Source organism: Antiquaquibacter metalliresistens (genome assembly GCF_029211225.1).
In the GTDB taxonomy this organism is placed as follows: domain Bacteria; phylum Actinomycetota; class Actinomycetes; order Actinomycetales; family Microbacteriaceae; genus Rhodoglobus; species Rhodoglobus metalliresistens.
Genome location: NZ_JARGEM010000010.1, coordinates 1 through 50,497, shown reverse-complemented (window position 1 = coordinate 50,497; position 50,497 = coordinate 1). Strand labels below are relative to the sequence as shown.

Sequence of the window (50,497 nt, the reverse complement as noted above, 5' to 3'; positions counted from 1 at the left end):
TTTTGTCGGTTCTCACCTGACCATCGCACGATGGCTCACCACGTCCACGACGTGACACTCGAGCCCGAGAACTACACCACCCCATGGGACGTCACCCGCATCGTCTCACCGTGGACCCGGAGTCGGCGATGCTGACGCGCTGCCCATCTGGCCCCCACCACCCCTCGGAAGCCCTGGCGTACCTGATCGACAAGAGCCTCACGGCTCACGACCAGGCGACAGGAGGTGTGCCGAGATGACGATTCGGGAAGCCTCGCGCCGCGAGCGCGAGGCACTGGATGCCGGTGCCCTGCTCGCTTCGGTCACCGGGCTCCCGCCGAGCGAGGCGGCACGCCGCTACGCGGAGGCGGGCATTCCGGTGTTCCCCTGCGTCGCTGGCGGCAAGCGGCCGCTGACCAAACGAGGATTCCACGAGGCAAGCGCCGAGCTGCGCCAGGTTGCCCGCTGGTGGGCGCGCTGGCCGCGCGCCAACATCGGCGTGCCGACCGGTCATGCTTCGGGGCTGGAAGTCGTCGATGTCGACGTGCACGGCGCGATCCGCGGCTTCGCGGCATTCGAGCTGGCCCGGCGCGGAGGGCTGACGGATCGCTGGGCCGCATTCGTCCGCACGCCGTCGGGCGGAGTCCACGCTTACTACCCGGCCGATCCCGAGCTGGTGCAGCCGTCCTGGCAGGTGGCGCGCGCTGGCATCGACTTCCGCGGCGCGGGCGGCTACGTCGTCGTGCCGCCCTCGATCATCCCCACTGACGCGGGGCCGTGCGCGTACGCACTCATCGGATTCGGCCGCGGCGGCGCGGTTCCCGTCGACGCCAGCGCGCTGCGGCAGTTCCTCGATCCGCGACCTGCGCGCCCGATGCCCGTCATCCCTGTCGAGCAGACGGACGGTATCGACGTGGAGCGGATCGCACGCTGGGTTGGGATGCGCGGCGAGGGCGAGCGCAACCGCGGCCTGTTCTGGGCCTCGTGTCGGCTCATCGAGGCAGGCATCCCGCCCGACCGCGTGCGCGCCGCGCTGGGGCCGGCCGCGGAGCGCGCGGGCTTGCCCTCACCAGAGATCGAGACAACGATCCGCTCGGCACACCGCATAGCGACGGGCGCACCTTCCGCGCCTGCCGCCAGTCCCGTGCCCGACCATGCAGCTGGGCCTTCATCTGGTCAGGTGCTCTCGTGATCCCCAGCATCGCGCAACGCCCGCGCGGGCGGCTTGCCGTGTGGACGGCGGTGGCCGGGACCGTGTTCATTGCCGCTGCCGCCTTCTGGCTGTCGTTCACGGCGCTCGCCGACCTCGCGCGCCGCTCCGGCGTAGATGAAAGCCAGGCGTGGGCGTGGCCGCTCATCGTGGACGGCATCATCGTCGTCGCCACGGTGTCCGTCGTAGCCCTGGGAGGGCAGCGCGCCGCCTGGTATCCGTGGCTGCTACTCATAGCCGGAGCCGCGGTCTCGGTTGCGGCCAACGCGATCCACGCGGTCGTCGCCGCCGACGCCGACGTTCCCTCGGCCCTCGCAGGATCGGTCGCCGCCGTCCCGCCGCTCGTGCTCCTGGCGATCACGCACTTGACCGTCGTGCTCACCCGACGGTTCAGTGCGGAGCCATCGGTGCAGCCCGCCGGGTCGGTGTCGAACGCGGTCGAGTACCTGTCGCCGGAACCGCCCGCGCACCTTGCTCCTAGAGAACTCGCCCTGCGACTGAAGGAGGACGGCATGACGAACAAGGCCATCGCTCGTGCGACCGGAGTGCATCCGTCCACGGTCGGCCGCTGGCTAGCGACGCCCGCTCTCGCCGCCACGCCGGAAGGAGGCACGCTGTGAGCGACGAGACACCGGACACCAAACGTGCGCACGAGGCTACGGAGGCTCGACGTGTCGCCGAGCAGCGCCGCGACGAGGTATCGGAGGTGTCGGAGTTGGCGCGCCACGGTGACCCGTCCCGCCCCCCGCGCGCATCGTCTGCGGCCACGTCGCTGGAAGGTCGGCTGCGGGCCGACAACGACCACAGTCAGGTGGTGTGGGTGCGGCCGACCGAGCTGCTCCCGTCTGCCTCGGCTCGCATGATCGGGCGCGGGATCGACCTGCGCTCAGAGCTGGCGCGCCGCGCCGAGGAGCGTCGGCAGATTTCGCCGCAGGCGACTCCGGTGACCCGGCCCGGTATCCGGGTGCGTGCGCAGGGCCTTGCGCCGCTCTCCGCATTCGGGCCGTCGCCCACGCATCAGTCCTCTGTCAGCCGCGACCCGCTCCGACACCTGTGAGCGCACCATGTCTGCCCCGGCCGTTCCAACGTCGTTCCGCACCCCGGAGGGACTGCGCGCGCTCCTGGAACGTCTGCACGGCGACGGGAAAGGCGCATGGCGGCGCGACGTGGATGTTGCGGCGCTCATGGAGTACACGGCGGGTCGGTACGCGAGCCTCGCGCGAAAGCACGGCCTCGACCCGTGGGAGGCGGCGAGCGCCGCGTTCGACGCGATGCGCACCCCGGCCGTGCGCAACGCGGAAGATCCGTGGGCAGTCATCACCCGCGCCGTGCAGGTCACGCTGATCGCCGAGGAACGGGGTAATGGCCTGCTGTGCTCAACGCATCAGGCGCGCAGGCCGCAGTACAGCGGCTTCCACGACCCGGAGCGGTTCAGTGACCGGGAGAACCCGCTCACCGACTACCACGAGGCGTTGCAGGTCGCGCCCGCGGGTGAGGCCGAGGACGAGCGGGATGAGAAGACAACTGGCGTCGTCCGCGCGGTCGAGGACGCGATCAAGCTGCTGACCCTGCTCGACTGGCCGGAGCAGACGGCACGCGCGGCTATCGAACACATCTGCACCCGGCTCGGTGAAGCGCCATCGCGGGCGAGTGCTGCGGAGTCGCTGCGGCGAGACCGACACGCTCGGGCCGTGCTCGATCTGTCGTCGGCGAGCTGGAACGCGCTGCTCCGCGCGATCCTCGGCAACCCCGATCCCGACCAGGCGCACACCGCCGTCGGCCGCGGCGTGTTCTTCCGCCTTCTCGTAGGCGAGCCACTGCGCGCACTGCTCACCGATGACGACCTCGTTCTGCTGTTGGCGCTGAACGCTCCGACTCTCGCGGGAGCGAGGTGAGCACATGGCGGCGGGCATGGGGCACATCGAACTGGAGCGCACCATCGACTCCATCGTCGTCGGCAGCCGTCATCGCACGGAGCTGGGCGACATCGACGCACTCGCGGCGTCCATCGAGCGTGACGGCCTGCTCCAACCCCCGACTGTGACACCGGACGGGGTGCTCGTCTGCGGCGCTCGCCGTCTCGCAGCGCTGCGCCAGCTTGGGCACAAGAAGGTCAACGTGTTCGTGCGCTCCGGAATCAGCGACCGCCTCCAGCGACTCATGGCTGAGCAAGCCGACAACGTGCTGCACAAGCCATTCACGCAGACCGAGGCCGCGGCGCTGTACCGCGAGCTGAAGGCACTCATGGCCGAGGATGCCTCCCGTCGCCAAGCAGCGACGCAGTTCGGCGCAGGCGGGAGAATCGCCGGAACGAGCGGTGGTGCCGTGACGGCACCACCGCTGATCGGCGCTCCAGGCAAGTCCCGCGCGCAGGCGGCGCTCATAGTTACCGGCCGCAAGTCGTACACGAGCCTGGAACAGATCAGTGACCTCCAGCGGATCGTCAACGATCCCCGGCAGCCGGAGGACGTGCGCGACTTCGCCCGCTCCGAGCTGGAGGCCATCGACCGCGGCGCGTCGATCACCACGGCGCACGCCCGCACGATCGCCATGCTCGCGATCCCGCAGGAGGAGCCTGAGCCGCCCGACGAGTTGGAGTTGCTCGCGCAAGAGGCGCTGGAACGCGCGAAGCAAGGGCGCAAGCGAGGCCCGGCACCCGCGCCAGCGTCGAGCGCCGTGCCGGTTCGCTACCCGGTGCGCGCGTTCACGCTCACCTGGAATGACCTCGATCAGTGGTGGTCGCACTACGACCCCGCCGAGGTCGGCACCGCACTGAGCGACGACCAGTGGGAGCACTTCGAGACGATCCTCGACGCCACCGTCCGCTTCTTCGACGCGGCCCGCGCCGCTCGCCAACGTCTCGCCAAGGAGAGTGCCTGATGCCGCAGACCCGCTTCCCCCGTCGCCTCATGATCGTCCTGATCGTCGGCGCCGCCTTGCTCGCCGTCCTCGTCGGAATCGGGCTCTATGGACTGCTGCTCGCGCCTCGCTCCGACCCCTCGCCCGAAAACACCGCGGGCGACCCTCCCAGCGCGTCGACCAGCACGCCGTCGCCGACATCGAGCACTCCGCCCGTCGTCCGTGAGTCTGACGACCCGGAGACGTTCGCGCGCGCCCTCGCCACCGCGCTGTTCGCCTGGGACACCGCGACCGAGTTCGTTCCGACCGACTACGCGCAGGTCATCGTGGATGTGGGCGATCCTTCCGGCAATGAGACGGCCGGGCTCGCCTCTGACGTGCGCACTTACCTCCCGACCGCGGACGCCTGGGCTCAACTCCGCACGATGCAGACGCGCCAATGGCTCGACATCAACGACGTGTTCGTGCCGGACGAGTGGGCGACCGCGCTGGAGCAGGCATCCGAGGGACAGATCCTTCCGGGCACCGTCGCCTACACGATCACCGGCATCCGACAACGCGAGGGCATCCACGGCACCGAGCCCGTGACCAGCTCCCACGATGTCGCGTTCACCGTCTTCATCACCTGCGAGCCGACCTTCGACACCTGCCGCGCGCTTCGCCTCTCTGAGCTTGACAACCCCCTGCGCTGATCGGCACCCGTATGAAGAAGCTCGTTGTGGCCATCGCCACCCTCATCGCACTGCTCCCCATGAGCCTGGTCGGCGTGGGTCTGCTCGTGTCGCCCGCGGTATTCGCCGCGTGTCTCTCGTCAAGCTCGCTCGTCGTCGGGCCGATTCCCGAGTCACTCACAGCGACGACGCGCGCGGGCGAGACCGTGACGCTCGACCACCAGCAACTCACGCACGCCGCGAGGATCGTCACCGTCGGCGCGCAGACCCAGGGCGTGGGGCGCGCGGGCGTCCTCGTCGCGCTGATGGCTGCGCTGACCGAATCGCGGCTTCGGATGCTCGCCAACCCGAGCGCAGTCCCCGAGTCGACCGACTACCCGAACGACGGCGCGGGCAACGACCGCGACTCGCTCGGACTGTTCCAGATGCGCCCGAGCGCGGGCTGGGGCACGGTCGCCGAGCTGATGGATGCCGACTACCAGGCGCGGGCGTTCTACGGCGGGGCGACCGGGCCGAACTACCCGTCGCCGCGCGGCCTGCTCGACATCCCCGGCTGGCAGAGCCTCGACCCCGGCGAGGCCGCGCAAGCGGTCGAGGTCTCCGCGTACCCCGACCGCTACCAGAACTACCAGCCGGTCGCCGAAGCGATCCTCACGGCGCTCACCCGGCGCGCCGAGACCGCTCCCGGCGGCACGCCACTCGGCGGCGTGCCCGAGACGTCCACCTTGGTGTTCCCGCTGCCGAACGGAACGTGGGTGAACACGAGCGACTTCGGCTGGCGCACCGACCCCTTCACGGGCGAGCGCGCCTTCCACTCCGGCACCGATTGGGCCGCAGCCGACGGCACGCCGATCCTCGCTCTCGCCGACGGCGTGGTCAGCCACGCGGGCCTCTCCTCCGGCTACGGCGGGCTCATCATCATCGAGCACACCATCGGCGGCGAGCGCATCGCCTCCGCCTACGCCCACATGTGGGAGAGCGGCATCCTCGTCAGCGTCGGGGATCGCGTCGTCGCAGGCCAGCACATCGGCAACGTCGGCTCGTCGGGCCGGTCCACAGGAGCGCACCTCCACTTCGAGATCCGGCCCGGCGGCACGAACTCGGCAGCCGTCGACGCCGAGCCCTGGCTCGAGGCTCGCGGCGTCCAGAACCTCGACGCCGCGGGCACCGCGGCCCTGTGCTCAGCGGAAGGAGCTGCCTGACATGGACGTGTTCCCCGACTTCGGAGCCGTCGGCGGGCAGGCCGAGCTGCGTGCCATCGTCGGCGCGCTGCTGACCGTCGTGCTCATCTTCGCCGTGCTCATGCTCGTCATCTGCGCCGCGGTGTGGTCGATCTCCTCGGCGAACGGCAACATCTCGTCGGCCGTCCGAGCGCGGACCGGATTCCTCGTCTCCATCGGAGCCGCAGCCCTCGCCGGCCTCGGCGTCACCTGGGTCAACTTCCTGCTCGGCGTCGGCGCGACCATCTGAGTGGCTGATACGCCCGACGTGGCGAAGGATCACTTGCATGAACCACGTCAGGCCCAAGCACTAGCCTGAGTTCATGGAGGAGTCAGCACCGAAGCAGCGGCGCATTCGGTTGACAGGCGAGCGCTTTGCCGGTGGCCGCCTCCCCATCGACTCGCTGGTCGAGTTGGAGCGGTACCAGCGATTGATGCAGACGATCGCTGAAGCCAACTGGCGCAGAGACCACCCTGGCGAGGATCTCCCCGCCGACTTCAAGGCAGACATCAGTCTCGCCATCGACCGTATCGAACCTGGTAGCGCGGATGTTTACGTTGTCGACGAGCAACCGTCGGCCTACGTCCAGTACCAGGAAGTAGCGAATGACACCGTTGAGGCGACGATCAGCGCCGCATACGCCGGAACGCCCTTGCCGGAGTTACCCCCAGCAGTCAGCGAACAGTTCCGGCTAGACGTCGCCGACTTCGGCTCCACGCTCGAAGAGAACCAAAGTATCGAGGTCTACGTCGAGGGTGCCGACAAGCCTCCCGTGGTGATCTCCGTTGTGACTCGCAAGGAAGCCATCGAGCGCCTGCAACTCGATGACTTCTTCATCGTCGATGACGGATCGGCACCAGAGAACCACCTAGTGAAGGTGGAAGAGAGTGTTGCCGGGCGGATCACCGAACTCGATCCCGAGAATCAGAGCTACCGCTTTGAGAGCCTCCTCTACGGCGCTCTCAAGGGACGATACAAGTCAAACCCTGAGCTGAAGGAAGACTTCAGGAAGGTACTCGATTCCGCAGAAGTCGGCCCGGTCGTCCGCCTGACCGGGCAGCTTCAGTATCGGCATGGCGTGCCGTGGCGATTCGTTGAGACGGCCCGTGTTGAAGAAACGAACCTGTCGGACGACGCCTTGATCGCTCTCGCTGCGCTCGCTCCTGGGTGGGGTGATGGCGGCGAGGGGCGGTCGATTGAGTTCACCGCTATCGAGGCAGCGAACGCGCTTCTTGTAGCCGTGCATGAGGCGGGGATACGACGGCCAGGTGTGTTCCCAACCGCCGAAGGCGGCGTGCTGCTGGAGTGGTCCTCGGCGGAGGAGGTTCGCAGTATCGAGATCTCCCCGGATGCCGAGTTCGAGTTGTTCCACCTTGCGCCCGGTTCTTTCGAGCCTGAGCAGCAGCAGGTCACCGATCTGAGCGTCGCCACGGCGTTTGCGACGGGTTGGGCGCGATGATTCCTGCTGACCTCGAGCTCGCCGAGGGCGAGGCATTGATCGCTGAACCGGCCGAATTGCTCTTCCGTCAGATCACTCAGCACATGATCTCTGCGGACGGGCAGATTGGTTCTCTCGCGTTTGCGCCCTCGACAGCAGATCAGGGCAAGCCATCATTTAGCCGCTCATCCCTGGTCAGCCCGCAAGATGCGCGCGACTGGCATTCACGGCACGCGCGTAGCTGGTCGCTTGGCGTGCGCGCCGTGTCGATCAGCGAAGTCACGCAGGCGGGACGCATCGCAATCGACGACTCCCAGAGCCCCCTACCCGAAGGACTCGATCGTGCGCCTGGGCACTGTTTTGTCGACTTCAGAGGTCTCGACAGGCCCGAGCGCAAGGCGGCAGCGGCGATCCTCCTCCGTTTTGCGATCGAGCGCGGTGAGATTCCGACTACCGAAACGCCCGATGACGGTCAGTTGTTCGTGCTCGACTCGTCGGGCTAAGGCTCAGGGTTCAGGCGGTCTTCGACCTCCCCATCGCTGAGCCACCGCGCAACGACGCGAAGGTCACGACGCACGCGCTGGCGCTCCCGGCGACGTTCACGCCGGTTCTCCTCCCCGCCGTGGCACATCTGGCAGGAGCAGACAGCATGGCCGTCCCAGCGATGCTCCCAGTGGCAGCGACCGGAGCCGCGCCAGAGCGCGTCGGGTGCAAAGGGTGACGGCAGATCGCATACGCCGTCAGCGTGGTCGTGGACTTCCGCATGGCCGATGTCACCACGGGCGACACGGATACGAAGCGGAACATGGGCGTCGGTACGAGACACGGCAGGCCTCCGAGGGTGCTCAGCGCCCCGGCCCGCTGCCCCTCGACGAAGGACGAACCGGGGCTATGGGTTGAGCCCCTCGCGCGGTCGTGTCCTCATGCCTTCATCGTGCCACGGTCCGCCGACATCAGGCATCCGGTGCAGCGTGCGCACCTACTAGGCGATTCGTCCCCTCGCCTGCTGAAGGAGCACATAGTGATCGACATCGACCCCAATACCGACGGGTTGCCCGGCATCGAACAGCTCCGCGTTATCGTCGGCGCGGCCATGACGGTGGGGCTCATCCTCGCTGTCCTCGCGCTCATCATCTCGGCCGTGGTCTGGGGCTACGGGGCGAACAGCTCGAATCCGCACCTTGCCAGCCGTGGCAAGGTCGGCGTGCTCGTCTCGTGCGGCGCGGCCATCATCTGCGGGGCATCCGTCACCCTGGTCAACTTCTTCTGGAACGTCGGCCAGTCGGTTTAACACCACGACCGAGTTGAGATGGCTGAGCCGATGAGTATCTGTGATGTGCCCGTCATTGCGTCAGTGTGCGATGCCGTGGGTGAGGGAACTGCGTCGCTCATCTCCGCGCCGTTCGACTGGCTCGCGCAGGCAATGGGGCAGGCCGCCGCCTGGCTGTTCGAGAGCGTGTGGGCGGTGTTCGACTCGACCACGTTCGTCGACGTGACCGGAAGCCAGTACGTCTCGGTCTACAACGTCCTGTTCGGGGTGGCGATCTTCGTCATGCTCGTCTTCTTCTGCCTCCAGCTCATCACCGGGCTCGTGCATCGAGATCCGATGGCACTGTCGCGAGCGGGCGTGGGACTCGCCAAGTCGGTGCTCGGATCGTTCGTCGCCATCACCCTCACCGCGACCCTGTTGGAGGTCACCGATCAGCTCACCATCGGCATCGTGCAGGCGACTGGCAACACGATGGAAGGCATCGGCGACCGCATGGCACTGCTCGCCGCTGGGCTGACGACGATCAACATCGCCTCGCCCGGCGTCGGTGCGATCATCACTATCTTCCTTGCCGGGCTCGGCATCGCGGGTGCAGGCATCGTGTGGTTCACGCTGCTCATCCGTAAGGCGCTGCTGCTGGTCGCCATTGTCTTCGCGCCCATCGCACTCGCCGGGTTCACCTGGGATGCCGCGAAGGGTTGGTTCGGACGCTGGGCGGCGTTCGTCGTGGCGCTCATCTTCTCGAAGCTCGTCATCGTCGTCGTGTTCCTCGTCGCCATTGGGCAAATCAGCGCGCCCATCGACCTCGACCTCGCCTCGATCAGTGACCCGATCTCGGGCGTCGTGCTGATGTTCATCGCCGCGTTCGCGCCGTACCTGACGTACAAGTTCATCTCGTTCGTGGGCTTCGACATGTACCACGCGATGTCGAGCGAGCAGGAAGCGAAGTCGGCGCTCAACCGACCCGTCCCACTGCCGGTCAAGGCTCAGCCGAACGCGGCAAAGTCCGTCCTCGGAGGGCAAAGCGGCGCGAGAGGCGGGACTCCTCCCGCGCCGAGCACAGCTCCCGCTGCAAGTGGCGCAGCAGGCGGCGCTGCGGGCGCAGGTGGCGGGGCGGCCGCTTCCGGTGGCGGCGCGGCGGCGGGAGGCGCGGCAGGTGCCGGGGCAGCAGCGGCCGGGCCTGCGGCCGCAGCCGTCGTCGGGGCGCAGGTTGTCAAAGCCGCAGCGACGACTGGGCCGAAAGTCGGTGCCGCGGTCGGCGGCGCAGCAGCCGGGCACGCAGAGACATCAACGCCGCCGATACCCGTGGCACCGAGGAAGGGGTAGAACATGGCCACCCGGCACCCTCCGGCTCCTGAGCAGCAGCTCTCCCCCGTGCAGTTCTCCCGACTCGCGCACCGTGGCATCCTGCTCGGACTGTCGATCTCGCAGTTGATCGTGTTGGGCATCGGCGTGGTCACGGTCGTCGCCACGATCTACACGGGCGGTGGCATGGGGCTGGTCTGGACATCCCCGATCTGGCTCAGCTGTCTGCTGCTCGCGGTCGTCCCCGTGGGCGGGCGCAAGCTCGTGGACTGGCTGCCCATCGTGTCGCGCTGGATGTGGCGGAGCACCGCTGGGCAGTTGATCTTCCGCCGCCGCGTCATCAAGCCGCGTCCCGTCGGCACGCTCGCGCTCCCCGGCGATGCGACCGCGCTGCGCGAATGGGTCGATCCCGAGACGGGCGCGGCGATGGTGCACGACCCCCACGCTCAGACCCTGACCGCGGTGCTGGGGGTGACGCACCCGGCGTTCGTGCTGCTCGATCCGGGCGAGCAGGAGCGGCGGATCAACGGCTGGGGTCGGGTGCTCGCTACCGCGTGCCGCTCAGGCCGGATCGCCCGGCTCCAGGTCTGCGAGCGGACGCTGCCGGACTCAGGCACGGGGCTCGCCGAATGGTGGGCCAGGCACGGCAGCGACGATGAATCCTGGCCCGCGACCACCTACCGGGAGCTGATCGAGCGTGCTGGGCCGACCGGCGAGCGCCATGCGACGACCATCTCGATTGCGCTCGATATGAACGCCTCGGGACGACAGATCCGCTCAGCGGGCGGCGGCATCCGTGGAGCTGCCGCCGTGCTGCGTCAGGAGATGACCACGCTCGTCACGGCGCTGCGAGCTGCGGACCTCGCCACGACCGGCTGGCTCGCGCCCGGCGAAGTCGCTGTCATCCTGCGCTCCGCCTACGACCCGGCTGCCGCGCCCGCGCTGGAGCGGCACGCCGACATCGGGCGTTCCCTCGCCACCGCGGGGCCGGTCGCGGTGACCGAGAGCTGGGATCGCGTGCGCACCGACTCCGCGCACCACACCGTGCTGTGGCTCTCCGAGTGGCCGCGCTCGCAGGTGTTCCCCGGATTCCTCGCGCCGCTGCTGCTGACCTCCGGCGTGCAGCGGTCGTTCTCGCTCATCTGCACACCAGTTCGCGCCGACATCGCGGCCCGCGACCTGCGGAAGAAGAAGGTCGGCCTGCTCTCCGACGCGACCCAACGTGCGAAGATCGGCCAGGTCGAGGACGCCTCGCGCACGGCTGAGTACCAGGACGTGCTTCAGCAGGAGTCCGACCTCACCGCGGGGCACGGCGTGCTCCGCTACACCGGCCTCATCTCCGTCTCCGCGCCCACGGTCGATGAGCTGGATGTCGCCGTCGCCGCCATCGAGCAAGCCGCGGTCCAGGCGTCCTGCGAAACGCGCAGACTCGTCGGCCAGCAGGCCACCGCATTCGCCGTCGCCGCGCTCCCGCTCTGTCGGGACGTGTGACGCACCCAGCCCTCGACCCCGGAAGGAGTAGCCATGCCAACCTTCAGCAACCCCGTGCAGGACGCCACGGAGACCCGCCAGGCGGTGCGGGCGCTCGCTCATGCGAGCCGGGCCTTCGCCGACCCCGAGGACACCTATCAGGTGGTCGGCGAGCTGCTGGGGACGCTGCGCTCCCTGGAGCAAGTGCTGGAGCAGGTCGCGGCGGCGCATGTTCTGCACCAGAACAAGGCGTTCGTCGACAACGGCGACCACGAGGCCGGGGTTGACGAGGCTTGGGCCGCCGCCAACGCACTGCGCAGGGCCGCAGAACTCGTCCAGTCAGCCGAGACCGCCGTCGATCAGGCGTCGCAGCATTCGAGCTACATCGCGTGGCACCCGGCACCTGTCGCCAGCCGACCTGAGCTGGACCCGTTCTCACGCGATCCGTTCGAGGCCCACTTCGTCAGTTCGCCAAAGGGGCTGTCGCTATGAGTCCCGACGACCGCGAGCGCCTGCACACCGCGGTCCTGCTCGACCCAGCGGGCGAGCGCCGTGCCGCTCGGAAGGCGCGACGGCGAGCGGCGAACAAGATCGAGACCGCCGACCGCAAGGCGCAGCAGGATCTGGCGCGCGCGGCGTGGGAGGCCGAACGCGAGGCGCGGCGGGCGACGACCTACCTGCCACCGTCCGGCGAGACGAGGCCCGCTGCACTCCGCACACCGGGCCGATTCCGGCTGCCGCGTCACCAGGACACGAGCGCGACGCTGGCCGGGGCGTATCCGTTCCTCGCCGAGGGCGGACTGGGCTCTGCCGGGGTGTTCGTCGGCCAGGATCTCTACAGCGGGGCATCGTTCGTCTATGACCCCTGGGTGCTCTACGCGCAGGGCCTCATCACCGCACCGAACATCGTCCTCGCGGGGATCGTCGGCTCCGGCAAGTCCTCGCTCGCCAAGAGCCTCTACACGCGCTCCATCCCATTCGGTCGGCGGGTATATGTCCCCGGCGATCCGAAAGGCGAGCACACGGCTGTCGCTGAAGCAGTCGGCGGACGGGCGATCGTGCTGGGGCACGGGATGTCTACGCGGCTGAATCCGCTCGATGAAGGGCATCGGCCTTCGGGCCTCAGCGATGCCGAGTGGCAAAGCCAGGTCACCTCCCGGCGACGCGACCTCATCGGCGCACTCGCCGAGACCGTCCTCGACCGCGGCCTCACCCCGCTGGAGCACACCGCCGTCGACTTCGCGCTCACCGATGCGGTGCGCTCGGCCGAGGTGCCGATCCTTCCGATGGTGGTCGACCGCATCCTCGCCCCGCAGCCCAAGGACGACGACGGCAGGCTCGCCGAGGACGGCCGACTCGTCGGACACGCGCTGCGGAGGCTCGTGGCCGGGGACCTGGCGGGGCTGTTCGACGGCCCGAGCACCGTGCGCTTCGACCCGTCACTGCCGATGGTGTCGCTCGACCTGTCGCGGGTGGCAGAGAACTCGACGCTCATCTCCGTGCTCATGACGTGTTCCTCGGCGTGGATGGAGTCGGCGCTTCTCGACCCGGCAGGCGGCCCGAGGTGGGTCGTGTATGACGAGGCGTGGCGGCTCATGTCACATCCGGCGCTGCTGCGCCGGATGGACGCACAGTGGCGGCTCGCGCGGCACTATGGCATCGCCAACCTGCTCATCTTCCACAAGCTCAGCGACCTCGACAACGTAGGCGACCAGGGCTCGGCGATGCGCGCGCTCGCCTCGTCCCTGCTCGCCAACGCCGAGACACGGGTGATCTACCGGCAGGAGAGCGATCAGCTCGGAGCTACTGCGCAGGCCCTCGGACTCACCGGAACGGAGCAGGGATTGCTACCCGGTCTCGGCACCGGACAGGGGCTCTGGAGGATCAAGAACCGCTCGTTCGTCGTCCAGCATCAGCTCCACCCTGCCGAACTTGCGATGTACGAGACAGGGCAGAAGGCAAGAGGAAAGACCTAGATGTTCCCGCGATTTGACGGCTTGGCGGGAACAATGAAGGTCCCCGACCTCAAGCGCCCATGCGGGGGTCGAAGTTCGCGGAACCTGCACGTTCTCGCTGGTGAGGTTGCAGGCAGTGTCCGAAATAGCTTGGACAGCATCGCATGATGGATGGCATTCGGTGAACATGCGAGCAAGCAGGCGCGTCAGTGCGTCATGGACTCAGCCCGGAGGTCTCCGATCGGTCGCCTGAGAGCCGCAATGCCACCCAGAGGCCGCATCGGCGGCAGATGAAGGCGTTGTCGTGCGCCAGGGCGTGGAGCTTGCGTCGCGGGAGTTCTCGCCCGCAGCATGAGCAACTGTGCTGCATGGTCGGTGTCGTCATACTTAGCCTGGTTGCCCTCGGATACGGTGCCTCAGATGTAGCTGCAGATGTCCTGTGCGGTGCACCTGGCCGGGTCGCCGGTTTCGGTGGTATCGCGGACTTCGGCGACCGTGGCACGGAGGGCCGTGAGTTCGGCGATCTTCTGGTCGATGTCGGTCAACTGCTTGTTCAGGATGTCGCGGACGTGGGTGCACGGTGCGGCGCCGGCGTCGCGCACCTTCAGGATGTCGCCAATCTGGGACAGCGTCAGGCCCGTGGCCCGACCGCGCCGGATGAAATCGAGCCGCGGCACGATGTCAGCGCTGTAGTCGCGGTACCCATTCCCCGCACGGCTGGGGACTGGGAGCAGCCCACGGTCTTCGTAGAACCGCAGGGTCTTGCTCGTCATCCCGGCCGCTGTGGCCGCCTCACCGATCAGCACGGTACACCTCCGTCGCCGGGGTAGCCTCCGGCATCCCTTGACCTTCCAGCGTAGTGGAAGGTGCAGGCTGAGGCCATGGAAGATCCGACCTCCTTCGACCTGGCCGTCATCGGTTCCGGTGCCGGCTCGTTCGCTGCGGCGATCCGGGCCAGCCAGTTGGGCAAGCGGGTGGTGATGGTCGAGCGAGGCGTCATCGGCGGCACCTGCGTGAACACCGGCTGTGTGCCGTCCAAAGCGCTGCTGGCGGCGGCCGACGCCCGGCACGTTGCCCTAAATTCTGGACGGTTCCCGGGCATCTCCGCATCGACCGGGCGGGTGGACATGCCCGCGCTGATCGAGGGCAAACGCGCCCTGGTCGAGGGCATGCGTGCGGAGAAGTACGAGGATCTGATCGCCTCCTACGGTTGGGACCTGCGAGCCGGAACGGCCGCATTCGCCGGTACCACGGCGGACCCGAGGTTGGAGATCACCGCAGCGGACGGGACGCGGAGCACGGTCGGTGCAGCGCACTACTTGATCGCCACCGGCTCCACCCCAACCATCCCGGCGGTCGACGGGTTGGCCGGTGTCGACTACCTGACCTCAACTTCAGCGATGGAGTTGGAGGCGGTTCCCGAGTCGTTGCTGGTGCTCGGCGGCGGCTACGTGGCGATGGAGCAAGCGCAGTTGTTCGCCCGGCTGGGTTCCCGGGTCACCATGCTGGTCCGATCCCGGCTGGCGTCCCGCGAGGAACCCGAGGCGTCCAAGGCCATGATGGGGATCTTCGCCGACGAGGGCATCCGGGTGGTCCGCCGCGCGAACCTCGACACGGTCCGCACCGACAAGAACACCGGCGACATCATCGCGACGGCCACCGTATCCGGTGGAGCAGAAGAGTTCCGTGCCAGCCGGATCCTGATCGCCACGGGTCGGCAGGCGGTGACCGAAGGACTGAACCTCGCAGCGCTCGGGATCCAGACCGGCCCTTCGGGCGAGGTCATGGTCGACGGTCGGCTCGCGACATCCAACCCGCGGATCTGGGCGGCCGGCGATGTCACCGGGCATCCGCAGTTCGTCTACGTCGCCGCCTCTAACGGGTCCCTGGTCGCGGAGAACGCCTTCACCGGCACCAACCGGGAGGTCGACTACCGGCACCTGCCGCGGGTCACCTTCACCAGTCCCGCTCTCGCCGCCGTCGGGATGACCGAGCAGCAAGTGGTCGCTGCCGGTATCCGCTGCCAGTGCCGGGTACTGCCCCTGGCCTACGTTTCCCGGGCCATCGTCAACCGCGACCTGCGCGGTGTGATCAAGGTCGTGCAGAACGCCGACACCGGCCAGATCCTCGGAATCACAGCCGTCGCCGCCGACGCCGGCGACCTCGCCGCAGCCGGTGTGTACATCCTCGAAGCGGCCATGACCACCGACCAAGTCGCCCACCTGTGGAGCCCTTACCTGACGATGGCCGAGGGCATCAAAATCGCCTGCCAAGCCTTCACCGCCGACGTCTCCAAACTCTCCTGCTGCGCCTTCTGAGCGCATCACCAGATCCATCTGAAAGGAAAAGAGAATGACCAACGAACCCGCCGCGATCACCGACCGCCTCGCCACTGCTGAGACCGGGCTGGAAATCTGGCTCTGGCTCCCCCTTCTGAAGCTCCTCGCCGAAGGCGAACCTGTCACCATCGCCGATCTGGCGACCGCCACGGGGCGGACCGCCGACGAAGTGCAGGCCGCGCTCGCCGCGGTTCCCGACACCGAATACGACGACGAAGGCCAGATCATCGGTCAAGGTCTGACCCTTCGCCCGACCCGCCACCACTTCGAAATCGGCGGGGAGCAGCTCTACACCTGGTGCGCGCTGGACACCCTAATCTTCCCGCAGCTGCTCGACCGACCCGGTCGGATCGAATCCTCACAACGCGAGGGCAGCACGCCGGTTCGGATCAGCGTCGACGCCACCGGCGTCACCAGCGTCGAACCGCGCACCGCGGTCGTCTCGCTCGTCAACCCGGAAGACCTCAGCCAGATCCGCTCCGCGTTCTGCAACCAGGTCCACTACTTCGCCTCACCCGACGAAGCCGCACCATGGCTCGAACGCCACCCCGAGGCCACCACCATCCCCGTTGCCGCAGCTTTCGAACTCGCCACCGCACTCGTCGAGTCGATGCACCTCGACCCCGCCACCGTGTCCCCTGACCGATCCGGGCTGAATGGCGCCGTCTGCTGCTGATCGCGGTGGGCGCGTTCGCGATGTCTGCCGTGTGGCGCGCTGGTCCCTCACCCTCCCAGCCTTCCAATAGGTCACCGTTCGCTGTATAGTCACTCCATGCTGACTCTTGCTTCGCGGGTGGACGTGATGAACCGGCTCGGCCGGGCCATGGCCGACCCGACCCGCTCCCGCATCCTGCTGTCGCTGCTGGAGCAGCCCGGTTACCCGGCGAAGCTCGCTCGCGACCTGGACCTGACCCGCACCAACGTCTCGAACCACCTGGCCTGTCTGCGCGGCTGCGGGATCGTCGTCGCTGAGCCCGAGGGCCGGCAGACCCGGTATGAAATCGCCGACCCGCACCTGACCGCGGCCCTGACCGCCCTGGTCGATGTCACGCTCGCCGTCGACGAGAGCGCGCCGTGCCTGGACCCGGGCTGCACAGTCCTCGGCTGCTGCGACACCGAGGCCACCGCCGGATGAGCGCAGCGACGCTGACCGACGAGCGCCGCGCCCGGCTGCACGGTCGGGTGAAGTTCATCGTCTTCTTCACGATCACCTGGAACGTCATCGAGGCGATCATCGCCCTCTCCGCCGGCGCGCTCGCCTCCTCGGCCGCGCTGATCGGGTTCGGGCTGGACTCGGTGATCGAGGTCGCCTCCGCTGCCGCGATCGCCTGGCAGTTCACCCGCAAGGATCCCGAGCTGTGGGAGAAGGCCACCGTCCGGATCATCGGGGTCGCGTTCTTCGCCCTCGCCGCCTACATCACCGTCGACGCTATCCTCGCCTTCACCGGGGTCCGCGAGCCGGAGCACAGCCCGGTCGGCATCGGCATCGCGGTCGCGAGCCTGATCGTGATGCCCGGCCTGGCCTGGTTCGAGTTCCGCACCGGCCGCGAGCTCGGCTCCAAGAGCGTGCAGGCCGACGCCAAGCAGCTCCTGCTGTGCATCTACCTCTCCGGCACCGTCCTCATCGGCCTGCTGCTGAACAGCTTGTTCGAGTGGGCGTGGGCGGACTCCGTCGCCGCGCTCGTCGTCGCGGTCCTCGCGATCCGGGAAGGCATCGAAGCATGGCGCGGCGACATCGAATCCCCCTTGGAAGTCCTCGAAGACCTCGACCACGAGGAGGTCACCCCATGACGCACGTCGGCCCGCTGAACGGCCCACCGATCGCCTGCACCCTCGCCCCGGCTGCCGGCAAAGCGCAGGTGGAGAAGTGGCGAGCGTTCGACGAGGACTACGCGCTCGAGACCGAGCGCACCGACGCTCGCCTGACCATCCACTACGCCAAGGTCGACGACTCCACCCGACGGCTCCGAGAGCTCGTCGCGGCTGACAGCACCTGCTGCGCCTTCGTCGACTGGAGTATCGACGAGACCCACGCCCACCTTCGACTCATCGTCACTGGCACGCCGGAACAGATCGCAGCGCTAAACGTCGGGTAGCCGGGTGCGGGCGTGCCTGAATGGTGCGAGTTCAGGAGCGGTGAATGAACGCCGATATTCCTGAACCAACTGGCACGATTCCGAGGATTCGCTGAGATTCGTCAACGCGCCAGCACACCGGGCGCACCTAGTGTGCATGAGCCATCCCCGACGAGACCACTCGCGCGAACTCACGACAGTTGGGACAGCGTGAGATGGCCATCACACTTGCCCGGCGACGCCTCGCACGCCAAGAGAGCGCAGAACAGGAGGTCTCTGCGAACGTGCCGCCCGTGCTGCCGGTCGTGACGATGACCGTGCAGGCGGACGCGACGCTGCGCGTCGTGGTCAACGGGAAGCCGTTCGGTCCGCCGACGTTCGCCCCGCCGTGGCAGCGGCACTCCTTCGCGCAGATCATCAGCGAGGTCGTCGAACAGCGCCACTCGCCCGTGCGCATCGTGGTGCACGAACTCGACGGGAGGGTCTACACGGACATCGTGACGGCTCCGCTTCATCCCACATTCCTCAGCTCATCCCTTCCCGAGTCGCCGGCCCCGGTCGACCAGACTAGCCCTGCGCCAGATACAACCGAACCAGCGCACCCTCTCCCATGCCAGAACGGCGAGGGCTACGTGCCTGGTGAGGAGGTCGCGGTCGCCGTCATCGTCCGGCACACCGGGGCTGACAGCGAGGGCACAGCACGGGCGATCGTCGAGCCGAGTCTGCTCGATCTGAGTCCCACGCACGAGGTCATCCTGCTCGGCCGCGTCTCGGGCACCTGCACCGTCGGACACCCGGCATGACCAGCTCGTCACCTCGAACTGGGGCGTTCGGCGACGAACTGACGAACCTCGCCCTCGGCGCGCTCATCGGTGCGATGCTGCTAGCCGGTGCGCTCCGCTTCGCCGGGAGCGTCGCTGCGTTCGTCACGGGCGCGCCCCAGCCCGCGGCGGGTCTCGAAGCGGGAGTCGGAGTGGTCTTCCATGCCGACGACCCCGGCTCGGCACTCGGCTCCGCGTCGCTCAGCCCCGCCGCCTACTGGATCACCGCTGCACTCCTGCTCGCCGCCATCGGCACCGCGGTGTGGTTCATCTGGCGATGGGTGCGCGAGCTGGGCAAGCGGACCAAGGCCGACCCGAACCGGATCGAGGGAATCGCTGATGCGCGCGACGTGCAGCGCGCCGCATCCGAACGCGACCTTCTGCGTCGCGCGAAGACGCTGCGCCCCTCGCTCACCGACCCAAAGCCCGAGGAGGTCGGCTACCTCCTTGGCACCTCGCGCGGCAAGCGCGTGTGGACATCCGTCGAGGACTCGATCCTGCTCATCGGCCCGCCGAGATCCGGGAAGGGCGCGAACATCGTCATTAACACCATCCTGGACGCGCCCGGTGCGGTCATCACGACCTCGACCCGGCCGGACAACCTCACGGCGACGCTCCGTGCTCGCCAGGCGCGCGGCGGCCCGGTCTCCGTGTTCGATCCCCAGCATCTCGCCGAGGGTGTCCCCGCTGGTCTGCGATGGTCGCCGATCCGCGGGTGCGAGGTGCCCTTGACGGCGATGATCCGCGGCACAGGTCTCGCCGCGGGAACCGGGCTCTCCGGTCCCTCCGTCGAGAACGGCGGATTCTGGGAAGGCAAGACGCGCACGGCGCTTCAGGCGCTTCTACACGCCGCCGCCCTCGACCACCGGCAACCCGCCGAGCTGTTCCGCTGGACGCTCGACCCCGCGGCTGCGGCGGATGCCGTCTCCATTCTCGCCTCGCACCCCCAGGCCGCGACCGGATGGGCCGAGTCACTCGACGGGATGCTGCAATCCGACCCGCGCACGCGAGACTCCATCTGGCAGGGCGTCTCGCTCTCTCTCGCCTCCCTCGCCGACCCGCGGGTGCTGGAAGCGGTCAGTCCCAGCGAGGACGAGCAGTTCGACCCCGAGGCGTTCCTGCGCGACTCCGGCACGCTTTACCTGCTGGCGACAGGAGCCGGAGCCGGGGCGTCCTCGTCGCTCGTCGCGGCGTTCATCGAAGACCTCGTAGAGACGGCCCGGCGCATCGCCGCGCGCTCGCCGGGCGCGCGGCTCGATCCGCCTGTGCTGCTCGCGCTCGACGAGATCGGGAACCTCGCGCCTCTGCCTTCGCTTCCGGTCCTCATGGCGGAGGGCGGCGGCACCGGGCTCACGATGATGCCCGTGTTCCAGTCACTCGCCCAGGCGCGAGGTCGTTGGGGCGACGACGCCGCGACCGCGATGTGGGATGCGAGCATCACCAAGATCGTGCTCGGCGGCGGGACGGACACACGGCACCTCCAGGACATCTCCACACTGATCGGCGAACGCGACGAGACGACTGACTCCGTGACCATCGGGGAGCGCGGCTCGCGCTCGAATCAACGCTCGATCCGCCGCGTCGCGATCATGAAGGTCGAAGACATCCGCACCCTGCCCCAGGGCACCTCACTCGTGTTGCTGCGCTCCGCGCCGCCGATCATCACGACCATGCGTTACTGGCTCCATCGGCCGGATGCCGAGACGCTGCTCGCTCAGCGCGCCGAGGTCGAGGCGCTCATGCAGCCGGGCACCGCTGGGATAGGTGAGGCAACTGTCGTCGGCGACTGACCAAGTTCGCGTGACCGCCAGATCGGCACCCACCGCGGACGCTAGATCGGCCAGTCTTTGTGCAGCTCCGAGCCGATACCAAGGGAACTCAGGTCCGCGGTAACGGCAAGCCACAAGTCATTGAAGATCTGGTCAGCGTCGCCCGTCCAGTCGTTTGGAATCGGAGTCGGCGAATCGACGGTGTACGAGATGACGTATCCCGGAGCCGAGGAGTCGTCCCAAGATAGCGCGACGTTGAGCCTCGCGTTCTCCAGTTTCACGTCGTCATCACCGTCGCCGAATCTGTCGGCAACATACTCATAGTCATATGAGAACTGGTACGAGTCATCCTGCTTCATCGAACGCAGGTACTCGTCTTCATCCTCGAACTCTTCGCCGGTCGAGTGGTTCACGAACGACAATGGACGACCTACCTCTCGCATTCTCTGCCCAGGCGACGCTCGCCTCTCAGCCCTGTCATCACAGTAGCCGGGGCGACGACGGTCGAGCCTGCGCACCTATCGGGTAGCAATCCATTCTCGGCAGGAGAAGTTAGGAGCATCCCGATGCGAACCAAAGAATCCCTGTGGGGCTTCTTCGCCAGCGACCCGCAGTTGTCCTTCAACGAGGGCGGTGAGGCGCGGTTGTTCGCCTGGATCGGTCAGGAACAGTTCGAGCGCAACCCGGACGGCTCGTTCACCCAGGGCGAGACGAAGTTCTACCCGTTCAAGATGTTCCGGCGCAGCGCGGAACACGCCTACGAGAAGTTCGCGCGCGGCGACAACTTCGTCGCCAGCGGCCACGTCCAGAAGTTCAGCTACGAGAAGAATGGTGAGACGGTCAGCGGCGAGGAGTTCATCGCCACGCACATCGGCCCCGATGCTGCCCGCACGAGCTACGCCGTCGACCGTGGCCGCTCGCGCTCGCAGCAAGTCAAGAGCGTCCCAATCGAAGCGCCCGACCCGACCCTCCCGCAGCAGCCGTCGCCCCGTCCGATGACGCTGTGAGGCCGAGTCATGACCATCGAGGAAACGTTGTTCCCGCCCGATGACCCCGACTTCGACGTGCCTCCGCTCGAAGAACCGGAGCCCGACACGCTAACGACTTCGCCGAGGCCGGCCAAGGAGCAGGAGCCCGAGGCGGAGGACACACCGGAGCCGCCGCGCCCGGTGAACTGGAACATCCTGACCGCGGCCGAGGCGCAGGTGGAGTGGCTGGAGCTGAACGCCTTCGTGAACTGGCTGCGCCACGAGTTCGGACTGAGCGTGAACGTCGTGCCGCCGTATTGGCACCGGCACCCGGAGCTGGTGTGGCCGCTGTCGGCGCTGCGCCAGCACTACCTGAATGCCTACGACAAGAAGCAGCACGGCTCGGCACCGTTCGGCTGGTGGCGAGATTTCTGGGCCTTCATGCCGCAGCTTCGGGACGCAGTGACCGCGTGCGGCACGAAGCTCAACACGGATCGCCCGACGCGGCAGGCGGTGTGGCCGGGCGAGGACGAGCGCCCCGCTCCCGTGGAGACAGTGATCCCCAACCGGGACGCCGACTTCACGCAGTTCGTCAAGGAGGACGTGGCGCGAAGGCAGGCGATCGAGGACGAGTTCTACGCCCACCTCGCGGCGGAGCAATAGGGCGCGGGCGGTGACTGCGAATGGCGCGCCAGCGATCCCGGAAGCCCTGGCCGGGGCAACTGGAGTTCGATCTGTGGGGGCTCGACGAGCCCGCGGCCGACGCCGCGCTCACCGCCGCTCGGGAGGCTGGGGCAGGTGATGAACAAGTACGGGCAGATGGCGCTGTCGCATTGGCAGGCGACGGCCCTGAGCCGGGTGGCGGGACTGAACGATCCCGCGGCATTCTTCGAGGCGATGGGCCTGGAAATGCAGACGCAGGTGACGAACCTCGCGTCAATGCTGGCGGGGAGCGACCGGCAGGGGGAGACTTTCTTGCAGAAGGTCGCCCGGCTGACAGCAGCCCGGAAACAGGCGGAGGAGGTCGTGATGTCGCAACTGGCGTGGATCACCGACCCGAGCCTGCCCCTGGATCAGGCGCGAGAGGAATGGGAGCAGACCCGGCCCTCCGACGAGAACCTGATCCTCTGGGCGGAGCGGATGCAGGACTGCCCGGATTCGATGCCCTCCTCCGTGGAACTGGAGGAACTGGCGAAGAAGTGGGCGCTCAGCGTCGAGTTCCTGCTGAAGCTCGTGGCGACGGAGCCCCCGCGGGAGTACATGCGGGCGAACCAGGCGACGCTCGCCGAGGCGGCGACGATCCGCTTCTTCCGCGAGCTGCGGTAGCGCCCCGGTTCGTTCCCGCCTCCCAGGACGACCTCGGGCCATCGGGCGCAAAGGCCCGCTATCGGGCGAACGTGGAGGCCATCCAGCTCATCCACGATCTGAACTCCACGGGTCGCCCCGCGTCCCCGGACGGACAACGGGTGCTCGCCCGCTGGTCGAGCTGGGGCGCGATCCCCGAGGTGTTCGATGACCTGAAACCCGAGTGGGACGCCGAGCGGGCCGAGCTGCGCGAGTTGCTGGGCGATGACGAGTGGGAGGCTGCGGAGCGGACGACCATCAACGCGCACTACACCGACCCGATGATCGCCCGGCAGGTGTGGCGGCTGCTGGCTGGGCTGGGGTTCCGCGGCGGTGCGGTCCTCGAGCCCGGCTCCGGGTCGGGTACGTTCATCGGCCTCGCGCCGGAGTCGGCCCAGATGACCGGGGTGGAACTCGACCCGCTGACAGCGGCGATCTGCGCCGAGCTGTATCCGCACGCGACCGTCCGTGCCGAGTCCTTCGCCGACACGCGACTGCCCGAAGGACACTTCGACGCTGCCATCGGCAACGTGCCGTTCAGCAGCGTCACCCTGCACGATCCACTGCACAACGCGACCCGGCAATCGATGCACAACCACTTCATCATCAAGTCGCTACGCCTGACCCGGCCGGGCGGCCTCGTCGCGGTGCTGACCTCGCACTACACGATGGACGCACAGAACCCCGGGGCGCGGCGGGAGATGAACGAGCTGGCCGACCTCGTGGGCGCGATCCGCCTGCCCACCGGGGCGCACCGTCGCGCCGCAGGGACGGAGGTCGTCACCGACCTGCTCGTGTTCCGGCGCCGGCTGCCCGACGAGCAGATGCGCGACGACGCCTGGGAGACGGTTGCGCAGGTTCCCATCGACGACGTGCCGATGCGAATCAACCGCTACTTCGATGAGCACCCGGAGCAGATGCTCGGGGAGGTCGGCGTTGGGCACGGGATGTACGACGCGAGCACGCTCACCATCACGACCGACCTGGCGGACCTGGAGGCGGAGCTCGCCGTCGCCGTCGACCAGCTCGTGTTCTCCGCTCGCCGTGCCGGGCTGACGATCACGGAGCGGACCGCCGAGCAGCAGGCGCGCCGGGCCGCGTTCACGCCGTCGGCGCCGGAGTTGTGGGACGGCAGCATCGTGGCGAGCGAGAGCGGCGGCTTCCGCACCGTCGTCTCGGGCGGGCTGGAGCCGCTCGCGGTGCCGAAGTCCGCCGAGCGCGAGCTGCGCGTCCTGCTGCGTCTGCGCGACGGGCATCCCGCCTGCTGACCGCGGAGGCTGCGAGCGTGGACGACACGCCTGACATCGTGCTCACCCGCACGACGCTACGTCGCGACTACCTGAAGTACGTCGGCACCTACGGGGCGCTGAACCGCTACACGCTGCGCCCCACCGGGCGCACGAACGAGGATGGCGAGGAGACCTTCGCCCGCATCGTGCCGACCGCGATCCGCCTGCTGCGCTCCGATCCGTTCGGTCCCCTGGTGCTCGCACTCGAACAGTTCGATGACGAGGATCAGTCCGCATCGCCCGCTGCAATCATGAGCCACCGCGTGGTGGTGCCGCGGGCCGAAGTGCAAGGCGTAGACAACCCCGCCGATGCCATCGCCGTCAGCCTCGACCGAACCGGCGGGATCGACCTCCCCCTCATCGCCGACCTGCTCGGCATGAGCGACCACGACGCCCGCGAGGCACTGGGAAACCTCGTGTTCGCCGACCCGACGACCGACCAGCTCATCCACGCCCCCGAGTACCTGTCCGGCGATGTGCGGGTCAAGCTCGAAGCCGCCCGCCTGCGCGCGGAGCAAGACCCGGAGTTCCAGGTCAACGTGGACGCGCTGGCCGAGGCACTGCCCGCGCCACTCGGCATCCAGGACATCCACGCGAAGCTCGGTGCGGTATGGATCAGCGCCGACGTGCACGAACGGTTCCTGCGGAGCATCCTGCGCGCCGAAGACGTGCGCGTCGAGAACCCGCTGCCGGGCATGTGGGAGATCCGCGGCGGACGGCAGGGCCTGCTCTCCACCTCGGAGTGGGGCACACCGCGCCGCCCCGCGCCGGACATCGCCCAGGCCGTCATGGAGCAGCGGACGATGCTCGTCTACGACGAGGACAAGGACACCGACGGCAAGGTGCGCCGCGTGCTCAACCCCGTCGAAACCGCCGCCGCTCAGGAGAAGGCGGACGCACTCCAGGAGCGGTTCAGCGATTGGGTGTGGGAAGACCCGGCTCGCGCGCAGGCACTCGTAGACGAGTACAACCGGCGCTTCAACTCCATCGTGCTCCGCGACTACACCGACGCCGGGGCGTACTTGTCGCTACCCGGCCTGGCGTCGAACTTCGAGCCACGCACGCACCAGCGCGCTGCCGTCGCGCGCATGGTGTCCGAGCCCGCCGCGGGCCTGTTCCACGAGGTCGGCGCGGGCAAGACCGCGGAAATGATCATGGGCGCGATGGAGATGCGCCGGATGGGGCTCATCAGCAAGCCCGTCGTAGTCGTGCCGAATCACATGCTGGAGCAGTTCGAGCGCGAGTGGCTCCAGATCTACCCGCGCGCCCGCGTGCTCGCGGCGTCGAGCCTCGACCTCACGGCAGACAAGCGGCGGCTGTTCGTCGCCCGCGCTGCCGCGAACGAGTGGGATGCGATCATCGTCACGCAGGGCGCGTTCGCCAAGGTCCCCCTGCGCGCCTCGACCCAAGAGCAGTACATCCGCGGGCAGGTGGAGGACGTGCGGCGAGTGCTGGGCGAGGCGACCGGCGAGCAGCGGATGAGCGTCAAGCGCATTCAGCGCAAGCTCCTGGCGATGGAGAACAAGCTCAAGGAGCGCACCGATACCGACCGCGACCGCGGCGTCTGCTTCGAGGACACCGGCATCGACTACGTCATCGTCGACGAGATGCACATGTACAAGAACCTCGCCACGGAGTCGAACATCCGCGATGCCGCCATCGAGGGCTCGGATCGCGCGAGCGACCTGCACATGAAGCTCGAATACCTCCGCTCGGCGGGGCGCGAGCGGGTGGTTACCGCGGCAACCGCGACACCCATCTCGAACTCGATCACCGAGACCTACGTCATGCAGCGATACCTGCGGCCCGACGTGCTGGAGTCGGCGGGGGTCGGCGCGTTCGATGCGTGGGCGGCGACGTTCGGCGAGCTGGTGACGCAGATGGAGATCTCGCCGACGGGCAGCACGTTCCGCATGAAGACCCGCTTCGCCCGATTCCAGAACGGGCAGGAGCTGCTGCGGATGTGGTCGGTGTTCGCCGACGTGAAGACCGCCGACGACCTCGACCTGCCCGTGCCCGCGCTCGTGCAGCGCGACGACGGCAGCCGCGCGCCCTCCACCGTGCCGGTGCAGCCGACCGTCGAGCTGGAGCAGTACGTCGCTTCCCTCGCCGAGCGCGCCGAGAAGGTCGCCACCCGTCAGGTGCGGCCCGACGAGGACAACATGCTCCTGATCGCCACCGACGGCCGCAAGGCCGCGCTCGACATCCGCATGGTCATCCCCCGCGACCCCTCGGGGCCGAGCAAGGTCGACGTCGCCGCCGACGCGATCCACCGCATCTGGGAGCGCACCCGCGATCACGAGTACCTCGACACGGTGACCGGGCAGCCCTCCACGATGCGCGGGTCGCTCCAGCTCGTGTTCTCCGACATCGGCACCCCAAACCAGGACAGGTGGAACGCCTACGACGAGCTGCGGCAGCAGCTCGTGCAACGCGGTATCCCGGCCGAGCAGGTCAGGTACATGCACGAGGCGAAGACCGACGTGGAGAAGGCCCGCCTGTTCGCCGCGGCCCGCGCCGGCCACGTCGCGGTGCTCCTCGGATCGACGGAGAAGATGGGCGTCGGCACGAACGTCCAGGCCCGCGCCATCGCGCTGCACCACCTGGACTGCCCGTGGCGGCCCTCCGACATCGCGCAGCGCGACGGGCGCATCATGCGGCAGGGCAACCAGAACGAGGAAGTGGCGATCGTCCGCTACGTCACAGAGCGTTCCTTCGACTCCTACATGTGGCAAACCGTCGAGCGGAAGGCCGCGTCGTTCGCGCAGCTCCTGCGCGGCAAGATCAACGCCCGCGAGATCGAGGAGATCGACACTTCCGCGCTGTCCGCGGCCGAGGCCAAGGCCATCGCCTCCGGCAACCCGCTCCTGCTGGAGCACTCCGTCATCCTCAACGAGGTGAACCGGCTGCGCCGCTTGCAGCGCGCGCATGAGCGCAACGAGGACATGCTCGTCCACACTGGCAACCGCGCCCGGTCATCCGCTGAACGCGCCGCCGCAGACATTCGTGGGCTGGAAGCCGCCGCACCGCGGATGACCGACACGAGCGGCGACAAGTTCTGCATCACCCTCGGCACGCGCGACTACGACTCCCGCTCCGAAGCCGCCCACGCCCTCGCCGCATGGATGGGCGACTCCGGGCTGAAGTGGCTGCCCCGGTACGGGCACAAGGACTTCGGGATCATCGGCCGCATCTCCGGCTTCGACATCCACGTCGAGGCCCGCTCCGGGCTCGCCGCGCTCGACGTGACTGTCTCCCTACCCGAGGTGCCCCGCTCCGGGTTCACGATGCCGAAGGAGTCGTTCCTGGAGGCCGGGCTCGGGCTCGTGCAGCGCATCGAGAACCGCGTCAGCGGCATCCCAGCACTCCTCGATCAGGCCCGCGAAGACCTGGAGGACGCCGAGCAGACCGTCGCCGACACCCAGCATCGCCTCGGCCAGCCGTTCCGCCACGCGCAGGCACTCGCCGATGCCGAAGAGGACCTCGCTCGCGTCGAGTCCCAGCTCGCCGCGATGCAGGACGAGCCCGCACCCGAGCCCGCCGTGCCAGAGTCAGAGCGCGTCGAACTGACCATCGAGGCCGTGCGCGCCTACGAGCCGAACCTCGGGTCGCGGGAGGGTGCGGGTCGTGAGCCCGCGGCCCCGTTCGTCCCCGCGACGCCTCCGGCCGCGCCGCCGAGCAACGCGCCGAAGCTGTAGCCCAACGGTGTGCCTGGTTGTTCACTCCCAGGTCTTGGCGGCAGGCTTCCATCGCCCTGTCGCCGACGCGGCCAGCACGGGGTCTGCGAAACCGGCGACCGCGGCGAGCACGTCGGCGAATGCCTTGGGGAGTTCTTCTTCGCGGTGGGATCGCGTGCGCCAGGCGCGGTACTTCTGCTGCGCCTGCTCGCCCATCGGTGCGAGCGCGGGCAGCAGGGTCGTCAGCGTGACCTTGCGGTACTGCGCGACGGTCTCCATCGACGTGCGGAACTCGCCAGCATCGACTGGGTGGAGCCGGGTCAGCGCGTACACGTCTGCGAAGTCGCGCCAGCGGGTGTTGGCGGTGCCGCGGTCGATGGCGGTGACGACCTTCTCGGCGAGCATCATCGTCAGCGGGTAGCCGAGCAGCGTCACGGGCGGGAGGCCGAGGGGAACGATGCGGGGCAGGTCGATGAGGCGCGGTGCGGGCCAGATCGGGTCGCCGAAGTTCACGTCCATTCCGACCGTCAGCCGCGCGGTGCCAAGCGTCGCGGTGAGCTTGACCCGTACCCCGGCGTACTCATCCTCGTCGCGGATCGTCGTCGCAGCGACGCTGGCGGGATCGAATACGAGGCCGTCGGCGACATCCAGCGCCGCGATGTCGTGGACGCGCTCGGCGACCTCCTCGGGGTCGGCGGTGAGCTGGGTGGCTTGCAGGTCGACATCCTTCGTGGGGCGGCGTGCTGCGAACGCGGCGAGCAGCACGCCGCCCTTCAGCACGAAGTCGTCCCGATACTCGGATAGCGCGATTCGCGCCAGCAGCCCTTCGAGCGCGTATAGGGTCATCAGTTCCTGCACCTCCGCGCCGGTCTGCCGGGCGAGAGTGCGAATGGCGATGGTCGCGTCGCCTGCCGGGGTGCCGTGCTGCGGGTTCGGGCTCACAGCAGCACCTCCAGTGCCTGCTGGATCGCTGGGCGCGCCTTCGGGAAGCTCTCCGCAATCGTCAGCAGCGCGGCGGGGCTGTTGCCGCGCTCGCGCAGCCACCGCTTGAGCGCGCCGAGGGCGAGGTCGCTACCCCAGGCGTGCCGCAGCCGGAACAGGTCGATCAGGGTGCGCTCGGCGGAGTACAGGCCGATGGACAACCCGCCCGGCAGAGCGTACTCGCCGCGTCCGATGCCGAACGTGTCGGGGTCGAACCGGTGCCAGGTGATGGGCGCGTGATGTACGGTGACCGGCTGCGCGCCGCGCGGGATGGCGATGTCACTTCGGGCGGGGATCTCGTCGGTCAGATCGTGCAGCGACAGCGCCGTGAGCAGGCACAGCGTCGCATCGGGCTTCTTCGCGGCGACCGCTATCCACGCGGCCGTCGTGTCGTCCGCGAGCCCCGCCCGCAGGAACAGACCGGGGGCGATGCGCTCGAACTCCCCCGACTCGATCAGCCGGTCAAGGCCATGCCGGGTGAGGTCCAGCGAGGCCAAGCCGTCGTAGCCCAGCAGATCGGGCAGCGTCGTGGCGTCCATCATCACCTCCAATCCGACAGAATCCGTTACAGATAAAGCATACCTGTAATGGTTTCCGATGACTAACGTGCTCATGCCTTCCGCTCCTCTCGTCTCAGGACAGCTCCGCGAAGGCGTCTATGCCCCCGAACACCTCGTCGAGCGCGTCAGCCGCGACTTCGACGATGAGTTCGGGGCGCTTCGCGTAGTGACCTTCGGTGATCGCCGAGTCACTGTGCCCGAGCAGGTCGCGTGCGACCTCGACGCCAGCCGTGTCCGATACCGCCGCAGCGACCGCCTTACGGAGACTCCGGAAGGTGAGGTGCTTGGCGTCGACCCCGATAGCCAGCAGTTCCGGCTCGAACTCGCGGCGGAACATCCGCAACAGTTCGCCCAGCGCGCTGGGATCGCGCGGACGACCACGCTCGGTCGTGAACAGTACGTCGTCTGGATTCCGCTCAGGGTCGGGAACATGATTCGCAACGAGTTCGCTCAGAACCTTCGCCGCGAACTTCGGAACGCGAACCCATCGCTTCTGCCGCTCTGCTTTGGGCGAGTCTTGGCGGAACAGGCCGCGGGATCTCGTGCGGACCATCGTGCCGCCAACCCAGACGAGCGCGTCCATCGTCAGGCTTCCATCCGGCTGTTCCACCGCCTCGAACCGCACGTCTTGGAACCGAATCGCAATCGGTTCCGCGGTCCGCTCGGATGTGCCGAGCGTGATCAAGATGTAGTTGGTGAGCAGCTTGTAGTTGGGCCGTCGGCCCAGCGGATACCGCGCTCGGTGCCGCTCGGGCCACACGTCGCGGATGAGGTGGAGGATGTACTTGACCTGCACCGCGTCGAGTTCGAAGTACACCGTGGCCGGCTCATCCGAGCGTCTGGTCGCACGGATCGGGTTCGCCACGACGACCGCTCCGTACCGCGTCTTCTGGATCGACCCGGCAGCGGAGAAATGCCCCTGCTGAATCGCCCAGTCGAACATCAGCGACATCACATTCCGAACCTTGTTCGAGGTCGTCACCGACTTCTCCCGTGCGATATCCATGAGCAGCCCGTCAGCACGGTCGGCGGTGACCTCGGCGATGGGGATGGCACCGGCGCGCGGGATGACATGCGCACGGATCACCGATGCGTAGCCGTCGACTGTCTGCTCGCGGCGCTGGCGCAGCACCCGTGGATCATCGTCGTGATACGCAGTCTTCAGCCACGCAGTCGCCAGCTCGGCGACGGTCATGAGCTGCGTTCGTCGCGCCAGGACGCGACCGACAACGACATCAGCCGCCGCTCGCAAAGCAGCGAACGCCTCTTCCACAGTCGCTCCGCTGCCGCTCGGGCGACGCTCGTGCCCACTGCCGTCATAGACCCGCCCGCGCGCGACGATGAGGCCGTTCGGCTCGACGGTGTAGGTCACCGCGCCGAGTTCGCCGAGCGCACGCTTCGGCCGCCCCATCAGTCGCCCGTCCTATCCATCGGGGCCACGACCCGCCCCGAGATGAACGCCTCGACGTCCTCATCGCGGTAGCGGACGTTGTGCGACGACAGCGCAACGAACGGCAAGCCGAGACCTCGACTGCGCGCACGCTCTGTCCGCCAATCAGCGAGAGTTCTGATCGGGACGCCGGTGTAGTCGGCAAGCTCCCGCGGGGTCCAGAGGCGGGGACGGTCGTCGGTCATACTACTGAGGTAGGCGGCACCACCCGCAGACCCCCAGCGACCCCCGTAGAACAGCCAAGAATCAAGTAAACGGACGGGTTCTCGGACAGCCGCGGTAACGACCATGCTTATGCTTGACATCGCACTTCCCTGTATTTCTCGGGAAGTACGGCCCCAAGGAGCACCCTCTGGTTCTCAGATCCTCAAGCCGAGCTGTACTTCGGGGTGTAGTCGCACACAGCACGCACGGGGCCGCCACTTCTTCGGAAGGGGCGGCCCTTGGCGTTTCAGTCCACCAGGCTGTCGCTCACGAGGCTGATCAGCCGCGCGACACCGGTCGCGACGCGGGGCCGTAGAACCGCTTCTCGAACACCTGCCGGGCCAGGCGCGTGACCCGCAGGTAGTCCTCTTCGAGCTGGGATGCCGACCCCGGCGGGTATTCCATGAGCCGGGCGACGCCCTCCAACTGCTGGCGGTCGGTGGGCAGCACATCGGAGGTGCGGGCCGTCCACAACGTCATGGCGGAGCGCGCGCGGGAGGCGAAGATCCAGGCATCCCGAAGCTTCCCGGCGTCGACTGCCGTGACCAGGCCCGCCTCCTCCGCCGCGGTGAGCGCCTTGAGTGTGGACGTCGTGCGCAGGCCCTCGACCTCGTGCGCGTGCTGCAGCTGCAGCAGTTGCACGAACCACTCGACATCGCTGAGCGAGCCGCGGCCGAGCTTGAGGTGCCGCGCCGGGTCCGCCGCCTGAGGCAGGCGTTCCGCCTCCACACGTGCCTTGATGCGCTTGATCTCGCGCACCGCATCCTGGCTCACGGATGCCGGGTACCGCACGTCGTCCGCGATCCGCTCGAAGTCGGCGAGCACCGATCGCTCCCCCACGACCGGGCGTGCGCGCAGCAGGGCCTGCGCCTCCCAGGTCAGCGACCAGCGCTCGTAGTAGGCCCGGTAGCTCTCGAGCGAGCGCACGATCGCACCGTTGCGACCCTCGGGCCGCAGGCCGATGTCGAGCTCCAGGGGCAGCCGCAGGTCTTCGGTGAGGCGGCTGAGCGCGTGCACGATGTGCTCGGCGCGCTCCTGCGCCTCCTGGTCGCCGATGCCCGCCGGTCGGTACACGTAGATGACGTCGGCATCCGAGCCGAAACCGAGCTCCGCGCCGCCGTAGCGGCCCATCGCGACGATGCCGAACTCGATGCCGTCGCCGAAGCGGTGGGCGAGCGCGAGCACCCCGGCGAGGATCGCGGTCGTGATGTCGGAGAGCGCCTGACCGATCTCGTCGATCGTCGTGACGCCGAGCATGCCGCCGAGCGCCGCCCGCAGCACCTCGCGCCTGCGCGCGGTGCGCAGCGCGAGCGCGGCCGCAGCCTCGTCGCCGCTGTGCCGCGCGACGGTCGCCGTGGTCTCCTCGAGCAGCTGCGCCAGCGGCCGGGGTCGCAGCTCCTCCTCGTTCTCCAGCCACGCCGCCGCCTCCGGGATGCGCTCGAACAGCGCCCCGACGAAGCGGGAACCGGAGAGCACGCTCGTCAGGCGCCGGGCGGCGCCCGAGGAGTCGCGCAGCATCCTGAGGAACCAGTAGGCCTCGCCCAGGTCGTCGCTGAGCTTGCGGAAGGCGAGGAGCCCGTAGTCGGGGTCGGCGCCGTCCGCGAACCACTGCAGCATCACCGGCAGCAGGTTGCGCTGGATGGTCGCGCGACGCGAGACGCCGCCGGTGAGCGCGGCGATGTGCTTGAGGGCCGCTCGCGGGTCGCGGAAGCCGATGGCTGCCAGTCGCGCCTCGGCCTGATCGCTCGTGAGGGCGAGTCCGGACTCCGGCAGCGCCGCGACCGCCGAGAGCAGCGGCCGGTAGAACAGGCGCTCGTGCAGGCTGCGCACCGCGTGCTTGGTGCGCTGCCACTGGGCGACGAGGTCTTCGGCGTTCGTGGCCAGGCCGCTGGCCCGTGCCAGCACCCGCAGCGCCTCGGGATCGGTCGGCATCAGGTGGGTGCGGCGCAACCTCGACAACTGCAGGCGGTGCTCCAGCAGCCGCAGAAAGCGGTAGTCGAGTGCGAACTCGGCCGCCTCGACGCGGCCGACATACCCACGCTCGGCGAGAGCGACCAGCGCGGGCAGGGTCGCGACCTGGCGCACCTCCGGATCGCTCTGGCCGTGGACGAGCTGCAGCAGCTGCACGGTGAACTCGATGTCGCGCAGTCCCCCGGGTCCGAGCTTGAGCTGCACGTCGAGTTCGCCCGCCGGGATGTTCTCGGTGACCCGTTCGCGCATCCGTTGCACCGACTCGACGAAGTTCTCCCGCGACGCGCTCGACCACACCTTCGGCGCGACGCGTTCGACGTACCGCGCGCCGAGCTCCCGGTCGCCGGCGAGCGGCCTGGCCTTCAGCAGCGCCTGGAACTCCCAGCTCTTGGCCCACCGCTCGTAGTACGCCATGTGCGACTCGAGGGTGCGCACGAGCGCACCGTCCTTGCCCTCCGGGCGCAGGTTCGCGTCGACCTCCCATAGCCCCGGCTCGGCCGCGAGGTCGTGGATGCCGCGCATCGTCAGCATCGCCAGTCGCGTCGCGATCTCCACGGCCCGGTCGTCCGAGACGGACTCCCCGCCCTCCGCGACGAAGATCACGTCCACGTCCGAGACGTAGTTGAGCTCCCGTGCACCGGCCTTGCCCATGCCGATGATCGCCAGCCGCGTCTCCGCGACCTCCTCCGCGGGGAACGGCACGGCGCGGCGTGCGGCCTCCAACGAGGCATCCAGCGCGGCCCCGGCCAGGTCGGCGAGCGCCGCGGCCACCCGGTCGACGGCCGCGCGCGGGTCCGGCTGGGCGAGATCCCAGGCGGTCAGACGCACCAGGTGCCGCCGGTAGCGCACCCGCAGCGCGACCCAGGCGTCGTCGCCCTGCAACTCGGCCACCGCCGACAGCAGATCGGCGCCGTACTCGTCCGCCGTGGGCGGCATCGCGAGGGGCTCCAGCAGCGCCGTGAGCTCGTCGGGGTGCCGCTCGAAGAACTGGCCCAGCCCGCTCGAGGCGCCGAGCACCCGCAGCAGGCGGGCCGCGGCATCCTCGCTCCCGAGCACCAGGGCGGTTGGCTCGGGCGCGACCTCGCGCAGACGCGCGAGCTGCGTCAGCGCCTGATCCGGATCAGCGGCCGCCGCGAACAGCGGGACGAGTTCAGGCGCGCCGAGCTCGGCGAGTCGCTCGGCGGTCGCGTCCAACTGCGCGAAGCCCAGCCTCGCGAGCTCCGTGAGCGTCGTCTGCGACCTGGCCATGGGAACTAGAGGATCTCGAGGTTGCTCTCCAGCTCGTACGGGGTCACCTGGGCCCGGTACTGCTTCCACTCGCTGCGCTTGTTGAGCAGCACGTAGTTGAACACCTGCTCGCCGAGCGTCTCCGCCACGAGCTCGGACTCCTCCATGAGCGAGACCGCGTGGTCGAGCGAGGCCGGCAGCTGGCTGTAGCCGAGCGCGCGACGCTCGGCGTCGGAGAGCTCCCAGACGTTGTCCTCGGCCTCGGCCGGCAGCTCGTAGCCCTCCTCGATGCCCTTGAGCCCGGCCGCGAGCAGCAGCGAGAACGCCAGGTAGGGGTTGGCCGCGGAGTCGATCGCGCGGTACTCGACGCGCGCGCTCTGTCCCTTGCCGGGCTTGTACAGCGGCACGCGCACGAGGGCGGAGCGGTTGTTGTGGCCCCACGTGACGAAGCTCGGCGCCTCATCCCCGCCCCACAGGCGCTTGTAGGAGTTGACGAACTGGTTGGTGACCGCGGTGATCTCGGGCGCGTGCCGCAAGAGACCGGCGACGAACTGCTTGCCGATCTTGGAGAGCTGGTAGTGGCCGCCCGCATCGAAGAACGCGTTCGCGTCACCCTCGAACAGCGACATGTGGGTGTGCATGCCGGATCCGGGATGCCCGGACATGGGCTTCGGCATGAACGTCGCGTAGACGCCCTGCTCGATCGCCACCTCCTTGATCACGGTGCGGAACGTCATGATGTTGTCCGCGGTCGTGAGCGCGTCGGCGTAGCGCAGGTCGATCTCGTTCTGGCCGGGGCCGGCCTCGTGGTGGCTGAACTCCACCGAGATGCCGAGGTCTTCGAGCATCCGCACACTGCGGCGACGGAAGTCGTGCGCGGTGCCGCCGGGCACGTTGTCGAAGAACCCGGCGGAGTCCACGGGCTCGACCTTGCCCGCCTTCAGCTTCGACGACTTGAGCAGGTAGAACTCGATCTCGGGGTGCGTGTAGAACGTGAATCCGCGGTCCGCCGCCTTCGCGAGCGAGCGCTTGAGCACGTTGCGGGGATCGGATGCCGCGGGCTGCCCATCGGGGGTGGTGATGTCGCAGAACATCCGCGCGGTCGGGTCGATCTCACCGCGCCACGGCAGGATCTGGAACGTGGTCGGGTCGGGATGCGCGAGCATGTCCGCCTCGTAGGCACGTGTGAAGCCCTCGATCGCCGAACCGTCGAAACCGAGGCCCTCCGCGAAGGCGCCCTCGACCTCGGCCGGGGCGATCGCGACCGACTTGAGGGTGCCGACGACGTCGGTGAACCAGAGGCGGATGAACTTGATGCCGCGCTCTTCGATAGTGCGGAGAACGAAGTCACGCTGCTTGTCCACGAAGCTCCTCTGCTGCTGCCCACTGGCGCCGCGGGCGCCGTCTCTAGGCTACTGGCTCGGAACCGAACATCTAGACTCGGGATCATGACGGAACCCAGCGCCGCGGACGTGGCCGCCCAGGCGAACCTCAAGAAGGTGCGCACGCGCCATTTCCAGAACGCGAAGAACAACGGCATCAAGATCACCGGTCTCACCAGCTACGACATGCTCACCGCGGGCATCTTCGACGAGGCCGGCATCGACTTCCTGCTCGTCGGCGACTCCGCCGCCAACAACGTGCTCGGCTACGACACGACGATCCCTGTGACCATCGACGAGCTCATCCCCCTCACCCGTGCGGTCGCCGGCGCGGTGAGCCGCGCCTTCGTCGTCGCCGACATGCCCTTCGGCTCCTACGAGTCCGGGGCGGATGACGCGCTGCACACCGCATTCCGCTTCATGAAGGAGACCGGCGCCCACGCCGTCAAGCTCGAGGGTGGGGTGCGCTCGGCCGAGCAGATCCGTCGAATCGTCAGCGCGGGCATCCCCGTGATGGCGCACATTGGGTTCACCCCGCAGAGCGAGCACGGTCTCGGCGGTCACGTGATCCAGGGGCGCGGCGAGCAGGTCACGCAGCTGCTGGCCGACGCGCACGCCGTCGAGGACGCCGGGGCCTTCGCCGTGGTGCTCGAGATGGTCCCCTCGGATGCCGCGGCCCGCGTCACCAAGGAGCTCAAGATCCCGACCATCGGCGTCGGCGCAGGGCCCCACGTCGATGGCCAGTTGCTCGTGTGGACCGACTGGGCGGGCTTCACGAAGGGCCGCATCCCGAAATTCGTCAAGCAGTACGCGAACCTGCGCAAGAGCCTCACCGATGCGGTCACCGCCTACCGCGAGGATGTCGCCGGTGGGCTCTACCCCGGACCCGAGCACTCGTACGACGACTGAGCCCATGACCGAGCGGGGCACGGCGCGGGTCGGGATGGCCGGGTGGGTGTACCCGGACTGGCGCGGCACGTTCTACCCCAAGGGCACCACGCAGAAGACGGAGCTCGAATACGCGTCGCGGCACGTGACATCCATCGAACTCAACGGATCGTTCTATTCGCTGCAGAAGCCGTCGAGTTGGGTCAGCTGGCGCGACCGCACCCCGGAGGACTTCGTGTTCTCGGTGAAGGCACCGAAGTTCATCACGCACGAGCGCAAGCTCGAGAACGTGCGCGAACCGCTCGCCAACTTCTTCGCCTCGGGTCTGCTGGCGCTCGGTCCGAAGCTCGGCTGCGTGCTGTGGCAACTGCCGCCGAGCCTGGGCTTCGATCCTGCGCGCCTCGAGACCTTCCTCGCCCAACTGCCGCACACGACGACCGAGGCGGTCGAGCTCGCCGCCGAACGCAGTGCCTGGATGACCGGCAAGGAACACCTCGAGACCGACGCCGATCGGCCGGTGCGGCACGCGATCGAGGTGCGGCACCACGGTTTCGATCGGCCGGAGTTCATCGAGCTGCTGCGCCGGTATCGGGTGGCGGCGGTGCTCGGCGAGACGGCGGGCAAGTGGCCGATGATCGACGAGACCACGACCGACTTCCGCTATGTGCGGCTGCACGCCGACGAGGTGCTGCGCGAGGGCGGCGTGTACGACGAGGCGGCTATCGCCGAGTGGGCGGCTCGTATCGAGACGTGGCTTGCGGCAGGTCTCGACGCCTACGTCTACTTCGACAACGACACGAAGGTGCGGGCGCCGATCGACGCCATGAGCCTCATCGCGAGGCTGAACTCCTGAGGGGTCGAGCCCCGATCAGGTGTTGTCCCAGTCGGCCGCTTCCTCCTGCGCCCACTTGCGCGCGCGCTCGGCGATGATCTCGGGGGCGCGCTGCGCCTCCTCCTTCGTCGCGAACGGGCCGTCGCGGTCCGAACCGAGGGACTGGGCGCCCTCCTCGACCTCTCCGGTCTTGTTGTTGTACCACCACTCGGTCATGAGGCCAGGCTAGCGGCTGGATACACTCGAACGCATGCCTAGGGATGCCGCCGGCCACCTCGTTCCCGGTCGCGTCGCCCCGGTGCGCCCCGTACCCGCGTCCATCCCGCGACCGGAGTACGTCGGCCGGCCCGCTCCGGCGCCGCACGAGGGCGGGGACGTGTACTCCCCCGCCGAGATCGAGCGGATCCGCACCGCCGGCCGCATCGCCGCGCGCGCCATCGAGGCGGCCGGCGCCGCCATCCGGCCCGGAGTCACGACCGACGAGCTCGACGTGATCGTGCACGAGTACATCGTGGGCGAGGGCGCATATCCCTCCACGGTGGGCTACCGCGGCTACACCAAGTCCGTGTGCACGAGCATCAACGAGGTCATCTGCCACGGCATCCCGGACGACACGGAGCTCGTCGAGGGCGACATCATCAACCTCGACGTCACCGCCTACAAGGACGGCGTGCACGGGGACCTCAGTCGCACCTTCGTGGTCGGGCAGGCGCGGCAGGAGGTCGCAGACCTCGTCACTCGTACCGAGGAGGCGATGCTGCGCGGCATCAAGGCGGTCGCCCCGGGTCGTCAGGTCAACGTCATCGGTCGCGCGATCGAGTCCTATGCGAAGCGCTTCGGGTACGGGGTGGTGCGCGACTACACCGGGCACGGCGTGGGCCGCACCTTCCATTCTGGGCTCATCATTCCGCACTACGACTCCGCGCCGCTCTACGACGACGTCATAGAGGTCGGCATGGTCTTCACGATCGAGCCGATGCTGACCCTCGGCACGATCGAGCACCCCGGCACGATCGAGTGGGACCTCTGGCCGGATGACTGGACCGTCGTCACCCGCGACCGTTCCCTCACTGCGCAGTTCGAGCACACCATCGCCGTCACCGAGCGCGGGGCGGAGATCCTCACCCTGCCGTGATCCCGGCCGCCGGTGCGCGATGATGGACCCATGGCGACAGCGCTCGGAATCGACATCGGCGGCACGGGGATCAAGGCGGCGATCGTCGACACCGACACCGGCGAGCTGCTGAGCGAACGCATCAAGCTCCCGACGCCTCCCGGCGGCCGACCCGACGACATCGTGCAGACCGCCCTGCAGCTGATCGAGCAGCTCGGGGGCGTGCCGGACGACGCGCCCGTCGGAGTCTGCTTCCCCGCGGTCGTGATCAAGGGCCGCACCCTCTCCGCCGCCAACGTGTCGAAGGAGTGGATCGGGCTGGATGCCGAGAGCCTGTTCGAGCGGGCCATCGGTCGGGACATCCACTTCGTCAACGACGCCGACGCCGCCGGGTATGCCGAGGCGCACTACGGCGCCGCCAAGGGCGTCTCAGGGCTCGTGCTGCTCACCACACTCGGCACCGGCATCGGCAGCGCACTGATCTACGACGGCGTGCTCATCCCGAACTCCGAGCTCGGGCACCTCATCATGAACGGCACGGATGCCGAGAAGCGGGCCTCGAACGCGGCGCGCGAGCGGGGCCGCCTCAGCTGGCGCCGCTGGGCGAAGCGACTGCAGCGCTACTACAGCCACCTGGAGTTCCTGTTCCACCCCGACCTATTCATCGTCGGCGGCGGCGTCTCCAAGAGCAGCGACCAGTTCCTGCCGCTGCTGAAGCTCCAGACGCCCATCGTGCCTGCCGTGCACCGCAACAACGCGGGCATTCTCGGTGCCGCAGCGCTCGCGGTGCGCTCCCGCCGATCGGCGGCGTGAGGATTCCGTAAGGATCGCCCTCGGCGACGTAAGAAAAGCCTTAAGACCTGCCCGAGACGCCCTCGCCGGGCGTTCACTCATTCCGTGACGTGAGTCATGCCCGCGCGCCATTGCGCGCCGGCCACCGAATCGGAAGGCAGTACTCATGCTGGACGTCGTGTTCATCGCCGGCATCATCGCGCTCGTCGCGCTGGTCGGCCTCGTCGCGAAGGGGGTGGAGCGACTGTGATCGTCTTCGAGATCGTCGCTGCCGCGCTCGCCCTCGCCGCGATCGGCTATCTCCTACTGGCCCTGCTGAAGCCTGAGAGGTTCTGATGACCCTCTGGCTCTTCATCGCTCAGCTGGCCACCCTCGTCGTCGTGCTCGTGGCGATCCACCGCCCGCTCGGCGAGTACATGGCTCGCACCTACACCTCGACCAAGCACCTGCGCGTGGAACGTGGCTTCTACCGGATCATCGGGGTCGACCCGGCGTCGCAGCAGAGCTGGCCCGTCTACCTGCGCTCGGTGCTCGCGTTCTCGGCGGTCGGCATCCTGGTCGTCTACGCCCTGCAGCGTGTGCAGCAGGTGCTGCCCTACTCGCTCGGCCTGCCGCCGACGAGTGAGCACCTCGCCTTCAACACCGCGATCTCGTTCGTCACCAACACGAACTGGCAGTCCTACTCCCCCGACCTGACCCTCGGCTATACGGTGCAGATCGCGGGCTTGGCCGTGCAGAACTTCCTCTCCGCGGCCGTCGGCATCGCCGTCGCGGTGGCGCTCATCCGCGGCTTCGCGTATCGCTCCAGCGGCACGATCGGCAACTTCTGGGTGGATCTCACCCGCGGCACGCTGCGCATCCTGCTGCCGTTCTCGGTGCTCGCCGCCGTGATCCTCATCGCCGGAGGCGTGATCCAGAACTTCAACGGCTTCCAGGAGGTGACCACCATCACCGGTGGCGATGCCGTCGTGCCGGGCGGGCCGGTCGCCTCCCAGGAGGCCATCAAGCTCATCGGCACCAACGGCGGCGGGTTCTACAACGCCAACTCCGCGCACCCCTTCGAGAACCCGACCGCGTGGACGAGCCTGTTCGAGGTGCTGCTGTTCCTGGCGATCCCGTTCAGCCTGCCGCGCACCTTCGGGCGCATGGTCGGCGACCTGCGTCAGGGCTACGCGATCGTCGCGGCGATGGGCACGCTGTTCGTTCTGTCGCTCTCGCTCATGACCTGGGCGGAGCTGGCGGGCGGAGGCACGGCGCCACAGCTCGCGGGCGGTGCGCTCGAGGGCAAGGAGACCCGGTTCGGCATCCTCGGGTCGACGCTCTATGCGACCTCGACGACGCTCACCTCTACGGGCTCGGTCAACTCGATGCACGACAGCTACACCGCCCTCGGCGGCGGCATGGCGATGGTGAACATGATGCTCGGCGAGGTCGCTCCCGGCGGTGTCGGGGCGGGCCTCTACGGCATCCTCGTGCTCGCGATCGTCGCGGTGTTCATCGCCGGTCTCATGGTCGGCCGCACGCCCGAGTATCTCGGCAAGCGCATCGGTGCCCGTGAGATCAAGCTCGCGAGCCTGTACATCCTCACCACCCCGACCATCGTGCTGCTCGGCACCGCGCTGAGCTTCGCGATCCCACCGGTGCGGGCGGATGTCGAGTCCACCTCGATCTGGAACCCCGGCCTGCACGGCCTCAGCGAGGTGCTCTACGCCTTCACGAGCGCCGCGAACAACAACGGCTCCGCCTTCGCGGGGCTCACCGCGAACACTCCGTGGTTCAACACCGCGCTCGGCGTCGCGATGCTGCTCGGCCGGTTCCTGCCGATCGTGTTCGTGCTGGCGCTCGCCGGCTCTCTCGCCGCCCAGGATCGGCTGCCGGTGACCGCGGGCACGCTGCCCACGCACAAGCCGCAGTTCGTCGGCCTGCTGATCGGAACGATCGTCATCGTCTCCGCACTCACCTATTTCCCCGTTCTCGCGCTGGGTCCCCTGGCGGAAGGGCTTTAAGTCATCATGGCAATCACGCACACCGGCACACCGGTCACGGCGTCACCGGCCCCGAGCGACCCCCGCTCGAGCGCCTTCTCACTCTCACAACTGGCCAAGGCGCTTCCGGGCGCACTCCGCAAGCTCGACCCACGACTGATGTGGCGCAACCCCGTCATGTTCATCGTGGAGATCGGCGCGGTGCTCACCACCGCGATCGCGATCGCCGAGCCGTTCCTGGGACGTTCGGGCGATCTCGCCCCGAGCTTCACCGCGGGCATCGCGGCGTGGCTTTGGATCACGGTGATCTTCGCGAACCTCGCCGAGTCGGTCGCCGAGGGCCGGGGCAAGGCGCAGGCCGCGAGCCTGCGTCGCACCCGCACCTCCACGATCGCGCACCGGGTGGCGGGCCCCGACCCGGTCGCCGACGGCCACAAGGCGGAGGACGTGTCATCGGCGGAGCTTCGCCTCGGCGACTTCGTCGTCGTCTCCGCGGGCGAGGTGATCCCCGGCGACGGGGACATCGTCTGGGGCATCGCCTCGGTGGACGAGTCCGCGATCACCGGAGAATCGGCTCCGGTGATCCGCGAGTTCGGCGGCGACCGCAGCGCCGTCACCGGCGGCACTCGGGTGCTCAGCGACAGCATCGTGGTGAAGATCACCTCGAAGCCGGGTGAGACCTTCGTGGATCGCATGATCCGGCTCGTCGAGGGTGCCTCGCGGCAGAAGACGCCGAACGAGATCGCGCTCAACATCCTGCTCGCGAGCCTGTCGATCGTGTTCCTGGTCGTCGTGCTCACCCTCAACCCGCTGGCGAGCGCCGTGGGCGCGGTGACCACGATCCCGGTGCTCATCGCCCTGCTGGTGACCCTCATCCCGACGACGATCGGCGCGTTGCTGAGCGCCATCGGCATCGCCGGCATGGACCGGCTCGTGCAGCACAACGTGCTCGCGATGTCGGGGCGCGCCGTCGAAGCGGCCGGGGATGTCACGACGCTGCTGCTCGACAAGACCGGCACCATCACCTACGGCAACCGTCGGGCCAGCGAGTTCCTGCCGGTAGCGGGGGTGACCCCGGACCGTCTCATCGAGGCGGCGCGGCTCGCCTCCCTCGCCGATGCGACGCCGGAGGGCACCTCGGTCGTCGAGCTCGCCAAGGAGCTCGGTCACGGCGGCGAGCCCGTCAAGGACGCGGTCATCGTGCCCTTCACGGCCCAGACCCGCATGAGCGGACTCGACCTGCCGGACGGCACACAGGTGCGCAAGGGCGCCGGCTCGATGATCGCCCAATGGGCGGGCGTCACGCCGAAGGATCTCGACGCCATCGTCACGCGGGTCAGCGAGTCCGGCGGCACCCCACTCGTCGTGGCGTCGAAGGATGCCGCGGGCGAGGCGAGCGTGCTCGGCGTGATCCACCTGAAGGACATCGTCAAGACCGGACTGCGCGAGCGGTTCGCGGAGCTTCGGGCGATGGGCATCCGCACCGTCATGATCACCGGCGACAACCCGCTGACCGCGAAGGCGATCGCCGCGGAGGCGGGGGTCGACGACTTCCTGGCCGAGGCGACGCCGGAGGACAAGATGGTGCTCATCCGCAAGGAGCAGGAGGGCGGCCACCTCGTCGCGATGACCGGTGACGGCACCAACGACGCCCCCGCGCTCGCACAAGCGGATGTCGGCGTCGCGATGAACACGGGCACGTCGGCGGCGAAGGAGGCCGGCAACATGGTCGACCTCGACTCCGACCCAACGAAGCTCATCGACATCGTGCGGATCGGCAAGCAGTTGCTGATCACCCGCGGCTCGCTGACGACGTTCTCGATCGCCAACGATGTGGCGAAGTACTTCGCCATCATCCCGGCGATGTTCGCGGCGGTCTTCCCCGGGCTCGCGGTGCTCAACATCATGGGACTGCACTCCCCCGCCTCGGCGATCCTCAGCGCGATCATCTTCAACGCGCTCGTGATCATCGCCCTGATCCCGCTCGCCCTGCGCGGGGTCGCCTACCGCCCGGTCTCGGCGAGTCGGCTGCTGAACCGCAACCTGCTCGTCTACGGCCTCGGCGGCATCATCGCGCCATTCATCGGCATCAAGCTCATCGACCTCGTCGTGGGCCTCATCCCCGGCTTCTAAGGAGTCAGATCGTGAAATCCTTCCGTCAGACCTGGACGGCGGTGCGCGCACTGCTGATCCTCACGGTCGTGCTCGGCCTCGCCTACCCGCTGCTCATCACCGGCATCGGTCAGCTCGCCTTCAACACCAACGCCAACGGTCAGCTCGTGCGGGTCGACGGCGAGGTGGTGGGCTCGGCGATCATCGGGCAGTCCTTCGCCGATGCCGACGGCGCGGCACTGCCCGAGTGGTTCCAGTCGCGTCCCTCCGCCGCCGGTGCCGGCTACGACGGCGCCGCCTCCAGCGGCTCCAACTACGGCCCGGAGAACGAGGACCTCATCACCGCCATCGGCGAGCGACAGGCCGCGATCGAGGAACTGGGCTCGGCGGCACGGGGCGAGATCCCCGCGGATGCCGTCACGGCATCCGGATCGGGCCTCGACCCGCACATCAGCCCCGAGTACGCCCTGTTGCAGGTGCCCCGGGTAGCTGAGGCGCGCGGGCTCGACGAGCAGCAGGTGCGCGAGCTCGTCGAGTCGATGGTGCAGGGGCGCGACCTCGGCTACCTCGGCGAACCGACGGTCAACGTGCTGCAACTGAACATCGCGCTGGCCGGACTGGGATGATGAACCCATGACGAGAGGACGGCTCCGGGTGATGCTCGGGGCCGCCCCCGGCGTCGGCAAGACCTACGCGATGCTCGAGGAGGGTCGCCGGCTCGCCGCCGCCGGTGAGGACGTGGTCGTCGCGGTCGTGGAAACCCACGGCCGCGCGGCCACATCAGCGTTGGTCGAGGGCCTGGAGGTGCTGCCCCGCCGCGCGGTGGCGCACGGCGGCGTCACCCTCGACGAGATGGACCTCGAGGCGGTGATCGCCCGCGCCCCGCAGCTGGCGCTCGTCGACGAGCTCGCCCACACGAATGCCCCCGGCTCCGTGCACGAGAAGCGCTGGCAGGACGTCGAGGCGATCCTGGACGCGGGCATCGACGTGCTCTCCACCGTGAACATCCAGCACATCGAATCCCTCAACGACGTCGTGCGGCAGATCACCGGCGTCGTGCAGCGCGAGACGATCCCGGACGCGGTACTGCGCTCCGCTGATCAGATCGAGCTCGTCGATCTGGCACCCCAGGCGCTGCGGGACCGGCTCTCCGCGGGCGTGGTCTACCCCGCGGCGCGCGTGGATGCCGCGCTCAGCAACTACTTCCGCCTCGGCAACCTCACGGCGCTGCGCGAACTCGCCCTGCTGTGGCTCGCGGACGAGGTGGACTCCGCCCTGCAGCGGTATCGCGCCGAGCACGGCATCGATTCGGCGTGGAACGCGCGCGAGCGGGTCGTGGTGGCCCTCACCGGCGGCAGGGAGGGCGAGACCCTGCTGCGTCGCGGGGCGCGCATCGCCTCGCGCTCCTCCGGCGGGCGGTTGTTCGCCGTGCACGTGACCACGCCGGACGGACTCGCCGAGGCCAACCCCGGCATCCTGACCGCGCAGAAGCGCCTCGTGGAGACGCTCGGGGGCACCTACCACCAGGTCGTCGGAGAGCAGATCCCGCGCGCGCTCGTCGAGTTCGCCCGGTCGGTGGACGCGACGCAGCTCGTGATCGGGGTGAGCCGGCGCGGTCGCCTGCGCGCGCTGTTGACGGGTGCCGGCACGTCGTCGACGGTGATCCGCGAGGCCGGCGACATCGACGTGCACATCGTGTCGCACTCGGAGGCGGGCACGCGCGCGCTCCCGAGTCTCGGCGGCGCCCTCTCGCTGCGTCGCAGGCTGGTCGGCCTCGGCCTCGCCGTGCTGGGACTGCCCGCACTCACCTGGCTGCTGTCCATGCTGCGCACCGACGAGTCGATCACGAGCGACGTGCTGCTCTTCCAGCTGTTCGTGGTGATCGTCGCCCTCGTCGGCGGGGTCTGGCCTGCGGTGCTGAGCGCGGTCGCCGCGGGCTTCCTGCTGGACTTCTTCTTCGTCGAACCGCTTTACCTGATCACGATCACGGATCCGCTGCACCTGCTCGCCCTGCTGATCTTCGTCGTCGTCGCCGTGCTCGTCAGCATCGTCGTCGACCAGGCGGCGCGCCGCTCCCGAACCGCGTCCCGGGCCGCCGCGGAAGCGGAGACCCTGTCCAGCATCGCCGGGAGCGTGCTGAGCGGCCAGGACGCGCTCGACGCGCTCGTGACCCGCCTGCGGGAGGCGTTCGGCATGGTCAGCGTGATCCTGCGATCGGATGAGACGGCCCTCTACACCTCCACCGACGGCTCCCTGGCCGCCGACGACGATGTCGAGACCACGTTCCCGATCGGCGAGCACGGCAGCCTCTACCTGCGCGGGCGCGAGCTGCCGTCATCCGATCGCAGGATCCTGGGGGCGTTCCTCTCCCAGATCGAGGCGGCCCTGCGGCAGCGCGAGCTCACCAGCGAGGCCGACCGGATGCGCCCCGCTGCCGAAGCCGACCGGCTGCGCACGGCGCTGCTCGCCGCTGTCGGTCACGACCTGCGGCGACCGCTCGCGGCGGCGACCGCAGCGATCACCTCGCTGCGCTCGACCGAGGTCACCCTCACCGACGCCGACCGGGACGAACTGCTCGAGGCGGCAGACGAATCACTGCACGGCCTCGCCGATCTCGTGACGAAGCTCCTCGACGCGAGCCGCCTGCAAGCGGGCGTGCTCGGTGTGAATCCCGAGCCGGTCGCACTCGACACGATCGTCAGCGGCGCGCTCGACGAGCTCGGACTCGCACCCGGCGACGTGCAACTGGAACTCGGCGACGTGCCGCCGGTGACCGCGGACGCGGTGCTGCTGCAGCGCGCGGTCGTGAACCTGCTCTCCAACGCCCTCCGGTTCTCGCCGCCGGGCACCCCGCCGGTGGTCGCGACGAGCGAGTTCGACGAGCGCGTGCAGTTGCGGATCATCGACGGCGGTCCCGGAATCCCCGAGGAACGGCGAGAGGATGTCTTCATGCCCTTCCAACGGCTCGGCGACGTCGACAACACCACCGGGATCGGGCTGGGCCTGGCCCTCTCCAAGGGCTTCATCGAGGCGATGGGCGGCTCCCTGACCGCCGAGGACACCCCCGGCGGCGGCCTCACCATGGTGATCGAACTCGCGGCGCAACCATGAAGATCCTGATCGCCGACGACGACCCGCAGATGCTGCGCGCCCTGCGGATCACGCTCGGTGCCCGCGGGTACGAGGTCGTGACCGCCGCCGACGGCACGACGGCGCTCGACTCGGCGATCCGCGAGCATCCCGACCTCGTCGTCATCGACCTGGGGATGCCCGGCCTCACCGGGATCGAGGTGATCCAGGCCATCCGCGGCTGGAGCCAGGTTCCCGTGCTCGTCGTCTCCGGGCGCAGCGAGAGCTGGGACAAGGTGGAAGCGCTCGACGCCGGCGCCGACGACTACGTCACCAAGCCGTTCTCGGCCGACGAACTGCTCGCCCGCATCCGCGCGCTCTCGCGGCGCACTCCGGCGGCGAGCGAGGATCCGGTGGTCTCGTTCGGCGAGGTGACCGTGGATCTCGCGGCGCGCGCGGTGACGCGGGGCGAGGCATCCGTGCACCTCACCCCCACGGAATGGCGGCTGCTGGAGGTGCTGCTGCGCAACCGCGGCCGGCTGGTGACCCGCGAGACGCTGCTGACCGAGGTCTGGGGGCCGCAGTACACCACCGACACCGGATACCTGCGGCTCTACCTCGCACAGCTGCGCAAGAAGCTCGAGCCCGAGCCCTCGAAGCCGCGCTACCTGCTGACCGAGGCCGGAATGGGGTATCGGTTCAGCCCCGAATGAGCGCGTTCAGCGACTCTGGAACAGCCACGGGATCAGGCCCGAGGCGGGGAACGACGAGAGCGAGACGTCCAGCGACGACGTGATGCTCACGACGAAGGCGATCACCTGGATGAGTCCGGCCACGATCGCGAACAGTCCGGTCGCGAGCCCGGCCCAGGCGAAGCCCGCGAGCGTCGTCGTCGCCCCCTGCGCGCGCAGCTGACGGGCCTTCGAGAGCCCCATGATCGAGAATACGACCGCGATCGGCGCGAGCAGGAACAGCACGTTGAAGAACACCGAGATGACGCCGGTGACGAAGCCGACCATGGCGTTGCGGTTGACCCGCGCGTCGATCGTCCGGGTGCTGAACGGCGAGGCGAGCGGGGTCGCGCCCGGCACCAGTGGTGGCGGATTCTGAGCCGAGTAGACCGGCGGCGGTGCAGCAGGCGCCGTGCCCGGCATGACGGGCGCGGATGCCGCCACCGGCCCCGCGCCGAGCCTGGTCTCACTCCAGCCGACGCCGTTCCACCACTGCTGACCGTTGCCGTCCGGGGCCGGATACCAGCCCGCGCTTCTCGTCTGCGCCATAGCCACAGGGTAGCGAAGGCTCCCCTGGCTAGCACGGGAGGCCGCAACGGGAGTTGACTGGGTGCATGTCCTCCGATCCAGGCTTCATGCACGCCGCCGAACCGCACGGTCCCGGCATCTCCGGCAGGCTGAACTGGCTGCGCGCCGGTGTGCTCGGTGCCAACGACGGCATCGTCTCGGTGGCCGCCATCGTCGTGGGTGTGGCCGGTGCCACGAGCGAGTTGGCCCCGATCCTCACGGCCGGCGCCGCCGGTCTCATCGGTGGCGCGATCTCCATGGCGCTCGGCGAGTACGTCTCGGTCTCCAGCCAGCGGGACTCGCAGCACGCGCTCATCGCCAAGGAGACGCGCGAGCTGGCCGAGATGCCCGAGATCGAGCTCGACGAGCTCACCGGCATCTACCAGGCCAAGGGGCTCTCTCCGCAGACGGCGCGACAGGTCGCGGTCGAGCTCACCGAGCACGATGCACTGAAGGCGCACCTGGAGGCCGAGCTCGGCATCACCGAGGAGACGGTTGTGAGCCCCTGGCAGGCGGCCGGGGCATCCGCGCTCGCCTTCTTCGTGGGTGCGCTCCTGCCGATGGTGGCGATCCTGCTGCCGCCGGAGGGCTGGCGGGTGCCGGTGACGTTCGCCTCGGTCGTCATCGCCCTGGCCGCCACGGGCGTCGTCGGCGCACGGATCGGCGGCAACCCCTGGCTCGTGCCGACGCTGCGCATCGTCGTCGGCGGCGCACTCGCCCTCGCGACCACGTTCGCGGTCGGCTGGCTGCTGGGCACCACCGGCGTGGTCTGATTCCCCGCGCGCACGCGGTCTGTTCATAGGGGCTTCATAGCGACCGGGCGAAGGCTGGTCGCATGACCACCACGACAGCTCGACCGGCACGCGCAACCGTGCACGTCGACCACCGGCGACGGTATGCACGACGAGCGCGTATCGCCGATCTCATCGTCGTCGCGTTCTGGGCATCCGGTGCCGCCGCGATCGCACTCTTCCTCGCCTCCGGCGGTGTCGGGCAGTTCACGAGCGTCGGTGAAGCGATCACCAGCCTCGGCATCGTCACCGGCCTCGTCGGCACCGACTACGTGCTCGTGATGCTCGTGCTCGCCGCGCGCATCCCGCTCATCGACCGCACGATCGGCCATGACCGTGCGATGGCGGTGCACCGCAAGCTCGGCAAACCCGCGCTCTACCTGCTGCTCGCGCACGGGGTGCTGCTGCTCGTCGGCTACGGCATCAGCTCGGGCATCGATCCGATCGCCGAGATCGGCTCGATGCTGGCCCTGCCCGACCTGCCCCTGGCCTTCATCGCGCTCGGGCTGCTGATCACCGTGGTCGTGACCTCGCTGGTGGCGGTCAAGCGCAAGTTCAGCTACGAGGGATGGCACCTGGTGCATCTGCTCAGCTACGTGGCCGTCGCATTCGCGCTCCCCCACCAGTTCAGCAACGGCGGAGTCCTCGCCGAGGGCACGGCCCAGCGCGTCTACTGGATCGCGCTCACGGTGCTCGCGTTCGGTTCCATCCTCACCTTCCGCTTCATCGAGCCGGTGGTGGTGAGCCTGCGTCATCGCATCCGGGTCGCCGGCGTCGTGCCGGTCGCACCGGGGGTGGTCTCCATCCACCTCTCCGGCCGCGGGCTGCGCGCGCTCGACGCCAGGGGCGGCCAGTTCTTCCAGTGGCGGTTCTGGACCGGCTCCACGTGGTGGCACTCGCACCCCATCTCGCTCTCCGCGATGCCGACGGATTCCAGCGCCCGCATCACCGTGCGCGACCTCGGCGCGGGCAGTGCCGCGATCAGCGCGGTGCCGACCGGCACCGTGGTCTCGATCGAGGGACCCTACGGACTGTTCTCCGACGCCGCTCGCACCGCGCCGAAGCTGGCGATCATGGCCGCCGGCATCGGGGTCACCCCGGTGCGCGCGATGCTGGAACACGCCTCGTTCGCCCCCGGGGAGGCCACCGTGCTGCTGAGAGCCGGCAATGAGGACGAGACCTATCTCTGGGACGAGGTGCGCGCGATCGCGCAGGCCAAGGGCGCGGACTGCTACGTCATGGTCGGTGAGCGCGCCCGGCGCGGCGCGACCTGGATGACTCAGCGCGACCGTGAGCGTGGCGTGAGCCTGACGAGCATCTTCCCCGACCTGCTGGACTCCGACCTCTATGTGTGCGGTCCGAGCGGCTGGCTCGATGCGGTCGAGGCCGACGTGAAACACGCGGGGCTGCCCAGCCATCAACTCCACTCCGAAAGGTTCGACTGGTGAGAACACGCACACTCCTCGGCAGCATCCTCGCCTCGATCGGCGTGCTCGTCGTCGGCTGGCAGGCGGGCACCACGGTGCTCGGCGCCACGACCGTGGCCACGCCCTCCTCGAGCGCGGGGGGCGCCACCACGGGCGGCGCGACCACGTCCGGCGGATCGACCACGTCGAGTCAGGCCACCGCGCCGGCCAGCGCGGCCGCACAGACCGCCACCTACACGGGCACTGCGGTCAACACCCGCTTCGGCTCCGTGCAGGTGCAGGTTCAGGTGACGGGCGGCACGATCTCGGACGTGACCGCCCTCAAGCTCACCGACCACGACGGCAGGTCCGTGCAGATCAGCAATCGCGCGGCCCCCATCCTGCGCGAGGAGGTGCTCGCCGCGCAGTCCGCGAGCGTCTCGAACGTCAGCGGAGCCACGTACACGACACAGGCCTACCTCACCTCGGTGCAGTCGGCACTCGACCAGGCCGGCCTGTGATGCGCGCCGCCTTCGAGAGCATGGGTACCGTGGTCTCCCTCGAGGCGCCCGAAGCCGGTCACCCGCTCGTGCGCCGCGTCTTCGAGACCGCCGAGGCGCGCTTCAGCCTGTTCCGCCCCGACTCCGAGCTCAGCCGCGTCGCCGCCGGCGAGCTCCCCCGGGCGTGAGGAACGAATCGGTGACAACTGATCGTTAGTGTCGGGAGGCGCTGACGGGGAGGATGTCATCATGCCCGGTCCCTATCCCAGAGAGTT

At 68.8% G+C, this 50,497-nt stretch carries 51 protein-coding genes; 41 read left to right on the top strand and 10 right to left on the bottom strand.

The window, feature by feature from the left end:
* Window positions 1-235: 235 nt before the first annotated feature.
* The 15 genes from PYV02_RS14605 to PYV02_RS14535 all read left to right on the top strand — a co-directional run bounded on the left by PYV02_RS14605 (window position 236) and on the right by PYV02_RS14535 (window position 13,399).
* A complete protein-coding gene (locus tag PYV02_RS14605; protein ID WP_275759797.1) occupies window positions 236-1,171 on the top strand; it encodes a bifunctional DNA primase/polymerase in 936 nt (311 codons plus the stop codon).
* The gene (locus PYV02_RS14600; protein WP_275759796.1) at window positions 1,168-1,809 is read left to right on the top strand and encodes a DUF2637 domain-containing protein; all 642 of its coding nucleotides are present in this window, start codon (window positions 1,168-1,170) and stop codon (window positions 1,807-1,809) included. Before PYV02_RS14605 ends, PYV02_RS14600 begins: the two co-directional genes overlap by 4 nt.
* On the top strand, window positions 1,806-2,246 hold the full coding sequence (locus PYV02_RS14595; RefSeq protein WP_275759795.1) for a hypothetical protein: 441 nt from the start codon (window positions 1,806-1,808) through the stop codon (window positions 2,244-2,246). The genes PYV02_RS14600 and PYV02_RS14595 overlap by 4 nt, the downstream gene beginning before the upstream one ends.
* A 7-nt stretch (window positions 2,247-2,253) precedes the next feature.
* Window positions 2,254-3,084, top strand: a complete 831-nt coding sequence (locus PYV02_RS14590) for a hypothetical protein (RefSeq protein WP_275759794.1) — start codon at window positions 2,254-2,256, stop codon at window positions 3,082-3,084.
* 16 nt (window positions 3,085-3,100) lie between these two features.
* On the top strand, window positions 3,101-4,069 hold the full coding sequence (locus PYV02_RS14585; protein WP_275759793.1) for a ParB N-terminal domain-containing protein: 969 nt from the start codon (window positions 3,101-3,103) through the stop codon (window positions 4,067-4,069).
* Window positions 4,069-4,740, top strand: a complete 672-nt coding sequence (locus PYV02_RS14580) for a hypothetical protein (RefSeq protein WP_275759791.1) — start codon at window positions 4,069-4,071, stop codon at window positions 4,738-4,740. The genes PYV02_RS14585 and PYV02_RS14580 overlap by 1 nt, the downstream gene beginning before the upstream one ends.
* A gap of 26 nt (window positions 4,741-4,766) precedes the next feature.
* On the top strand, window positions 4,767-5,921 hold the full coding sequence (locus tag PYV02_RS14575) for a M23 family metallopeptidase (RefSeq protein WP_275759790.1): 1,155 nt from the start codon (window positions 4,767-4,769) through the stop codon (window positions 5,919-5,921).
* Window position 5,922: 1 nt separating this feature from the next.
* Window positions 5,923-6,189 (top strand): DUF6112 family protein, encoded by a 267-nt coding sequence (locus PYV02_RS14570; protein ID WP_275759789.1) that lies wholly within the window; start codon window positions 5,923-5,925, stop codon window positions 6,187-6,189.
* A 73-nt stretch (window positions 6,190-6,262) separates the two neighbouring features.
* The gene (locus PYV02_RS14565) at window positions 6,263-7,399 is read left to right on the top strand and encodes a hypothetical protein (RefSeq protein WP_275759788.1); all 1,137 of its coding nucleotides are present in this window, start codon (window positions 6,263-6,265) and stop codon (window positions 7,397-7,399) included.
* A complete protein-coding gene (locus tag PYV02_RS14560) occupies window positions 7,396-7,881 on the top strand; it encodes a hypothetical protein (protein WP_275759787.1) in 486 nt (161 codons plus the stop codon). Before PYV02_RS14565 ends, PYV02_RS14560 begins: the two co-directional genes overlap by 4 nt.
* A 518-nt stretch (window positions 7,882-8,399) precedes the next feature.
* Complete coding sequence (locus PYV02_RS14555; protein WP_045246597.1) at window positions 8,400-8,669, top strand: DUF6112 family protein; 270 nt, start codon at window positions 8,400-8,402, stop codon at window positions 8,667-8,669.
* Between the two features lie 30 nt (window positions 8,670-8,699).
* Complete coding sequence (locus tag PYV02_RS14550; protein ID WP_275759786.1) at window positions 8,700-9,974, top strand: conjugal transfer protein TrbL; 1,275 nt, start codon at window positions 8,700-8,702, stop codon at window positions 9,972-9,974.
* A gap of 3 nt (window positions 9,975-9,977) precedes the next feature.
* Window positions 9,978-11,444, top strand: a complete 1,467-nt coding sequence (locus tag PYV02_RS14545) for an SCO6880 family protein (RefSeq protein ID WP_275759785.1) — start codon at window positions 9,978-9,980, stop codon at window positions 11,442-11,444.
* Window positions 11,445-11,477: 33 nt separating this feature from the next.
* A complete protein-coding gene (locus PYV02_RS14540) occupies window positions 11,478-11,915 on the top strand; it encodes a hypothetical protein (RefSeq protein WP_275759784.1) in 438 nt (145 codons plus the stop codon).
* The gene (locus PYV02_RS14535; protein WP_045246595.1) at window positions 11,912-13,399 is read left to right on the top strand and encodes a TraC family protein; all 1,488 of its coding nucleotides are present in this window, start codon (window positions 11,912-11,914) and stop codon (window positions 13,397-13,399) included. The genes PYV02_RS14540 and PYV02_RS14535 overlap by 4 nt, the downstream gene beginning before the upstream one ends.
* Before the next feature lie 395 nt (window positions 13,400-13,794).
* Here the strand turns inward: PYV02_RS14535 and PYV02_RS14530 are convergent, their stop codons facing one another.
* Complete coding sequence (locus tag PYV02_RS14530) at window positions 13,795-14,184, bottom strand: heavy metal-responsive transcriptional regulator (protein ID WP_045246594.1); 390 nt, start codon at window positions 14,182-14,184, stop codon at window positions 13,795-13,797.
* 75 nt (window positions 14,185-14,259) lie between these two features.
* On the opposite strand from PYV02_RS14530, the gene merA reads away from it, so the two are divergent.
* The 7 genes from merA (at window position 14,260) to PYV02_RS14495 (ending at window position 20,403) form a co-directional block, all read left to right on the top strand.
* On the top strand, window positions 14,260-15,696 hold the full coding sequence (gene merA, locus PYV02_RS14525; RefSeq protein WP_275759782.1) for a mercury(II) reductase: 1,437 nt from the start codon (window positions 14,260-14,262) through the stop codon (window positions 15,694-15,696).
* Window positions 15,697-15,730: 34 nt separating this feature from the next.
* Complete coding sequence (gene merB, locus PYV02_RS14520) at window positions 15,731-16,393, top strand: organomercurial lyase MerB (protein WP_045246593.1); 663 nt, start codon at window positions 15,731-15,733, stop codon at window positions 16,391-16,393.
* Window positions 16,394-16,489: 96 nt separating this feature from the next.
* Complete coding sequence (cmtR, locus tag PYV02_RS14515; protein ID WP_045246592.1) at window positions 16,490-16,852, top strand: Cd(II)/Pb(II)-sensing metalloregulatory transcriptional regulator CmtR; 363 nt, start codon at window positions 16,490-16,492, stop codon at window positions 16,850-16,852.
* Window positions 16,849-17,508 carry a cation efflux transmembrane domain-containing protein gene (locus PYV02_RS14510; RefSeq protein WP_045246591.1) on the top strand — a complete coding sequence of 220 codons (660 nt, stop codon included), beginning with the start codon at window positions 16,849-16,851 and terminating at the stop codon, window positions 17,506-17,508. The genes cmtR and PYV02_RS14510 overlap by 4 nt, the downstream gene beginning before the upstream one ends.
* Window positions 17,505-17,813 carry a hypothetical protein gene (locus tag PYV02_RS14505; RefSeq protein ID WP_045246590.1) on the top strand — a complete coding sequence of 103 codons (309 nt, stop codon included), beginning with the start codon at window positions 17,505-17,507 and terminating at the stop codon, window positions 17,811-17,813. Before PYV02_RS14510 ends, PYV02_RS14505 begins: the two co-directional genes overlap by 4 nt.
* Before the next feature lie 194 nt (window positions 17,814-18,007).
* Window positions 18,008-18,595, top strand: coding sequence for a hypothetical protein (locus PYV02_RS14500; protein ID WP_275759781.1), 588 nt, complete (start codon window positions 18,008-18,010; stop codon window positions 18,593-18,595).
* Window positions 18,592-20,403: a type IV secretory system conjugative DNA transfer family protein gene (locus PYV02_RS14495; RefSeq protein ID WP_275759780.1), complete on the top strand. Its 1,812-nt coding sequence runs from the start codon at window positions 18,592-18,594 to the stop codon at window positions 20,401-20,403. Before PYV02_RS14500 ends, PYV02_RS14495 begins: the two co-directional genes overlap by 4 nt.
* Before the next feature lie 41 nt (window positions 20,404-20,444).
* Here PYV02_RS14495 and PYV02_RS14490 read toward each other — a convergent pair whose 3' ends face one another.
* On the bottom strand, window positions 20,445-20,795 hold the full coding sequence (locus PYV02_RS14490) for a hypothetical protein (RefSeq protein WP_274638426.1): 351 nt from the start codon (window positions 20,793-20,795) through the stop codon (window positions 20,445-20,447).
* A 153-nt stretch (window positions 20,796-20,948) separates the two neighbouring features.
* On the opposite strand from PYV02_RS14490, the gene PYV02_RS14485 reads away from it, so the two are divergent.
* The 5 genes from PYV02_RS14485 to PYV02_RS14465 all read left to right on the top strand — a co-directional run bounded on the left by PYV02_RS14485 (window position 20,949) and on the right by PYV02_RS14465 (window position 27,681).
* Complete coding sequence (locus PYV02_RS14485; RefSeq protein ID WP_274638427.1) at window positions 20,949-21,389, top strand: single-stranded DNA-binding protein; 441 nt, start codon at window positions 20,949-20,951, stop codon at window positions 21,387-21,389.
* A 9-nt stretch (window positions 21,390-21,398) separates the two neighbouring features.
* Window positions 21,399-22,013 carry a hypothetical protein gene (locus PYV02_RS14480; protein ID WP_274638428.1) on the top strand — a complete coding sequence of 205 codons (615 nt, stop codon included), beginning with the start codon at window positions 21,399-21,401 and terminating at the stop codon, window positions 22,011-22,013.
* Window positions 22,014-22,151: 138 nt separating this feature from the next.
* The gene (locus PYV02_RS14475; protein ID WP_274638578.1) at window positions 22,152-22,676 is read left to right on the top strand and encodes a hypothetical protein; all 525 of its coding nucleotides are present in this window, start codon (window positions 22,152-22,154) and stop codon (window positions 22,674-22,676) included.
* Window positions 22,677-22,747: 71 nt separating this feature from the next.
* Window positions 22,748-23,962 (top strand): class I SAM-dependent methyltransferase, encoded by a 1,215-nt coding sequence (locus tag PYV02_RS14470; RefSeq protein WP_275759779.1) that lies wholly within the window; start codon window positions 22,748-22,750, stop codon window positions 23,960-23,962.
* A gap of 17 nt (window positions 23,963-23,979) precedes the next feature.
* Window positions 23,980-27,681 carry an SNF2-related protein gene (locus tag PYV02_RS14465; RefSeq protein WP_275759778.1) on the top strand — a complete coding sequence of 1,234 codons (3,702 nt, stop codon included), beginning with the start codon at window positions 23,980-23,982 and terminating at the stop codon, window positions 27,679-27,681.
* A gap of 21 nt (window positions 27,682-27,702) precedes the next feature.
* Here PYV02_RS14465 and PYV02_RS14460 read toward each other — a convergent pair whose 3' ends face one another.
* The 6 genes from PYV02_RS14460 to glnA form a co-directional block, all read right to left on the bottom strand.
* Window positions 27,703-28,602, bottom strand: a complete 900-nt coding sequence (locus tag PYV02_RS14460; protein ID WP_275759777.1) for a nucleotidyl transferase AbiEii/AbiGii toxin family protein — start codon at window positions 28,600-28,602, stop codon at window positions 27,703-27,705.
* Window positions 28,599-29,255, bottom strand: coding sequence for a type IV toxin-antitoxin system AbiEi family antitoxin domain-containing protein (locus PYV02_RS14455; protein ID WP_275759776.1), 657 nt, complete (start codon window positions 29,253-29,255; stop codon window positions 28,599-28,601). Before PYV02_RS14455 ends, PYV02_RS14460 begins: the two co-directional genes overlap by 4 nt.
* Window positions 29,256-29,274: 19 nt before the next feature.
* Window positions 29,275-30,573, bottom strand: coding sequence for a phage integrase central domain-containing protein (locus tag PYV02_RS14450; protein ID WP_275759775.1), 1,299 nt, complete (start codon window positions 30,571-30,573; stop codon window positions 29,275-29,277).
* A gap of 38 nt (window positions 30,574-30,611) precedes the next feature.
* Complete coding sequence (locus PYV02_RS14445) at window positions 30,612-30,836, bottom strand: helix-turn-helix transcriptional regulator (protein WP_275759774.1); 225 nt, start codon at window positions 30,834-30,836, stop codon at window positions 30,612-30,614.
* 298 nt (window positions 30,837-31,134) lie between these two features.
* The gene (locus tag PYV02_RS14440; protein ID WP_275759773.1) at window positions 31,135-34,074 is read right to left on the bottom strand and encodes a bifunctional [glutamine synthetase] adenylyltransferase/[glutamine synthetase]-adenylyl-L-tyrosine phosphorylase; all 2,940 of its coding nucleotides are present in this window, start codon (window positions 34,072-34,074) and stop codon (window positions 31,135-31,137) included.
* A gap of 5 nt (window positions 34,075-34,079) precedes the next feature.
* Window positions 34,080-35,417: a type I glutamate--ammonia ligase gene (gene glnA, locus PYV02_RS14435; protein WP_275759772.1), complete on the bottom strand. Its 1,338-nt coding sequence runs from the start codon at window positions 35,415-35,417 to the stop codon at window positions 34,080-34,082.
* Window positions 35,418-35,501: 84 nt separating this feature from the next.
* Between glnA and panB the strand changes: the two genes are divergently transcribed.
* Entirely contained in the window at window positions 35,502-36,344 is an 843-nt protein-coding gene (gene panB / locus PYV02_RS14430) for a 3-methyl-2-oxobutanoate hydroxymethyltransferase (RefSeq protein ID WP_275759771.1), read from the top strand.
* A 4-nt stretch (window positions 36,345-36,348) separates the two neighbouring features.
* Window positions 36,349-37,176 (top strand): DUF72 domain-containing protein, encoded by an 828-nt coding sequence (locus PYV02_RS14425; RefSeq protein WP_275759770.1) that lies wholly within the window; start codon window positions 36,349-36,351, stop codon window positions 37,174-37,176.
* Window positions 37,177-37,191: 15 nt separating this feature from the next.
* Here PYV02_RS14425 and PYV02_RS14420 read toward each other — a convergent pair whose 3' ends face one another.
* Window positions 37,192-37,371: a methionine aminopeptidase gene (locus tag PYV02_RS14420; RefSeq protein ID WP_275759769.1), complete on the bottom strand. Its 180-nt coding sequence runs from the start codon at window positions 37,369-37,371 to the stop codon at window positions 37,192-37,194.
* Between the two features lie 34 nt (window positions 37,372-37,405).
* Between PYV02_RS14420 and map the strand changes: the two genes are divergently transcribed.
* The 8 genes from map (at window position 37,406) to PYV02_RS14380 (ending at window position 46,940) form a co-directional block, all read left to right on the top strand.
* Window positions 37,406-38,290, top strand: coding sequence for a type I methionyl aminopeptidase (gene map, locus PYV02_RS14415; RefSeq protein WP_275759768.1), 885 nt, complete (start codon window positions 37,406-37,408; stop codon window positions 38,288-38,290).
* Window positions 38,291-38,320: 30 nt separating this feature from the next.
* The gene (ppgK, locus tag PYV02_RS14410) at window positions 38,321-39,082 is read left to right on the top strand and encodes a polyphosphate--glucose phosphotransferase (RefSeq protein ID WP_275759767.1); all 762 of its coding nucleotides are present in this window, start codon (window positions 38,321-38,323) and stop codon (window positions 39,080-39,082) included.
* Window positions 39,083-39,307: 225 nt separating this feature from the next.
* Window positions 39,308-39,397, top strand: coding sequence for a potassium-transporting ATPase subunit F (locus PYV02_RS14405; protein WP_275759766.1), 90 nt, complete (start codon window positions 39,308-39,310; stop codon window positions 39,395-39,397).
* Window positions 39,397-41,067 carry a potassium-transporting ATPase subunit KdpA gene (kdpA, locus tag PYV02_RS14400; RefSeq protein ID WP_275759765.1) on the top strand — a complete coding sequence of 557 codons (1,671 nt, stop codon included), beginning with the start codon at window positions 39,397-39,399 and terminating at the stop codon, window positions 41,065-41,067. The genes PYV02_RS14405 and kdpA overlap by 1 nt, the downstream gene beginning before the upstream one ends.
* Window positions 41,068-41,073: 6 nt before the next feature.
* Complete coding sequence (kdpB, locus tag PYV02_RS14395; RefSeq protein ID WP_275759764.1) at window positions 41,074-43,179, top strand: potassium-transporting ATPase subunit KdpB; 2,106 nt, start codon at window positions 41,074-41,076, stop codon at window positions 43,177-43,179.
* 11 nt (window positions 43,180-43,190) lie between these two features.
* Entirely contained in the window at window positions 43,191-43,784 is a 594-nt protein-coding gene (kdpC, locus tag PYV02_RS14390) for a potassium-transporting ATPase subunit KdpC (protein WP_275759763.1), read from the top strand.
* A 7-nt stretch (window positions 43,785-43,791) separates the two neighbouring features.
* Window positions 43,792-46,269, top strand: coding sequence for a DUF4118 domain-containing protein (locus tag PYV02_RS14385; protein ID WP_275759762.1), 2,478 nt, complete (start codon window positions 43,792-43,794; stop codon window positions 46,267-46,269).
* The gene (locus PYV02_RS14380; RefSeq protein ID WP_275759761.1) at window positions 46,266-46,940 is read left to right on the top strand and encodes a response regulator; all 675 of its coding nucleotides are present in this window, start codon (window positions 46,266-46,268) and stop codon (window positions 46,938-46,940) included. The genes PYV02_RS14385 and PYV02_RS14380 overlap by 4 nt, the downstream gene beginning before the upstream one ends.
* A 6-nt stretch (window positions 46,941-46,946) precedes the next feature.
* Here PYV02_RS14380 and PYV02_RS14375 read toward each other — a convergent pair whose 3' ends face one another.
* Window positions 46,947-47,507: a hypothetical protein gene (locus tag PYV02_RS14375; RefSeq protein WP_275759760.1), complete on the bottom strand. Its 561-nt coding sequence runs from the start codon at window positions 47,505-47,507 to the stop codon at window positions 46,947-46,949.
* A 65-nt stretch (window positions 47,508-47,572) separates the two neighbouring features.
* On the opposite strand from PYV02_RS14375, the gene PYV02_RS14370 reads away from it, so the two are divergent.
* From PYV02_RS14370 to PYV02_RS14355, 4 genes are all read left to right on the top strand, one after another.
* Window positions 47,573-48,298 carry a VIT1/CCC1 transporter family protein gene (locus PYV02_RS14370; RefSeq protein WP_275759759.1) on the top strand — a complete coding sequence of 242 codons (726 nt, stop codon included), beginning with the start codon at window positions 47,573-47,575 and terminating at the stop codon, window positions 48,296-48,298.
* A gap of 62 nt (window positions 48,299-48,360) precedes the next feature.
* Entirely contained in the window at window positions 48,361-49,764 is a 1,404-nt protein-coding gene (locus PYV02_RS14365) for a ferredoxin reductase family protein (protein ID WP_275759758.1), read from the top strand.
* The gene (locus tag PYV02_RS14360; protein WP_275759757.1) at window positions 49,761-50,243 is read left to right on the top strand and encodes an FMN-binding protein; all 483 of its coding nucleotides are present in this window, start codon (window positions 49,761-49,763) and stop codon (window positions 50,241-50,243) included. Before PYV02_RS14365 ends, PYV02_RS14360 begins: the two co-directional genes overlap by 4 nt.
* Window positions 50,243-50,410 (top strand): hypothetical protein, encoded by a 168-nt coding sequence (locus PYV02_RS14355; RefSeq protein WP_275759756.1) that lies wholly within the window; start codon window positions 50,243-50,245, stop codon window positions 50,408-50,410. Before PYV02_RS14360 ends, PYV02_RS14355 begins: the two co-directional genes overlap by 1 nt.
* Window positions 50,411-50,497: the final 87 nt, after the last annotated feature.

Bases quoted from the DNA above. Each gene is read 5' to 3' on its own strand.
- PYV02_RS14370 (WP_275759759.1), top strand. From the start codon at position 47,573: ATGTCCTCCGATCCAGGCTTCATGCACGCCGCCGAACCGCACGGTCCC.
- PYV02_RS14560 (WP_275759787.1), top strand. From the start codon at position 7,396: ATGATTCCTGCTGACCTCGAGCTCGCCGAGGGCGAGGCATTGATCGCT.
- PYV02_RS14590 (WP_275759794.1), top strand. From the start codon at position 2,254: ATGTCTGCCCCGGCCGTTCCAACGTCGTTCCGCACCCCGGAGGGACTG.
- PYV02_RS14535 (WP_045246595.1), top strand. From the start codon at position 11,912: ATGAGTCCCGACGACCGCGAGCGCCTGCACACCGCGGTCCTGCTCGAC.
- kdpB (WP_275759764.1), top strand. From the start codon at position 41,074: ATGGCAATCACGCACACCGGCACACCGGTCACGGCGTCACCGGCCCCG.
- PYV02_RS14580 (WP_275759791.1), top strand. From the start codon at position 4,069: ATGCCGCAGACCCGCTTCCCCCGTCGCCTCATGATCGTCCTGATCGTC.
- PYV02_RS14420 (WP_275759769.1), bottom strand. From the start codon at position 37,371: ATGACCGAGTGGTGGTACAACAACAAGACCGGAGAGGTCGAGGAGGGC.
- PYV02_RS14365 (WP_275759758.1), top strand. From the start codon at position 48,361: ATGACCACCACGACAGCTCGACCGGCACGCGCAACCGTGCACGTCGAC.
- PYV02_RS14440 (WP_275759773.1), bottom strand. From the start codon at position 34,074: ATGGCCAGGTCGCAGACGACGCTCACGGAGCTCGCGAGGCTGGGCTTC.
- PYV02_RS14505 (WP_045246590.1), top strand. From the start codon at position 17,505: ATGACGCACGTCGGCCCGCTGAACGGCCCACCGATCGCCTGCACCCTC.
- PYV02_RS14550 (WP_275759786.1), top strand. From the start codon at position 8,700: ATGAGTATCTGTGATGTGCCCGTCATTGCGTCAGTGTGCGATGCCGTG.
- PYV02_RS14545 (WP_275759785.1), top strand. From the start codon at position 9,978: ATGGCCACCCGGCACCCTCCGGCTCCTGAGCAGCAGCTCTCCCCCGTG.
- PYV02_RS14500 (WP_275759781.1), top strand. From the start codon at position 18,008: ATGGCCATCACACTTGCCCGGCGACGCCTCGCACGCCAAGAGAGCGCA.
- PYV02_RS14475 (WP_274638578.1), top strand. From the start codon at position 22,152: ATGAACAAGTACGGGCAGATGGCGCTGTCGCATTGGCAGGCGACGGCC.
- PYV02_RS14585 (WP_275759793.1), top strand. From the start codon at position 3,101: ATGGGGCACATCGAACTGGAGCGCACCATCGACTCCATCGTCGTCGGC.
- PYV02_RS14570 (WP_275759789.1), top strand. From the start codon at position 5,923: ATGGACGTGTTCCCCGACTTCGGAGCCGTCGGCGGGCAGGCCGAGCTG.
- merB (WP_045246593.1), top strand. From the start codon at position 15,731: ATGACCAACGAACCCGCCGCGATCACCGACCGCCTCGCCACTGCTGAG.
- cmtR (WP_045246592.1), top strand. From the start codon at position 16,490: ATGCTGACTCTTGCTTCGCGGGTGGACGTGATGAACCGGCTCGGCCGG.
- PYV02_RS14480 (WP_274638428.1), top strand. From the start codon at position 21,399: ATGACCATCGAGGAAACGTTGTTCCCGCCCGATGACCCCGACTTCGAC.
- panB (WP_275759771.1), top strand. From the start codon at position 35,502: ATGACGGAACCCAGCGCCGCGGACGTGGCCGCCCAGGCGAACCTCAAG.
- PYV02_RS14495 (WP_275759780.1), top strand. From the start codon at position 18,592: ATGACCAGCTCGTCACCTCGAACTGGGGCGTTCGGCGACGAACTGACG.
- PYV02_RS14485 (WP_274638427.1), top strand. From the start codon at position 20,949: ATGCGAACCAAAGAATCCCTGTGGGGCTTCTTCGCCAGCGACCCGCAG.
- PYV02_RS14445 (WP_275759774.1), bottom strand. From the start codon at position 30,836: ATGACCGACGACCGTCCCCGCCTCTGGACCCCGCGGGAGCTTGCCGAC.
- ppgK (WP_275759767.1), top strand. From the start codon at position 38,321: ATGGCGACAGCGCTCGGAATCGACATCGGCGGCACGGGGATCAAGGCG.
- PYV02_RS14540 (WP_275759784.1), top strand. From the start codon at position 11,478: ATGCCAACCTTCAGCAACCCCGTGCAGGACGCCACGGAGACCCGCCAG.
- PYV02_RS14385 (WP_275759762.1), top strand. From the start codon at position 43,792: ATGACGAGAGGACGGCTCCGGGTGATGCTCGGGGCCGCCCCCGGCGTC.
- merA (WP_275759782.1), top strand. From the start codon at position 14,260: ATGGAAGATCCGACCTCCTTCGACCTGGCCGTCATCGGTTCCGGTGCC.
- map (WP_275759768.1), top strand. From the start codon at position 37,406: ATGCCTAGGGATGCCGCCGGCCACCTCGTTCCCGGTCGCGTCGCCCCG.
- PYV02_RS14605 (WP_275759797.1), top strand. From the start codon at position 236: ATGACGATTCGGGAAGCCTCGCGCCGCGAGCGCGAGGCACTGGATGCC.
- PYV02_RS14510 (WP_045246591.1), top strand. From the start codon at position 16,849: ATGAGCGCAGCGACGCTGACCGACGAGCGCCGCGCCCGGCTGCACGGT.
- PYV02_RS14425 (WP_275759770.1), top strand. From the start codon at position 36,349: ATGACCGAGCGGGGCACGGCGCGGGTCGGGATGGCCGGGTGGGTGTAC.
- PYV02_RS14565 (WP_275759788.1), top strand. From the start codon at position 6,263: ATGGAGGAGTCAGCACCGAAGCAGCGGCGCATTCGGTTGACAGGCGAG.
- kdpA (WP_275759765.1), top strand. From the start codon at position 39,397: ATGACCCTCTGGCTCTTCATCGCTCAGCTGGCCACCCTCGTCGTCGTG.
- PYV02_RS14355 (WP_275759756.1), top strand. From the start codon at position 50,243: ATGCGCGCCGCCTTCGAGAGCATGGGTACCGTGGTCTCCCTCGAGGCG.
- PYV02_RS14380 (WP_275759761.1), top strand. From the start codon at position 46,266: ATGAAGATCCTGATCGCCGACGACGACCCGCAGATGCTGCGCGCCCTG.
- PYV02_RS14375 (WP_275759760.1), bottom strand. From the start codon at position 47,507: ATGGCGCAGACGAGAAGCGCGGGCTGGTATCCGGCCCCGGACGGCAAC.
- PYV02_RS14455 (WP_275759776.1), bottom strand. From the start codon at position 29,255: ATGAGCACGTTAGTCATCGGAAACCATTACAGGTATGCTTTATCTGTA.